Source organism: Saccharopolyspora ipomoeae, assembly GCF_029952525.1.
GTDB lineage: Bacteria > Actinomycetota > Actinomycetes > Mycobacteriales > Pseudonocardiaceae > Saccharopolyspora > Saccharopolyspora ipomoeae.
In genome coordinates this window covers 1-56,108 of the sequence record NZ_JASAOF010000020.1, presented here as the reverse complement: position 1 = coordinate 56,108, position 56,108 = coordinate 1, and the positions used below count along the sequence as shown (strand labels likewise).

Here is a 56,108-nt window from a genome sequence, read left to right as displayed (position 1 = left end):
TGTACGCGATGCACGACGCGGCGACGCAGGCGGGTCATGCGCTGGTCACCGGAGCCGGGTTCGGCGTCACCGCCACCGAGAGCGTCGTGGCGAAGCTGTGCGAGGGCCGACCCGCGCCGTTCCGGGTCCGCGTCGACATGGTGCCCTCGATCGCGATGGAGGAGGGCACCGCCGGAGAAGCCTTGATCGGAACGCTCCTGGGCAGCCTCCGCGGCCGCCGGATCACCGACGGCCGCTTGGTGCCCGTGCCGATCTTCAGCGACGCGGTGCGCCTGACCCTGCCGGACGGAGCGCAGGTCACCACCGCGAGCATGCCCGCGGGTGAACTGCTCGCGGCGCACCGGGCGAGCGGTGCCCGCCACGTGCTCTCAGCGAGCAGCGAAGCGCCGTCATCGCCGCTGATCCGAGCGATGATGCCCGCCCTGAGCGCCCTCATGCGATGGGAGCGGCTGCGCTCGTTCGCCACACGCCGTCTCGCACGGGTGCGCGTCAGGGCGAAGGAGCGCCCGCGCGATCACTCCTGGGGGCACGCCGTCGTGACCTGGGCGAACGGCGAGACCCGAGAAGGCTGGCTGCGCTTGGGCGACGCGCAGGAGTACACCGGAGCAGTACCCGCGGAGATCGCCCGGCGACTGCTGGACGGCGAGGGACGGCCCGGCGCGCACACCCCGGCCGCCCTGTTCGGCCCCGCTCTCGCGGAGTCCTGCGGTGCCGCGTACTTGCTGCCCGAGCTCGGCCGGTGACCCGCCGGTCGAGACCCTAGAACTCGACGTGGGTGAGCTTGTCGGGGTTGACGATGTCGAACACCTCGGCCGTCCGCCCTTCGCGGACGGTCAGCGCGAACACCCGGGGACCCGTTTCGGGAGTGCCCGGGAACAGCAGCCCTAAGTCGCCGTTGACCAGCACCGGGCGGGCCGAGGTGACCAGTTCGGCGCCGTACTTCTCGATGAGCCCGACGGCGAAGCGCGCCACCTTCTCGGCGCCGACGACGGGACGGCGCGCGGTGCGGGCCTTGCCGCCGCTGTCGCCGTAGACGGCGGCAGTCGGGTGCAGCAGCCGGGTGACGGCGGCCAGGTCCGCGGCCGCCACCGCGGTCAGGAACTCCTCCATCACCCGCTGCTGCTCCGGCAGCGGCACCCGCTCCGGCGGGGCGGCGTCGGCCATCGCCCTGCGCGCCCGCGAGGCGTGCTGGCGCGCGGTCGGAACGCCGCAGCCCAGCACCTCGGCGATCTCGGCGAAGGGCACCTCGAAACCGTCGTGCAGCACCAGCGCGAGCCGCTGGTCCGGCGGCAGCTCGTGCAGCACCCGCATCGCCGCCATCCGCAGGTCGTCCTGCCCGGCCACGATGTCGCCCGGATCCGAATCCACCGCGCTCACCAGCGGTTCCGGCAGCCACGGCCCGACGTAGCTCTCCCGCCGCACCGCTGCCGAGCGCATCCGGTCCAGGCACAACCGGCTCACGACCGTGGTCAGCCAGGCGCCGAGGTCGCGGATCTCGCCGGGATCGCTGTCGGCGAGCCGCAGCCACGCGTCCTGCACCGCGTCCTCGGCGTCGGTGAGTCGTCCGGTCAGCCGGTAGCCGAGCCCGACCAAGCGGCTGCGGTGCCGGTCGAACTCGGCGGCGAGGGTGCTGGTGTCGGGGCTCACGCGATCGATTCTGCCGCATCCGGGCGGCCACCCGGTCGTGTTCGATCGCCTTGGCCCTAGACTGGGTGACGTGGCAGGGAGGATCCGGGAGAGCGACATCGCCGAGGTGCGCGATCGCAACCGGATCGACGACGTCGTCGGCGAGTACGTCGCGCTGCGCAACGCCGGTGGTGGCGCGCAGAAGGGCCTGTGCCCGTTCCACGACGAGAAGACCCCGTCGTTCAACGTGCGCCCCAGCCACGGCACCTTCCACTGCTTCGGCTGCGGTGAGGGCGGCGACGTCATCGCCTTCATCATGAAGATCGAGCACCTCGGCTTCGTGGAGTCGGTGGAGCGGCTGGCCGACCGGGTCGGGCTCCAGCTCCAGTACGAGGGCGGCGCGCCCGGGCCCAAGCGCGACCGGGGCAGCCGGTCCCGCATGGTCGAGGCGCACCGCATCGCCGCCGAGTTCTACGCCGAGCAGCTGCGCTCGGCCGAGGCCCAACCGGCCCGCGAGTACCTGACCACGCGCGGTTTCGACGAGGCCGCCGCCCAGCGCTTCGGCTGCGGGTTCGCGCCCAGCGGCTGGGACAAGCTCACGAAGCTGTTGCTGTCCAAGGGTTTCGAGGTCGAAGAGCTGATCAAGTGCGGGCTCTCCCGGGAAGGCCGGCGCGGCCCGATGGACCGGTTCCACCGCAGGTTGCTGTGGCCGCTGAAGGACCTCGGCGGTGACGTGGTCGGCTTCGGCGCGCGGCGGATCTTCGACGACGACCCGATCGAGGCCAAGTACGTCAACACCTCCGCCACCCCGATCTTCAACAAGTCGCAGGTGCTGTTCGGCATCGACCTGGCCAAGCGGGAGATCGCCAAGCGCCGCCAGGCCGTGGTCGTCGAGGGCTACACCGACGTGATGGCCATGCACCTGGCGGGCGTGCCCACCGCGGTCGCCTCCTGCGGCACGGCGTTCGGCGACGAGCACATCTCGGTGCTGCGGCGGCTGATGATGGACGACGACGCCTTCCGAGGCGAGGTCATCTTCACCTTCGACGGCGACGAGGCGGGGCAGAAGGCCGCGATGAAGGCCTTCGAGGGCGAGCAGCAGTTCGCCGGCCAGACCTACGTGGCGATCACCCCGGACAACATGGACCCGTGCGAGCTGCGCGAGTCGCAGGGCGACGCCGCGGTGCGCGACCTGGTGGCCCGCCGCAGGCCGCTGTTCGAGTTCGCCATCCGCAGCCTGCTCACCGACTACGACCTGGACTCGGTGGACGGCCGCGTCGCCGCGCTCAAGCGCACCGTGCCGCTGGTCGCCCAGATCAAGGACCCGGCCAGCCGCGACGGCTACGCGGCGAAGCTCGCCTGGTGGGCGGGCTGGAACGACGAGAACCAGGTGGTCAAGCGGGTCCGGGAGAGCTCCGGTGCCCCGGTGCGCAAGCAGCGCCGCCCGCGTCGCGACGACAACCAGCAGTCGCTGGGCATGGAGATCGAGCTCCCGCCGAAGCCGCCGCGGCACGATCCGCGCTGGCTGCAGCGGGAGGCGATCAAGGCGGCGTTGCAGGTCCCGGCGCTGGCCGGTCCGCTCTACGACTCGCTGCCCGCCGAGGCCTTCACCGAGCCCGCCTACGCCGAGCTGCAGAAGGCTCTGCTGGCCGCGGGCGGCACGGCTTCGGGCCTGAGCGGCGCCGCTCTGGTCGACGCGGTCGCGCAGCGGTGCGAGAGCCAGATCGGTGCCCGGCTGTGCACGCAGCTGGCGGTCGAGGTCCTGGAGTGGACGACCGAGGACGACCCGCGCTACGTGGAAGCGATCATCGCCCGGTTGCAGGAACGCCTGGTCAGCAGGCAGATCGCGGACATCAAGTCCAAGGTCCAGCGGATGTCCCCGCTGGAGGACGCCGAGGAGTACAACGCCCTGTTCGGCGACATGGTCGCCCTGGAGGGTTACCGCAAGGCACTGCTCGAGCAGGCGATGGGAACCACGCTGTGATCAAGAGGCTGCTGGCGAAGCTGGGCGGAACCGCCGAGGTCCCGGAGGACTTCCCGGGCAGCCTCGACGCCGACGAGCAGGTCCTGGCGGTCGCGCCCTGCGCGGAGGGCTCGGTGGTGGCCACCCACCTCGGTCTGTGGCTGCCCGAGGGTCGGCGGGTCGGCTGGCACCTGGTCAGCAAGGCCACCTGGGGCGGCGACGTCCTCACCTTGACCGAGGCCGAGGAGACGCGGCAGATCGACGGCGCGGTGTTCCTGCGCGACCTGGCGCCGTGCCGGTTGGCGCTGAGCGGCGAGTCGCGGTTGCCGGACGTGGTGCACGAGCGCGTCACGCGCTCGATCCGCACCCGCCACCACCGGGAGCTGCCGGGCGGGGGCGCGTGGTTCATCCAGCGCAAGGTGCCGGGCCGCAACGGCATCGAGCTGCAGGTCCGGCCCGATCCGGGCACCGACGAGGCCGCGCTGGACCGGCTGGTCGGGGCGCTGGTGCAGCGCCTGCGCGAGTCCCGCGACCTGCCGGCCTGAGGTCGTTCCACCTCGAAACACCCTCGACGGCACCGCGCGATCCGTATACAGTACGGACGTACTGCTATCGGAGGTGGCGGCATGTGGGATCCGGGCAAGTACCTGACCTTCAGCGATCAGCGCGATCGCCCGGCCTTCGACCTGATCGCCAGAGTCCGCGCCGAGAACCCGCGCCGCGTCGTCGATCTCGGGTGCGGGGCGGGGAACCTGACGGCGCTGCTCACCGGCCGCTGGCCGCGCGCCGAGCTGGAGGCGCTGGACGCCTCCGCGGAGATGGTCGACGCCGCACGTGAGCGAGGGGTGCCCGCGCGGGTCGAGGACGTCCGCGACTGGAAGCCGCAGCCGGACACCGACGTGGTGCTGTGCAACGCGGTCCTGCAGTGGGTGCCCGACCACGTCGAGCTGCTGCACCGCTGGCTGCCGGAGCTGCCCGGCGGGGCCTGGTTCACCTTCCAGGTCCCCGGCAACTTCGACGCCCCGTCCCACGCGTCGATCCGCGAGCTGGCCGCCGAGCCGCGCTGGCGCGGCAAGCTCGACGGCGTGCTGCGCCACGACGACGTCGTGCGCGATCCGCTGGAGTACGCCGACGAGCTGGCCGATCCGGACCTCGATGTCGACGCCTGGGAGACGACGTACGTGCACGCGCTGCGCGGCGACAACCCGGTGCTGGAGTGGGTGACCGGTACGGCGCTGCGACCGGTTCGCGCGGCATTGGACGACGAGGAGTGGGCGGAGTTCCGAACCGAGTTGTCGAATCGGCTTTCGCACGCCTATCCGCAACGCCCCGACGGCGTGACCTGGTTCCCGTTCCGCCGCGTCTTCGTCGTCGCCCACCGTGCGTGACCTGCGCGAACCCGGCTAGCAGGGTTAATGTGGGGGGTGCCGTGAAAGGCCTTTCGGCCATCCGCTAAAGTAGTTCCCGTCAGCGCGAGAGAGCGCCGACGACAAGAGAACATTCCTCCGTAGCTCAATCGGCAGAGCATTCGGCTGTTAACCGAAGGGTTACTGGTTCGAGTCCAGTCGGAGGAGCGCAAAGCCCAGGCCCGAGGCCTGGGCTTCTTGTTTCCCGCTGACCGTCCGAGCGCTCGCGGCGCCTCCGCATGATCAATGCCAGCGGTACCACCAACCTCAGGCTCAGGACCAGCATGATCAAGCCGATGGGCCACAGGTTGAGTTCGGTCTCGCTGGTCGGCTGCGGGAACAGCGGTTCGGTCAGCGCCAGCGCTTCGATGGTTGAGCGCGGCGGCCGATGCGTTCGTCGAGCTCGGCCAATTCCGTGGTGACGTCGGCGGCCAACCACACGCGGTTCCGGGCCGTACCGGTGATTTCGCGCAGCACTCCCGCCGAGGTGAGTTTGTCGATGGCCTGATACGTGCTGGGCATCGTGGTGCCGGTCAGTTCTCGTGCCACCGCAGCGTTGATCACCGGATTCGACACCAGGCTGTCGATCAAGTGCGCGGCTGCGGAGCCGCGCCTTGGACGAACGGCATCGCGCCAGTTCTTCGGCAGTTCGCTCAGTCGATGGGCTGCGGTCCCTGCTTCCGCGGTTGCCACCTCGGCGACCTCGACCAGGTACGACACCAGGCCGTGAGCGTCGCCATTGCGATAGCCGATCAGCACTTCGAAGTAGCTGTCCACGTCGGCGAGCATCATCGCTGCGATTGGGATCGTGACTTGCTTCGTGACCTCGCGCCGGCGCAATGATGCGGCTATGACGGCCCTACCGATCCTGCCGTTGCCGTCGACGAACGGATGGATCGCCTCGAACTGCCCGTGCGCCAGAGCCGCCTGTGCCAACGGTGGGATGTCGGTGCGGTTCATGAACGCCGCGAGGTCGCGCATGAGCGGTTCCACCTCTGCGGCCGGGGGTGGTACGTGGATTGCGTTCCGGGGGCAGAAGTCGCTGCCTCCGATCCAGTTCTGCATCGGCCGGTATCGCCCTGCGAACGACTTGTTCCCCGGTTCGTCCTCGAGCAGTTCTCGGTGCGCCTCCAGGAGAGCCGTTTCGGAGAAGGGGTCGTCGGCTCGTTGGCGGCTGACCAGCGTGGACATCGCGCGGGCAGCGGCAGCGGTGGTGAGCGCGGCCCGGGACGCCTCCTCGTTGATGGAAGCCCGCGCGACGTCTTCGGGGTCGGCGTAGACCTGTTCGATGCGAGACGACGCGACCGATTCGGATCGGACGAGAAAGGAGGAGATGCCGACCGGATGAGCCCCGTAGAGGGCGTCAAGGCGCGTTATTTCGGCTTCTCCGTGTCGACACCGCTCGGCGAGTTCGGCGGGGAGGCGGGCGTCCAGGTGGGCGATCTTCGGCGGAACTTCAACCGTGATCTCCACCAGCATCCGGTCCGCGTAATTCGGACGCTTGCCGTTGATGAACTGATCAGGATCGGTTTTCCAATCCACGGTGCGGTGCTCGGCGGCAGGCCAGACGAACCTCTCGGCGGGCTCAGAAGCCGCGCGGCTGGTCCTGTCGCCGTCGGTCTCGAGGCTGTCGGGCATGAGGCTCTCCGATCCTGAAGTACGAGCCGAGTTGTTTAAGGTTGTGAGCATAACCTTAAACAAGAAGTCGCATGGTGAAGGTTTCGGCTGCGCGTCGGGGTTGGGGCCGCGGGCGGGTCGGGGATCGCTACTGTGTTCGGTCGTGGCGAAGCTCTACTTCCGGTACGGGGCGATGAACTCCGGCAAGTCGACCGCGTTGATCCAGGTCGCGCACAACTACAGGGAACGCGGCCAGCAGGTCTTCGTGGTGAAACCGGAGATCGACACCAAGAGCCCGGTGGTTCTGTCGCGGATCAACGTGACGCGGGACGTCGACCTGGTCTCCGACGCCGACACGGCCCTGCGCGACGTCGTGCTCGCCTCCGGGAGGCCGGACTGCGTGCTGGTCGACGAGGCGCAGTTCCTCACCGGTGAGCAGGTGGAGGACCTGTTCCGGCTGGCGGTGCTCGACGGCATCCCGGTGATCGCCTACGGGCTGCGCAGCGACTTCCGCACCCGCGGGTTCCCGGGGAGCCTGCGGCTGATGGAGCTCGCGCACTCCATCGAGGAGCTCAAGACGATCTGCCGCTGCGGCCGCAAGGCGACGCTCAACGCGCGGACCGTCGACGGCGAGTTCACCCAGGACGGCAGCCAGGTCGCCATCGAAGGCGACGTCGGCTACGAGTCCATGTGCGGCACCTGCTACTTGAACAAGGTCGGCACGCTGGGCTGATCGGCTTCGCCGTCGCGGCCTCCTGCTACGACGGATCAGAGCCAGTTCCGGCGTTTGAAGATCGTGTAGAGGCTGAGGCAGACGGCCATCATGAGCACGAGCGCGAACGGGTAGCCCAGGCTCCAGTGCAGTTCCGGGATGATGTCGAAGTTCATCCCGTACACCGTGCCGATCAGGGTGGGGGCGAACAGGATCGCCGCCCACGAGGAGATCCGCTTGATCTCCTCGTTCTGCGCGTAGCTGGCCTCGGTCATGCGCTTCATCTCCTCGTTCTGCGCCTGGGTGACCAGCGTGGCGTTGACCGTGAGGATGTTGTCGAGCATCTGCCGGAAGCCGTCGACGCGCTCGGCGACCGTCGTGGCGTGGTCGGCGACGTCGCGCAGGTAGCGCTGCAGCTCCTCGTCGATCTCGTACTTCTGGAACCCGGCCTCCAGGCTGCGCAGGATCCCCAGCAGCGGCCGGGTGGCGCGCTGGAACTCGATGACCTCGCGGGAGAGCTCGTAGATGCGGCGCGACACGTGGGGATCGGCGCCGAAGACCTCGGTCTCGATCTCGTCGATGTCGTTCTGCAGGCCCGCGATGACCGGTGCGTAGCCGTCCACGACGTGGTCGAGCACCGCGTAGAGCACGGCTTCGGGCCCGCGCCGCAGCAGTTCCGGGTCGGCCTCCATCCGCCTCCGCACCACCGACAGGTCCGGGGCCTGGCCGTGGCGGACGGTCAGCACGAAGTTCGGGCCGATGAACAGGTGCAGCTCGCCGAAGCTGACCTCCTCGACCTCGTCGAGGTAGGTGGCCGCGCGCAGCACCACGAACAGCGTGTCGCCGTAGCGCTCGATCTTGGGGCGCTGGTGGGCGACGATCGCGTCCTCGACCGCCAGCTTGTGCAGGTCGAACTCCTCGGCTGCGGCCAGCAGCTCCTCCTCGGCCGGCCGGTAGAGGCCGATCCAGGCCATCGTGCCGTCGGCGCCGGGCAGCTGCCGGTAGGTCTCGCCGAGGCTGACCGGGGTGGAGATGCGGACGCCGTCGCGGTAGATCGCGGTGTCGATCAGCGGCCGGTCGGCCAGCGGGCGCTCGTCGCGGGCGCGCGGATCCATCGAGTGCTCGGGCGCCGCGTCCTGACGGGTCACCGGCTCGGGTTTGCTGCCGCGCCTGCGCAGCGGGCGAGGGCGCCATTCGGGCACGGGGACCTCCCGAGGTCGTCGGGGCAGGCGATCGGGTCGAGCGTACCCAGCGGCGAGGGCGGCGCGCTGGTCCCGGAAGCGTCGAAGCCGCCGGGACCAGCAGGTCACGGCGGCCTCGCGGTGGTGTCGATCAGGGTTTGCGCGCGACTCCCGCCCAGACCACCGAGTCGTTCGGGCTGTCGAACTCGACCACCGGCGCGTTCTCGCCGGACTCCTCCGGGTGCCACAGCGGTGTCCAGGTGCAGCCTGGCTCGACCAGCTCGTAGTCGCCGAACAGCTCCTCGATCTCGCCGTGCGGCCGCCAGATCACCGGTGTCGCCGACTTGTCGTACATCTTCCCGAAGTCGGCCATCTCCTGCTTGCGGCTCTCCGGGACGTCGTCGGCGGTGCCGTGGGTGACGACCAGGAAAGAGCCCTGGGGCAGCAGTTCGCGGAAGCGCGCCACCGACTGCGGGCCGATGTCCTCGCCGTCGCTGCCGGGCTGGGTCACGTGCAGCACGGCCAACAGCAGCAACGCCACCGGCTGCTCGATGTCGATGACCCCGCTCTCCTCGATCTGCTTCCACAACCGGTCGGGTTCGCGCAGGTCGGCGTGCAGGACGGTGTGCTGATCGGTGACGTCCTCCTGTTCCAGCAGGATGCGCGAGTGCGCGACGGCGACCGGTTCGTTGTCGACGTAGACCACGCTGGCGTCGTCGACGATCTCGTCGGCGACCTGGTGGGTGCTGCCCATCGTCGGAACGCCGGAGCCGATGTCGATGAACTGCCGGATGCCCTGCTTGCACAGGTAGCGCACCACCCGGTGCAGGAAGAGGCGGTTGGCCTTGGCCGCGGCGGCGACGAACGGGTAGCGCTCCAGCGCCTTCTCGCCGAAGACGCGGTCGACCGCGTAGTTGGCCTTGCCACCGAGGTAGTAGTCGTAGACCCGGGCGACGTTGGGGTGCTCCAGGTCCACGCCTTCCGGCGTGAACATCTCCGCCCTCGACTGACTCACGGTTTCTACCCCTTCGCGGTACCCGTACTCCCGTGACGGAACGTAGCGATCACGTCACGCTCACTCGCCGCCGTAGTCTGCCACCGAACGGGTGTTGGGTCATACACCCATCGGGTTGATTCCATTCCGCTTCCTTGGGAGAGCGAAAACCGCCCGTCGGGGGCCACCGCGCCTTGTTCGCAGGTCGTTCCGGGAGTCCGAAATCGACGTTCCGCTCGCTTCGAATTCGCATTCGATCCACTTTGATCGATTCCGAAGCGCAACGCGTCCGAAACCGAACGGAACCTGATCGTCCGGGGCCCGATCGGCGGTTCCGGCGGGCGGCGACCCGGACGAAGATCGAGGACGGTGGATGTGAGAATCTTGGTGTGATCGGCGATGTTCCAGCGTGGGGGCGTCCTGATCACCCAGCATCGCCAGTCCGCACGCCGCGGACCGCCGGCCGGATAACGATCCAGGGTCGAAATGCGCGATGTCGCCCTCGTTCGGCGCGCGGCCGACGGTTCTGGTGCGGATGATTCGTGCCAAGCCCGGTGGCGCGCAGCCGCCTCAAGGGCCGACCGCGCCGGCTGATTCGATCGATTTCCGACCGAGACGAATTCGTGATGCGAATTGGCGCAACGGTTCTCCGTTGCGCTCCGTCCCTCGAATGCAGGTGGTCGTTCGAGGGGACTGACACAGGACGGGGGAGTCAGATGTCCGCACCAGGGATCGGCAAGGAACCGCACATCGCGCTGCCTGACCTCACTTCGGTCAGCAAGCTGCCGAAACCGATCAAGGCAGTCGTGTACTTGATCATCATGTCGGTGCTGACGGTGGCCGCCATCGGGGCGCTGATGGCCACCATCGCGATCATCGGTCAACTATCCGGGGCGTTCGACATCTTCCGCCTGCTGGGCTGAAGACCGACACCTCCGCGAAGGCCCGGCGTCCCCCACAGGCGCCGGGCCTTCGTCATGCCCGGACCCGATCACTGCGGTCGCGAGGCGGGGCAGCGACCCCGATACTCGGGCGTCCCGGAAGTGCCGCAGGCGGAGGTGCGGGTGATGAGCAGACCGATCGCGACCACGGTTCTCGCCGTGGCCCTGCTCGCCTGCCCGGGCGCGCCGGGAGGGCCGTCCATGCTGAGCGGAGGCGGTCGTGACGATTCTCGGCAATTCCCGTCCGATTCCGGGCACCGGCACTCCGCCGTGGAATATGACGATCCGTCGGGATTTCCGCAATGCGCCGCAGCGCTCGGTCCGCGAGCCCTCGGAACCGGGGAGCACGGCGCTCACCTGTGCGAACAGCCCGTGATCGACCCGTCCGAACGATGATCGGGGACTCCGCTCGCGAAGATCGGTAGACCAGCCGACGCAACGCCCGTGCGCTGCGGTTTCCGCCGTTCCGCCCAACGCCGCGATGGGCCGTCCGGCCGGAACACCCGGCGACCCCGCTCCGTCACCTCCTCGATACGATCGCCGATACCGAGCACCCCACGGGGCAGTAGCTCAGCTGGTCAGAGCAGCGGACTCATAATCCGTCAGGTCGTGGGTTCAAGTCCCACCTGCCCCACTCTTGAGCAGGCAAGACGGCCTATTTTGGCGAGCGCGTTTTCTCCTGGGTGCGGTTTTGGGTGCGAGTAGCCTCGCAGCCATGACGCACGCACCCAGGGAAGACCGTTCTCGGGGACGCATCGAAGAACGCGCCCGGACACTCCGAGTGATCGTCTACGCCGGCATCGACCCGGTGACGGGCAAGCGCGTCTACCTCCGCGAGACCATCCAGGGCACGGACCGGGCCGCGCACAAGCGTGCGGAGAAGGTACTCAACAAGCTGCTGGCTCAGGCCGACAAGCAGCAGACCGCGACGTCGTCGGTGAAGTTCTCGTTCGCGCTCGAAGAGTGGATGCGCACGAACGAGATCGAGGAGAGCACCAGCAACACCTACCGGGGCTACATCAACCGAACGATCACCCCGGCGCTCGGCGAGCAACCGGTCAACAAGATCTCAGCGCGGATGCTGGAGTCGTTCTACTCAGATCTGCGCCGCTGCCGGGCGCGGTGCGACGGCAAGCCGTACGTCGAACACCGGAAGACCGAAGAGCACGACTGCCAGAAGGCGAAGTGCCGACCTCACGCGTGCAGCCCGATGGCTCAATCAACGGTTCGGCAGATTCACGCGATCATCAGCGGCACCCTCGACGCGGCCGAACGCTGGGAGTGGATCGACTCCAACCCAGCCCGCGTCGCCCGCAAGCCGAAGCAGAAGCGCCCCGAACCCACACCGCCCACCCCAGCCGAGGCCGCACGCTTGTCCGAGGAAGCGTTCAGGATCGACGACGACTGGGGCACCCTCGTCTGGCTGGCCATGACCACAGGCATGCGCCGAGGCGAGCTGGCCGCACTGCGCTTCTCCCACATCGACCTGGACCAGGAAGTCGTCTGGGTCCACCGAAACTGGGTCCGAGGCAAGGAGAAGGACACCAAGACCCACCAACGCCGCCGCATCGCCCTCGACTCAGAAACGGTCGCCCTCCTTCGCGAACAACGCGAGCGGGTAGCCGGGCGTGTGGGGGAGGCCGGTGCCGAGTTCCGGGAGGAACTGTTCGTCTTCAGCAGCGTCGAGACACCCGACCACACCCAGCCGTACTCGCCGAACGCCATGACGCCCCGCTACAAGAAGATGGCAACCCGCCTCGGCATCGACACCCACCTGCATGCTCTGCGGCACTATTCAGCGACTGAGTTGTTGACAGCCGGCGTGGATCTCCCAACCGTCTCCGGGCGTCTTGGCCACGGCGGAGGAGGAGCCACAACCTTGCGTGTGTACGCGGCATGGGTAGCTGCATCCGACCGCAAAGCAGCCGAAATCCTCGGAAGCCGGATGCCGAAGCGGAACAAGAAGTAGAACCTCTTAAATTCCCCTCGGTTTAGCGAAGCTCAAAGGACAAGATTAGGTGAGGCCTTTCAGCAAGAAGCTGCTCAAGCTTGGCGTCGTTCCATACCTCAATCTTTAGTCGGTTGTCACGTGCGTTGTAGCGCTCAATCCACGAGACTGCATCAGCAGTGAGTTTTCCGCTAGTTGCAAAGACCAAGACGTCAACGGGAGGATTATCCCAATGGTCGATCGATGTGACTTCCTTGGCAACATCATCATCCCGTACCGATCTTGACAACCAGTGTTTGCACTGGACCACGATACGCTCTTGGCTGAAACCACTTAGTGGATCGCGACGAATTCTGGTTGCGCCGATATCTCTACCGTGGTCAGGAGCATTTGTCTTCATGAGCCAGTCTACATTAGCGTAGTCATCAGTCTCCGAGACAAGGTTGAAGATCAGCCTTTCGAATTGCTCAGAGTCAATGTTTTCCCAGTTCAATTTGCGCGTGTTCGCTCCGCCCTCCGAGAGCGGATTGAACGCCAAAGGATCAGGCAGGCGCAAAATGCCAGTGAAAAGGAGGTGCGACACAGTCGAGACTCCCAACCTTGAGTCTCGCCTATACTGCTGGAGGCTCCAACCTTCGGCATACGCTCGCTCGATGGACGTGCGAAGTCGCGTCACCGCACTGTTTGCGGCCTGCTTGCCGGAGATGCGTTCGCGGGACTTGTACGCAGCTGCGTCCCGAGATGCCCGCCAGATTAGATTAAAAAGCTGGCCGATCGAGAACCACTGAAGTCCCTTCCTGATAGTGGTCTCTGTCTGTTCGCCGGGGTTGAAATCAAGCCTGTGTCGATTCAAGCAGAACACCAAGTATGAAAGACACTCTGAAACCGCCACCTCGAGCCAAAGCTCAGAAGAGTCCTCCACCCAATGCGGCGGCATATTTTTTTCAGAAGTGGCACGTTCAAAATCCTGCCGAAATCGACTAACTCTCGCCGGGAGGTCTCCTATGCCCGCAAGGTAGTACCTCGCCACGTTCAGGCTAAAAGTTGAAGCAGTATCGCCATCCCAATTAAATGCGGCTAGCTCGCTTTCAGGGTGGATCAGGATAAGCTGTTCATCAAAAACCGACTTCATTAGATCCATTTGCAGCTGTACCGTCGGCGCCAACCGCTCGGCCCGCTGAGACAACGGAGTGATACTGCCATCGGACGAATCCTCATCGTCCCGCAAAAGGGCGGCGAGGGTTACAGCCTTACGTAAATCTAGATCGCCAAGGTTGATTTGGATGCTATCAACAATGGGGAAAGAATTGCGCACGTAGTTGCGCTGAGCGGCAATTAGGGCAGCAGCTTCTCTTTTTCTGATCTCCTCTCGTTCTTTGAGGCAATCAGAGCAGAGGGATTTGGCGCTTCTTTCAAAATTCGCGAGCTCGCTTCGGCTTTGCACCAGGAATCCGTTGCCGCACTGAGCGCAAACGACGTCCACCGAGTAAGATTTCGAATGACTTCGGACAGTCTGATTAACCTGGTACGCAGTCAAGCTAAAGCGCGCAGCAAGGTCCTTGACTGTGTATAGGTAAGCGCCCGCTGAATCAATCGCCCAGTAAAGCTGGCACAACTCCACGATGTCCGGTTCATCGCTGCTCGTGACTACCTCAACCTCGCCCACCTACGGCATTCTAACCGATCTTGCAATCCTGTAGATGACACTCGATACGTTTGCGGAGTCGGCCGCCCGACCGGCAACCGCCACGGGGGTGCCTGGAACTCTGCAGGTGCCCGTTGACGATTGCGCCGGCACGTCAGCGCCACCCGTACCCTCCCCTCGTGAGCACTGAGCGCGGAGCATGGAAGACCTACGGGGAGCGACTGGTCTACGACAACCGGTGGGTCCGGTTGGGGTTGGCCGACGTCGAGGCGCCGAACGGTGAGCGGTGGGAGTACCACGTGGTGCACCTGGCGCGGATCGCGATTTCCTTGATCGTCGATGAGCAGGACCGGGCCCTGATGCTGTGGCGGTACCGGTTCCCGACTGAGCAGTGGGGCTACGAGCTGCTGGGTGGGATGGTCGACGACGGTGACGACTCGGCGGGGACTGCTGCTCGTGAGGCTGCTGAGGAGAGTGGGTGGGAGCCGATCGGGGATGGCGAGCACCTGGTGACCTTCGAGCCGTTGCCGGGTCAGGTGACCGCGCCGATCGACGTGTACCTGTGGCGCGGCGCGAAGCACATCGGTGAGCCGACCGAGACCGAGGAAGTCGGGCAGGTCGAGTGGGTGCCGCTGTCGCGTGTCACGGAGCTGGCGCAACGGCAAGAACTGCTCGGCTCCGGGACGTTGGTCGCGCTGCTCTACTACCTCACGTCACGCGGCACTGCTGCCGGGCAGGATCAGTCCGTCCAGACGCCGTAGCTGTCGGTCCGACTTGATTCGAGACGCCAGGCGCCGCGCTTGCCTTGCATGGTCGAGCGCGGCGTCTCTGTCTCCGGATGCGGCGAACGCGTACGCGAGATCGACGAGCAGCCCCGTTCGAGCACGTACAAACGCTTCGGGCACACGCGGCAACACATCGGAGAGCTGGTCGATCGCTTCAGGCTCGCCGAGCTTGCCAAGGGCGTTCCCACGCCACCGGTCGAGGTGGGATCCACCGAGGAAGAGGAACGGCAGCTCGGTGTCGACCGGTTCAGGCGGGAGCAGCGTGTCTGCGGTGTCGAACGCGCGGAGTGCTTCGCCTCGCTGCCCGGCTGCGGACAGGCACTCGCCGGCTGCCGCCGCAAGCCACGCACGCAGCAGTGGTGGTGCGGCGTTTTCGGCTGCCTGGCGCGCGTGCTCGACCTGCTCAACCGCTGAGGGTGCTTCCCCGATGTCGACCAAGATGAAGGCTTGCTCGGCCATCGCGTGTGCGAGCAACGCCGGGGACATCGCTTCGCGCGCCGCGGCCTTCGCGCGCTCGTAGTGCTGCCATGCTTGGCTGATCGCGTTGCGGTCCAACGCTTCCCACCCGGCCAATGTGGATGCTTCGGTGAGCGCTCCGGCGAGCTGCTCCCGCTTGCCGCCGATGGTGTTGTAACCGAGCAGGCTTTCGACCTGGTCGATCGTGCCGCGCAGCTGATCGAGCAGGGTTACCCCACCGAACTTGCGGTCGAGCCGACGTGCGTCGTCGATCTGTCGCCGGAATACGACGATGGTGTCCGCGTCAACGGTGCGTGCCATCTCCAGCCGCGCTCGCAGCTCCGCCGCGTCGTCGTCTTCCTCCTCGGCAGGGAACCCGAGCTCGTCGTTCGTACGGCCGTAGATCTCCCGGAACAGGCGTTGATACGGCTCGCTGACCTGCTCGTGCCCGTTTTCCCAGCGGGAGAGTTTCGTCTTCAGGCTCGCTGCCGTCATCACCGGAACGCCGCGCACGTCGGCGCGTTGCCGCAGCAGTCGGATCACGCCGTCTGCCGAGTAGCCGAGCTGCTTGCGCACGCGTTGCAAGGGGGTTCCGGTCATCGCCTCACCCATGCCGAATAACGGGTTTGACCTGGGAAGTTGATTGCGGTTAATGGAGCCGCGGTTAACCCGCGCCACCTGCAAAAACGCGCTCGGATGCCGTTTCTTGGAGGCATGCGCACAACGACTGAAACCGCCCTCGCCGCGAGGCCGGCCGCAACGGATCCGAGTCGGCTACCCGGCTCGCTTGCCGTCACGGTCGTCCCGGAGTCGGTTGTTCAGCTCGTCGAGCTGGTGCGTGATCTCCCGCAGATGTCGTTCGATCGCGTCGAGCCGAGTCGGCACGTCGTCCTCGGGGAAAACGGGGTCGTCGACAGCGGGAGGCGTGTGGCCTTCCAGCAGGGCAAGCAGGTGCCGAGGGTGCCATTCGAGCGCGAGCGACAGCGCTTCCAGCGTCCGCGTGCTTCTGCGGCGTACGACCGTGTGTCGCTGCAACTCGCGCACCGTCGCCTGCGATACCTGCGCGCGCTTCGCCACGTCACGCTGACGCAAGCCCAGCTCGCGCGTTCGCTGATCGATCGCACGCGCGACCGCAGCCCAATCCTCCGACACGTATTCCTCCGCGCTCCGCTTCGACGCCGAGATTAACGCCTTCACGCGATTCCGCGGTTCTCCCTCAGCTCAGAAATACCGCGTTTCGCTTCTCGCGCGCCAAGCAGCGCTAATACCAGCTCTTTCAATCGCCAAAATAGGCGTTGCTACGCGAAGGACTTCATATGACATTCGGTCACGAGGACGTCGAAAGGCCGACGTTCTACACGGTTCGGGAAGCCGCCCGAATCATGCGGTGCAATCCGTCAACTCTGTACCGGGCGATTAGGGAGAACGGCTTTCCCGCTGTCCGGGTCCGCGCTCGTTATGTCGTTCCCGCTGCTGCCGTCGACCGACTCGCAGCGGCGGCGAGCGAGTCCGGTGGGTGCGTCGACGTCGCTCAGCTGGCAGCCGACCAGCGTGCCGCCGCCGAGGTCGCTCGGATGACCGGGGGTGCGCGATGAACGACCGTCTCCACGACATCGCCGTCCGCCTCGACCGGCTGCGCGCGGTCCCCACCCATGTGCTCGCCGAGATCGTCATGCGCGACGAGCCGTGCATGTGGGTCGTCGGCGACGACGGCCCGCCGGACCCGGGCGGACCCGACCCGGACCGGCAGCTCGCCGCCGACCTCTGCACCGGCTGCACGGTGCAGGACGTCTGCATCGAACTCGAATTCCGCTTGCACGGCGCGAAAACCATCGGCGTATGGGGCGGTCTGTCGGATGCGGACCGACGCGAGCTCTTCGTGATCTGGGCCGACCGGCGACAAGACGACTTCGCGGCTGAGGAGGTGAACACCGATGACGACGCTTGATCTCTCGCCAATGGAGACGTTGGTGGGCATCGGGCTGCTGATCGCGGTCTTCGCGATCTGGCATTCGAGCCTGCGGATGGCGCGGCGGACCGCCGAAGCCGCGCACGCCGGATCGCGGATGGTGTCGCTGACCGGGCGAGTACTGGTCACGGCTGCGGTGATCGTGGCCGTGCAGTGGCTCGTGATCCACCACAGCCGCGAAACCGGGTTGCTGCTCGCTGTGCTGGCGGCCCCGGCCCTGATCACGGCGTTCGCGTTGGTGCGGGCGCTCACGGTCACCACCGAAGACCGGCACCACCGGCGCACGAGGCAGCGTCGATGAGCGCCCGGCAGTCGAGCGCCGCCGGGGACGGGCGGGTTCCGCCCGTCCCCGGCCCGGCCGAATCCGTGGAACAGGTGCGACGGCAGGTCGATCGGCTGTGCTGGTCGGGAATCCTGCTCGGGCTGGCGTTCACGATGACCAACGTGCAGCGGTTCGCCGCAGCCGGCTCGCCGGTCGGGTCCCTGCAGTGGTGGGCGGCCTGGTTGCTGGATCCGATGGTCTCGCTGGTGCTGCTGGCGATCCTGCGCGCCGAGCAAGTCACGGCGCGCTACGGGGTTCGGACCGGCGGATGGGTGCGAACGGCCAAGTGGTTCACGCTCGCCGCCACGTACGTGATGAACACCTGGGATGCGTTCGCGGCCGGACATACGGCAATGGTCGTGCTGCATTCCGTGCCGCCCCTGGTTGTGTTCGTCGCCGCCGAGGCCGTGACGGATCTCCGCGACAAGCTCACCGAGGCGATCCGTGCAGCCCATGAACACCAGGCGGACACGGTTGCGGACACCGTGGCGGAGCCAGTCGAGCCTGTCCGGACAGCCGCTCGACGGATCTCCTTCGACGAGTACCTGCAACGCGCCCGCGACGTCTGGACACCCGAAGTGACCATCAGCCCGGCATGGATCCGGCAGGTCACCGGCTGTTCACGCGGATTGTCGTCGCGGCTGTCCGCCGCTCTCGCGTCCGAAGTCGGTGAGGGGGAGGCATGAGCACGTACGACGAATCCCTGCCTGCGCAGCGGCAATCGGGAGCGGTCGAGTCGGCCGTGTTCGACGCCGAACTGATCGACGACCTCCCGCAGGCTCCGAACCTGACACGCTGGCAGAGGTTCATGAACTGGTGGCAGCGTTCACGACACGTGCCGCTCACGCTGAAATCTCGGCACTCGGCCAAGAACGCTCTGCTGCGCCTCGCAGGGGTGTTGCTGTGGTCGCCGTGGTGGTTCGTGAGCGCAGTCGGACGCGGCGCAGTCGCGGTGTTCCGGACCTGGCGCAAGTGGGTCCGCGTGCACGACTACCGGGAAGCCGCGGAACAGTCCGAGAAGCTCGCGGACAAGTTCATCGAGATCCGCGAACTCACGTTGTTCCGCTGGAAAGTCACCGGCATGACCGTGGTCGCAGTCGCCACGGCCGGAACCATTATCTACCTGCTCTACGGCGGACGGGCGTTGTGGATCGCGGCGGCCGTCGTTGGGCTCGGGATGGCCGTGTTCGGTCGACGCAAGGACGGTGCACCCGGACGCACCCCGACGTTGTCCGGACCGCGCTCACTCACGTGGATGATGGATCCGCAGATGCTCGTCGACGCGTTCCGCGACTCGAAGCTGATCGGCAAAGACGAGTCCCTGCGGCTCGTCGAAAGAGCCTCGCACGACGGCGCCGGGTGGGCTGTCACGGTGGACCTTCCCGCGACTCGTAAAGCGGCCGACGTGATCAAGAACCGGGAAGCGCTCGCCTCGGCGCTGGCGGTCGACGAGCTGCAACTGATCGTCGAGCGAGTCCGCGGCCGTGGTGGGCACGCGGGACGGGTATTCCTGTGGGTGGCCGACAGTGATCCGTACGCCGGTCCGCCGCTGCGGTTTCCGCTGCTCGATGTCGAGCGCTGGGATGCCTGGCAGCCGATCCCGTTCGGGCGCGACGCACGAAGTCGGCGGGTGGATATGCAGCTCGTGTGGACGTCGCTGCTGATCGGAGCGATTCCCAGACAAGGCAAGACGTTCGCGACCCGGCTACCGGCGGCGGGACTCATCCTCGACCCGCATGCACGGCTGTACGTCTTCGACGGCAAAGGAGGTAAGGACTGGGAAGCCGCGGCAAATGTCGCGCACCGGTTCGTCTGCGGCGACGAGTTCGAGCACGCCAAGACGGTCCGGGACCACCTCGTCGAGCTGGTCGCGGAGGTCCAAGCACGCTACGCCCGAATGTCCAGCCTGGATGACGACCGGTGCCCGGAATCCAAGATCACCCCAGCGATCTCACGGGACCGCGATCTCGGGATGCCGATCACGGCCGTGATCATCGACGAGGTCCAGGTCTACTTGGAAAACCCTGCGAGGGTGGACGTAGGAGGCAAGAAGAGCACGCTCGGCGCCTACATCGCTGACCTGTTGACCTACCTCGCACGCAAGGGGCCGGCGGTCGGCATCGTCGTAATCCTGGCGACACAGCGGCCCGACTCGAATACGATCCCGTCCCGGCTCCGCGCAGTGCTGGGATCGCGGTTCGCATTGCGAGTCATGGACTGGCGGGACTCGAACATCGTCCTCGGCGAACAGATGAACACGCGCGGATTCGACGCCTCGACGCTGCTACCGGGGCACAAGGGAGTCGGGATCCTACGCCCGGACGCCGACACCGACACGGGCGCGGACATGATCGCGAAGACGGTGCGGACGTACTTCATGGCCAACCCGGACTGGCGGACGATCTGCGAGCGTGGCCGTGCTCTGCGACAGGAAGCCGGAACGCTCACGGGTCACGCCGCGGGCGACGACGAACAGCGGGCCGTCGACCCGGCGGCCGTGTTGAAGGCTCTCGGCAGCGGCGCAGCCAATGAGGAAGAGGCCGAGACGATCCCGGAACCGCTCGCATCGGTGCTCGACTACCTGGGCGACGACCTCGACGACCGCGAGTTCGTCCCTACCGCCGAACTGGTCGCAGTTCTGGACGTCGAACCGACCATGTTCGGGCGGCAGATGGGCGAGTGCGGTTGCCAGCCTCGGCGCGGTCGAGCAGCGTCCGAGGACGGCACGATCCGGCAGGTTCGCGGCTACTACACCGCCGACCTCCGAACGGCAGCGGCCGAGCACGGCGGGGACGAGTAGGTGTTCCCGGCAGGACGGCCAACCCGTCACGCGATGCGTAACCCGTCCCCGCGCACGGGACGGGTAGCAACCGGCATCGACCAGCGGAAACGAAACACGGGACGGGTGGGACGGGTTCGCGACAACCCGTCCCACCCGTCCCGTTCGTGGTCTCTCAGCTGCCTCGGCGAGCCGACCACGGCTACCCGTCCCGAGCTGACGCCGTCGCACCGTCGACGACACCCGGGCTCTTCTGCTGTTCCTCTCGAAGCATGGCCGTGATGGATTCGAGCAGGTCAATGATCCCGGTGAAGTCGATCTGATCAGCTCGCCCAGCTCCGACCTCGAACGCGAGATCGTCGAGCAACCATTGGGTCTTGCGCAGCAACACGGCCAAGGCGGCCGACCGAGTCGTCATGACCCGCTCGCCACGAGCAGATGCGCACTCTCATTACAGCTGACGCAGGTCTCCCACAACCACGCCAGTTCGCTTGGCTCAGCGACCTCGACCAACTGGCCACACAGCGTCTCGATCTGCTCGGACACCGGATAGCGCCCAGTGAGTCGACGGCGGTCGGTTGTCGCGTGTCGCTTCCCCTCAGCGGGCGTCCAGCGAAACGGGTGCATGGCTGTCCCTGTACGTCGATGTCTGTTCAGGACGCACGTGGCCCGTGTCCGACTGGGGGTCATCGGCACGGGCCACGCCCGAGTGTCCGGCGACGGCGCCGAAGCGCGGAGAGGGGCGCCGTCGCCGGACTGACGTGTGACCAGCCGGCCTGCGGCGTGTCACACTGAAATGAGCTTCTCAACTCGCCAATATTGGCGGAACGACATCAACACGACATGCGGACGACATGCACGAGCGGACGGGGGTAGACACGGTGCGACCGCCTCGTACGGTGCTCGAACAGAAGATCAGGGAACGACGCCAGACACTCGAAGAGTTCACCGAGTACACAGAACGTTTCGCCCGCGAGCACGACGAACCCGGCACGCTCAGCCTGCGCCACCTACAGCGGCTGATCACAGGACGCGGAGCCAATGGGCAGCCACTCGGACCAGTACGAGCGGTGACAGCACGCCTGCTTGAACGGATCTTTGGTCTGTCGATCGACGAACTGCTGTCACCGCCGCGGTTCGACGACGAGACCGCCGAACTCCGACAGATGCTCGACGTCTCGCGTCGAATCGACGGAACCCTTCTGGACCTTCTCCGCGGACAGCTCGACTCGATACGCCGCGTCGACCGGCAACTCGGCGCGGTCGTGGCATACGAGGAGGTTCGGGCGAAGGCGAGTCAAGTCGAGAAGCTCTTCACCCACAGCTTGCCCGGAAACACGCGCCAGCAACTCGCCGTCATCCTCACCGAACTCCACACCCTCGCAGGCTGGCAAGCCCTCGACCTCGGCAAGACGCAAACGTCATGGCGGCACTACGAGCGCGCGAGGCACGCTGCACGGGAGACCGGCACCGAGTCGTACGAGATCCACACCGGTGCCGAACAGGCCTTCGTACTTCTCGACCTTGGTGAGACGAGGTGTGCTGTCGACCTGTTGCATGACACGCGACGGCGAGCTAGGTCGGTATGTCCGATGGTTCTGCGATCGTGGCTCGCAGCCGCACACGGTGAAGCGCTCGCCGCACATGACCAACGAAGCGAGAGCCTCAGCGCCTTCGACGACGCGGCCGAACTTCTACCGAGCGAACAGGCAGATCCCATCAGCCCGTACGTGGCGCTCGATGCCGTGCATCTGACTCGCTGGCGAGGGCATGCACTCGCACGTTTCGCTGACCCGGCGGCAGTCGACGTACTGGCGCGCGCGTTGGACGAACTCGACAAGACGTTCACCCGTGCCGAAACTGCGCTACGAGTCGACCTAGCGATGGCGTTGATAGCCACGGGTGAACACGACTCGGTCCAAGCCGAGGTCGTCGAGGCGAAATACCTGGCTGCTGCCATTGGGTCTGCGCGTCAGCAAAAGCGCCTCAAAGCGCTGTAACGGACACAACGATCGTCGAGTGGCCACCAACCCGGCTTAACCTTGCCACCACCTTTGGCACAGAATTCAGGCCTTTAGCCTCTCGACCTCTGCACCACACCCTGATAGACAAGGTTGGTGGGCACGAGGCAGGAGACAGGGGGACCCGTTGTCCGTTGAAACGGCAGCACTAGGTGCCGGAAAGGCAGTCGCAAATCTCGTTGTTGGTCGCTGGCTAGCGAGCCGCACCTCAAGGGGGGAAGCTTCTACCGACCTCGTTGAGTTGATCAAGACTGGGTTTCCTGACGAGATTAGGCGGCGAAGGGTTCAGCGTCAGTTCGATTCCATCGTGGACGCGGTGACCGAACGTCTCCTGGCCCACGTTAAGCAAGAGTTCCGCGATCTTAGCGACGGTGATCGCGAGGCGGTACTGCATCAGGTAGTCCTTACACTCAACCATGCTGACCTTTCCGACGAGGCAATAATGGCTGATGATGCGGACCCGGTGAAGCTGGCACGACGACTACGCACAACGTTGCCCGCGCGAGAGGCGGAGTTTCAGCTCGGGGAGGCAGGGGGACGACTGTACGATGTTATTCTTGACGAGTGTTGCACCTCCCTGGCGCGCACGTTAGTTCACTTGCCTCAGTTCGAACCCCGTGCTACCGCAGAGCTACTTTCTCGCTTGTCTACTATGGCAAATCAAGTTGAGACCGTGCTGTCTCGACTGCCTATTCGGTCACTTACGGCAACGGAAGGCGAGGCAGAAGACGAGTTCAGTCGGCGCTATTTGGCGAAGATTCGCGATGATCTAGACCATCTCGAGCTGTTCGGTCTGCGCTTTGAACGCCTAAGTCGCCCACAAACGCGGTTGAGCGTCGCGTACATCGGATTAAGCGTGTCGAAAGAGGATCAAACAACCGCCACGGACAAGCGGAGCGCTCTTCCCGTTAGCGCCTGGTATCCAGAAAATCGCGAAAACCAAGCCATCCGTGTTGAGCGGGTTCTGAGCGATCACCGTTTAATTCTCCTTCGTGGTGAGGCTGGAGGCGGGAAAAGTACCCTCTTACGCTGGCTTGCGGTCACGGCGGCTCGTAGCGCATTCACTGATGAGTTGTCCAGCCTAAACGGCTGTACACCATTCCTGATCAAGTTGCGCAGCTACTCAGGTGGACGGTTACCTCGGCCGGAAGAATTTCTCGATGATGTGGCCGGCACAATTGTTGGAGTTATGCCGCCTGGATGGGTGCATCAGCGTCTCCGTTCGGGTCAGGCCGTCTTGCTGGTTGACGGAGTTGACGAGGTTACTGCACCCCAACGGCAGGCCGTTCGTGAGTGGCTTAAGGGGCTTGTTAATGAGTTTCCAGCTATCCGGATTGTAGTTACCTCGCGTCCCGCAGCTGCCAATGTAGGTTGGCTACGAAACGAAGGTTTCAACACTGCGTTCCTGGAACAGTTGGGAGCGGCGGACCTAAGCGCCTTAGTGCGCCATTGGCATGATGCAGTCAGAGAGTGTGCTGACCTTCCATGTCCACCTGAGAAGTTACCAGCTTATGAGGCCAAACTGCTCGCCAGGCTCGAATCTTCGCCACATTTGCGAAGCTTGGCTACAACCCCACTGCTTGCAGCAATGCTTTGTGCTCTCAACATCGATCGTGAGACGCTTCCTCGCAGCCGTATGGGACTTTATTCCGCAGCTCTTGAGATGCTGCTGGAAACGAGAGATGCAAAACGTAACATCCCTAGTTCCTGGACTACCCCGATGGAGCGTGATCAGAAAGTAAGCCTACTGCAGAACCTGGCATGGAATCTGTCGATGAGTAACCGAGTCGAACTGCCAAAGCCGATGGTGCAGCGGCTAGTATCAGACCGTTTAATGGCGATGCCCCAAGTTCGTGCAGATTCCAAGACAGTTCTTGATGCGCTTTTGCAGCGTAGTGGCGTTATCCGCGAACCGGTTCCCGAAAAGATTGATTTCGTACACCGTACAGTCCAAGAGTATCTCACGGCCAAGCAAGCTGCCGATCTTGGTGATATGGACCTACTCGTACAATACGCGCACCGTGACCAATGGCGTGAAACGGTGGTGATGGCGGCTGGCCACGCGAACGATCCTTTGCGGCGAGAACTAATCCAAGGAATCCTCGACCGCGCACAGGACGAGCCTCGGCATGCTCGACGACTTAAACTTTTGGCAGTGGCATGCCTGGAGACGCTTCCCTCGGTTCCGGAAGAATTGAAGTTGGCCCTCGACCGGTGCTTGGCTGATCTTGTTCCGCCGCGTAGCGAACGCGCAGCACGAACGTTGGCGACGGCTGGTGAACCTGTTCTAGCACGATTGCCCAAAACTCTAGAGGGCTTGTCTAAAGCCGTCGCCAATGCGACCGTTCAGACTGCGGCGTTGATAAATGGGCCCGAAGCGCTTGAGATTCTGTCTCGGTACGCGTGTGACAAACGAGCCACCTTCGAACTTTACAAGGCCTGGCGATACTTTGATGTGGAAGAGTATGCGGAACGCGTTCTGGCTCTGGCGCCGCGTGGAGGAAAAGCGATTGTAGTAAACTCCAGCCATTTTGCTGCCCTAGGGAAGATTTCCCCTCTGAACGAGGTATGGGGGCAACTCTTCGAAAGTTCAGGCACTCCTATTGACCTCAGTGTCCTGGAAAGGCATTCCTCTACTCTTCGAACCCTAATTCTTTATACGTTCGGCGCCCCGATTGATGACGGCTCAATGCCTGGATTACCTTACCTTAAGGATGTCACTTTGGGGGCGTTTTCCGGAGAGGACCTACGTTGCCTTGAGAATCTTCCGGAATCCTTACGTAGTCTGTCTCTTATCAACTGCAAAAAGGTTCAAGACTACTCTTCTCTGTCGCGGTTCACTGAGCTTGAATCTCTAACTTTGTTCGATTGTCTGGCGCTGCGCGATGTTAGTCAGCTTCCTGCGCTTAAGGCAGTAGAATCCATTAGCCTATCTCGGTCAAGTTTGCCTCAAGGGTCCCTAGGTGACTTGGTTAACGCCGCGCCAAATCTGCGGGTAGTGGATCTCGAAGACTGCAAATGGGTGCAGGATCTATCCCCTCTCCGGAAATTGGATCTTCAATATCTGGAGCTTAAAGGTACGGCTGTGACCCACCTGGACGACTTGGTTGGGCAAACGAACCTACAGCGTCTGGATGTCGGGGGGACAGGAATCAGCGATCTCGCGCCGCTGGAAGGGCTCACAAATCTCAGGGTGATCCAGTTGTCTGGCTGCGAAGGAATAGCCGACCTGCGGCCAATTTCCGCCCTTCCGCAGCTCGAGTCTATTCGAATCGCGGGAATTTCTGCAGGGGTTGATTTGACGCCATTCGCGGGTAATAGGAATATCGAAGTGCATATTGAGGCAGGCCAAGAGGTGCAGGGTGGGGAAGCTTTGGGTGATCAGCTAAAAGTCGACCTCTAGCAGGACAGCCCGTTACCAAGTTTCGGTTGTCGCTGGGAAACCTTTGTCTGAATGACCCTTAGAATTTGAGATTCAGTGCGACAGCGACAATTGTAGCTAGGGAAAGTAGTGCAAGGTAAATCCAGAGGGCTGGGCGGCTTGATCGGTGCTCAGTGGCGGCGACGGCGGTGAATCCGATCGCGCCGACGATTCCGTAGACCACGGTTCCGATAGTCGCGAAGCTGGGCTCAGCCGTGATTCGGGTGGCGAAGAAGAGGGCTGACCCGGTCAAGGGGATGACGACGAGCCAGACGGCGATTGCCAGTGCGAGAAAGAGCCAACCTACGACGGTCCCGGCAGTCGCGGGCTTCGTGGCGTCGATTTTCATCAGTCAGTTTCCCTTGCCGTGGTTGGCGACGACGCGAGCCATCCCATCAACAGACTCGTCGTATGTCCAGTAGTCGCCGTGGTAGGACCAGTCGTGGACCGGGAGCTCCTGGCCGCCGAAGCTCGGATCCGATGGGTTCCGGCCGAACCAGTGATCATCGGTGGTTTCAAGTCGCCCGTAATCGGCTGGGTTCGGCGAGGGGGTCGCGTAGTCGATCACGTCGAGATTGGCTGTACCGGACCACACACGGTTCGGGTCGACTCCGAGTTCGCTGGCGTGGTCGACGCCGACGCCGGGGGAGCCGAGGAACACGATGTTGTCCGCGTGGATACCGTGATCCCGTGCGGCGTATCCGACTTCCGTAGTTCCGTACGAGTGCCCGATGACCGTGTTGTTGCTTGGCTGGTCGAGTTCGTGGCCGACACGCAGCCCTTCTTGGAACTCCGAGAGGCCGCGGCTTCCTTCCTCGGCGAAGCGGCCATTGGCGGCGTCCGGGAGGCTCGGCGGTGACTCGTACCCGGCGTAGGTGATCGAGGCGAAGGACTGGTTCGGTTCGAGTGCCTGCGCGCGCTGCATGACCTTGTCGGCGTCAGTCGAGTAGTTCATGACGTCGCCGAGGTCGGAGTAGGTTCCCGGCACAGTCGTCATGACGTTCTGCGCTGTGTCCGGATTACCGTTCGCAATGATGGCTTGTCCGCGACCACCGCTCGCAGTCGCATCGATGCCCAACAGGTAGTGGCCGGGCTGGTGGACAGTCGTATCGAGCTGCTTGAGGCCAGCAAGTGACTCCTCGAGCTGCTCCTTCTGTGTCTCCAGCCGCTCCTTCTCAGCGGCCAGACCATCACCAGGACGGATGTCGGCGATTCGCTGCTGCACAGCACGGTACTTCGACTCCAGCGCCTGACGCTGGCTGGCGAGCAGTGCCAAATTGGCCTCGTGCCTGACGGTCGTGGGCAGGCCGTTGCCGTTCCCGATCATCTGTGGGAATCGGTCCATCAGGTCTGCTCGCTGCGCTGTCGATAGCGAATCCCAGCAAGCACGTGTTGCTGCTGGTCCGTGTGCCGTGGCCTGCTCGAAAATGCCCTTGGTCGCCTCAGCAGCACGTGTCTCCATCGCGGTCGCGGCGCCCGCGAGCGCCGTACCTGCTGGGCTGGATGGATTCGCGCCGGCCTGTTCCCACACTCCGGCCTGGGAGATCAGCCCCACGTCGTTCTTGGCCGCATCCAATGCGCGGATGAGCTGGGCGTGTGCCGAGCGCTCCATATCGCGTGCTTGAGTCACCGTGGCTTCAGCTTCGGCATAGGCGGCTTCCGCCTGCGCGTGCTTCGCCTGTGCCGCCTCGCTTTGGGCTTGAGGAGGCTGCGTGCCGCTCCCGGGGATCGCGTTCGGATCCGCTGCGGGGAGCGGTTTCGGTGGGTAGATCAGGTCGCGGAGCACGATGAGACCGCCACCGTTCGCGACCTGCTTCGCCTGCTCCATCCGCGACTTCACAGTGTCGATCTCGTCGCACCACGCCTCTACAGCGCTAGCGACTCGGCCGAACATCCCCGCTAGTGCGTCACCGTCGCCGCCCTGCTGAGACGTCCAACCCTGGAATGCCTCCGAGGCGGCTCCGTCCCACTCAGATGCCGCTTGATTCCGAGCGTCGAAAGCACCGGTAGCGACCTTTTCGACACCGCTGCTGAGCTTGTGCACCTGCTGCGCGTAGCCGCGCATCGCGCCGGGATTTCCGGCGACCCATGTGTTCAGCACGATCGGTCAGCGCCCCACCCGCTCGAACATCCCGGCGTTGCCGTCGTCCGTGCCGCTGTAGGTCGCCTTGTTCGCGTCCAGGTTCGATGCGCCGCGATGCACGGTCTCCACGAATCCGGCGGCAACCCGCAACAGATCGGCTGTCGTCGCTGAAACCGCCGCACTCGAAGGCCCGGCGTCGCCAGGCGGCAACGGTTGAGCACGCCCCAGTTCGTCGGTCGACCGTTCCAAGCCGCCAGCCATCACGCCGAGCCTGGACGGCTCGATCCGCAACACCAACTTGGCCCCTCTCCGCAAAGGTCACGTTGTGTCAGTGCCCGGGACGATAACTAACCTGACCTGCGGAGAACTCCGGAGTTCTACTCATTCTCGACCGTCGCCACTCGAACAGAGCAGCGGTATCAGCGCGGCCGTGATGTGGGCTACTCCGACGGAGGGCGGACCGCTGGGTGCGGGACTGGGTGCGAACTCCTGCGAAGGATGCCCGCTGGAGGCCGGGGACGTGCCTCTAAGCGCCCGATTTGCCCCTGTTTTACAACGGTGCGATAACAGATGGCCGACTCATAATCCGTCAGGTCGTGGGTTCAAGTCCCACCTGCCCCACGTCTTCGCGGCTGGATCATGTGTGGGGAAAGGGCAGAGAGATCCTCTCCACGCTTTCCCCGCACATTTTTCGAACAGTTCCACTTCGCCGAGCCTTCGGCGCGGCGCTCTTCGGGCTGGGCGGGTTATGGGTTGAGCGCCGCGGTGCCATGGTTGTTCTCGTGGGTGAGGGGGATGTGGCTCTCGGGACTGATGGGCAGGTCGCGGAGGCGGTGGCGGCTGAGCTGGAGTCGTTGAGCAACGCGTGCCGGGCTGATGCGAGTCGGCTGGGGCGGTTGCTGGCGCCGGACTTCCACGAGTTCGGTTCGTCCGGCGGGGAGTTCGGGCGCGAAGTGGTTGATCGCGTTGCGGCGGAGACGGATCCGGGAGGTGCGTCGGTCAGCGTGCGGAACCTGCGCGGGTGGCTCGTCGCCGACGGCGTCGTGATGCTCAAGTACACCAGCGAGTTCGGGGGTCGGCGATCGAACCGCACCTCGCTGTGGCGGCGCGTGGGGCCGGGTCGCCGGCAGATGTTCCACCACCGGGGAACACCGGTGACGTAAAAACGCGCCGACCGCTCACGTGAGTGAGCGGCCGGCGCGTTGGTTCTACGAGGCTCAGACGCGGACCGAGCTGGCCTGCGGGCCCTTCGGGCCCTGGGTGACCTCGAAGGTGACCTGCTGGTCCTCCTCGAGGCTGCGGAAGCCGCTGGCGTCGATGGCCGAGTAGTGGACGAACACGTCCGGGCCACCGTCGTTCGGGGCGATGAAGCCGAAGCCCTTTTCAGCGTTGAACCACTTCACGGTTCCCTGTGCCATGTCTTCTCCTCCTGGGAGTTGGAGCGTGTGACGGGCGCCCACACCGCGTGAGAGCCCGGGCCGGAGATCTCGAACGGCGGCTATTCCAACTGCAACCAGGGGGGACAGCTGCTCGCTCGCATCACAATCCTGCGAGCGTGCGCAAACACGAACCCAGAAAAACAACGACCGCGGCCCAGCTTACACACCTCGCCCCGGGACCACACCGGACACGCTGCGACACCGGGGTCGGAAATTCGGTGTCGGGGAAGCGGAGGCGATCGCTACCGTCCGGGCATGGGGTTCGCCGAGGAACTGGTGGCAGCGCCGCGGGGACGGCGGTCGTGCGTCAGCGCGCTCGCGGGACGCCAGGTGCTGCGGCCGGACGAGGTGGGGGAGCTCGTCGAGCGCGACCTCGGGACCCCGGGAGCCAGGGAGCTGCTCGCGGCGTTGGCGAGCTCGGTCGACGTGGCGATGTACTGGGAGGAACCCGACGCCGTCGATCAGGCGTTGGCGGACCCCGGCATCGGACCGCGGTTGTTGCCGGTGGCTCGGGCCATCGCCTCCGCCCCGGCCGCGAGGTGGTGGTCCTCGGGAATCGACCTCGATGCCCAGGTCCACGTCGAGATGGAGCGGACGACACCGCCCACGGATCGACCGGGTGCCGAGATCATGAGCCGGTGGCGGGACGAGACCGTTGAGGACGAACGCCGATCTCGTCAGCGGCCGTCCGACCCGTCGGCGAACTTCAGCGGGCACTGGTGGTCCGCGCCGCCCCGCGAGCTGATCACCACCACGCGGGCGCGGCCCGCAGCGCTCGGACTGTGCTTGGAGGAGGACAGCTTCGGTCCGGAATGGGCCTGGTGCCGGTCGGTGCGCGCGACCCGGGAGCCGCGCGTCCTCGAGATCACCGGGCCGGAGGCGTGGTGCGAGATCGTCGAGCGCTACCCGCTGGAGGTGACGCTGTCCCGCAGGCACGACTGGTGGCGGGTCACCGGGTGGGCCGGCCGCTGGCTCATCCCGGACTGGAACGCCGTGGCCGCCGACCACGACGCCGTGCACCTGACCTGCGCCGGATACCTGACCACCGCTGGGCGGGCGCTGCCCGTGGGCGAGGCGCGGACGATGCTCGCGGGCTGGGACCCCGACCAGACGTACTGGTTCACCGATGACCTCGACGTCGGTGAACCGGTCTTCTGGCGCGGGGAGCCCGAGGACCTCGCCACCTGGGCGCCCTCCGATCCCGATGAGGTCCTGCCCGAACCACCACCGCCACCGAGGCCGCGCGGGTGGCGGTGGCGGCTCCGGGGTCTCCGGACACGCCCGGGTCAGGCCTCCGCGTACCGGAAGGGCTAGTTCTTGCGCCAGGTGTAGGCGGCTGAGAAGGGGTGGTTGCGGAAGCGCTCCCACTTCGGCTTGATGCGCAGCCAGTCGTCGTCGATGACGTTCTCGTGCAGCTCCGCGAGGCGCCAGCCCGCGCCGACGCCCGCCGCGACGTGGTCGCTGATCAGGTGGACGTGGGTGGCGATCGCGACCGGCTCGCCCTCGGCGTTGGTGTAGTGGGTGGGCATGCCGGAGGTCATGATGAAGTGCGGGTGGTACGTGACCAGCACGAACGCCGCTCCCGGGGTGGCCAGCCGGTGCGCTTCGGCGTAGAGCGGGCGCAGGTCGGGCAGGTGCTCGTCGATCAGCGAGCAGATCACCAGGTCGTAGGACTCGCCCGGGAGCCCGGTCGCCGAGGCGTCGGCCTCCACCAGCCGCTCGTGGGCGCCCCTGCGCCGGGCCAGGTCCAGCATCTCCGGGGTGACGTCGACCCCGTCGACGTGCTGCACACCCCGGTCCCGCAGCCACTGCCCGGTGCGGCCGGTGCCGCAGCCGAGATCGGCCGCCCTTCTGACCTGGGACCACGACGGCTCGGCCAGGCGCTCCAGCAGCGCCAGGTCCATCACGTCCTCGACGGTGCTCTCGTAGTGGGCGACCCACTCGCCGTACCCGGTCCGGACATCGACGGTCCGGTACCCCCGCGCGTCAAACGTCTCGAAATCCACGCGATCCATGCTTGCGCACGGGGCGAGCCGTCCGAAACCGCTTTTCCGGACCGGGTCCAGGCACTCGACACGGATTACCGCCGTAATCGGGTACCGGATTACCGCCGTAATCGGGTACCGGAATACCGCCGTAATCGGGTACCGGAATACCGCCGTAATCGGGTACCGGGGACGGGAGTGGTCAGCGCAGGGGCATGCCGACGTAGTTCTCGGCGAGGGTCGTCGCCGAGGCGTGCGAGGAGCGGAGGTAGTCGAACTGGGAGCGCTGCAGGCGGCGGTCGAAGGCCTGGTCGGGGCCTTCGAAGCGGTGCGTCAGCGACGTCATCCACCACGAGAAGTGCTGCACCCGCCACACCCGCTCCAGGCACCTCGCCGAGTACTCGTCGAGTCCGGTGTCGCTGCCCGTGCGGTAGTGGTCGACCAGCGCCTCCGCCAGCCGGTCCACGTCGGCCACCGCCAGGTTCAGACCCTTCGCGCCCGTCGGCGGGACGATGTGGGCCGAGTCCCCGGCGAGGAACAGCCTGCCGTGGCGCAGCGGCTCGGCCACGAAGCTGCGCATCGCGGTGACCGAGCGGTCGATGATCGGCCCCTCCTGCAGCTTCCAGCCCGGCGAGGCCAGGCGGGTGCGCAGCTCGTCCCAGATGCGCTCGTCGGACCAGTCGTCCAGCTGCTCGTCCGGCGCGCACTGCAGGTAGAAGCGGCTGATCGTGGACGAGCGCATGCTGTGCAGCGCGAACCCGCGCTCGTTGTTGGCGTAGATCAGCTCGTCGGTGGACGGCGCGACCTCGGCCAGGATGCCCAGCCAGCCGAACGGGTAGACGCGCTCGTAGACCCGGCGCACGTCCGGCGGGATGACGTCCCGGCACACGCCGTGGAACCCGTCGCAGCCGGCGACGAAGTCCGCGTGCAGCACCTGCGCCCGCCCGTCGTGGGTGAAGGTCACGCTCGGGCTGTCGGTGGTGACGTCGTGGACGGCGACGTCGTCGACCTCGAACAGCACCTGCCCGCCGTCGGCGCGCCGCCGCTCGTTGAGGTCCTTGACGACCTCCTGCTGGCCGTAGACGGTGATCGCGCGGCCGGTGAGCTCGGTGAACGGGATGTGCAGCCGCTCCTCGTCGAACTGCAGGTGCACGCCCTCGTGCCGGTCGCCCTCGCGCAGCATCCGCTCGCCGACGCCGACCTCCCGCAGCAGGTCGACGGTGCCCTGCTCCAGCACGCCCGCGCGGACCCGCTGCTGGACGTACTCCTGACTGCGCCGCTCCAGCACCACCGAGTCGATGCCCTGCAGGTGCAGCAGGTGGGACAGCAGCAGACCGGCGGGACCACCGCCGACGATCGCGACCTGGGTACGCAAAACACGGCCTCACTTCTCCGGGGGACCACGGACAAGCATCACTGTCGGATCCGGGACCCGCTCGAAGGATGCCTCCGCTTCTGCTGGACGGAAAACGGACCCCCGGATGCCAGGATGTGCCCGTGGCGAAGGCGCAGCGATCGGGACGACCCCGCGATCCCGGGGTCGAGCAGCGCGCGCTGGCCGCCGCGCGAACCGTCTACGCCGAGCGCGGCTGGAGCGGTTTCTCCCTCGACGAGGTCGCCCGCCGCTCCGGGATCGGCAAGGGCTCGCTGTACCTGCGCTGGCCGGACAAGGCCGCGCTGCTGGTCGCGGCGGTGCGGGAGCGGGCCGGGTTCATCGCCGAGATCGACACCGGTTCGCTGCGCGGGGACCTGCTGGCCTTCGCGCGCGGCTGGCGGGACTACCTGCGCACCGACGAGGGCGCGCTGATCTTCCGGCTGGGCGTGGACGCCACCTTCTCGCCGCAGCTGGCCGACGCCTTCGCCGACGACCCGTACCCGGAGCACATCCGCGCCACGCGCGCGATCGTCCGCCGCGGCATCGACCGGGGCGAGCTGCCGCCGCACACCTCGGTCGCCCTGGTCGCCGACCTGGTGGCGGGCGCGGTCACCAACCACGTGCACACCACGCCCGCGCACCTGCTCGACTCCCAGAACGCCGACCACGTCGACGATCTCGTCGACGTGGTGCTGGTCGGAACGCGAAAGAGGTCGGAGGTTCCCGCGGAAACCTCCGACCTCTGAACGAACCTCAGCAGCAGCGGGAGCCGGGGTTGGCGTCCTGCTTGTCGATGTGGGCCTTCCAGAACTCGCGCTCGGACATCGGTTGCTGGTCCGGGTGGTGGGTGCGGTGGTGTTCGAGGTAGGTCTCGTAGGCCGTCTCACCCACCACGCCGCGCACGATCTGCCAGGCCGCGCGGACGGATCCGCGCAGCCTGGTCAGCGTCGTTCCGGTCAACTCCCGCTCCCGCTCCCGCTCCCGGTCGCGGCGAGCTCCTTCTGCTTCCGGCGCTCCTCGGCCGTCGGGATGAGGCCCGCGGGCGCCCACAGCTCCGACTCGACGTACTCGGCCTCGGTGCTGGGCAGCGGCTCGGTGGCGCGCAGCGCCTTGATCCAGACGCGGACGGCGTCCACCAGCACGATGATGATCAGCACCGCGAACAGCACGCTCAGCACGCCGTCCACAGTGGAGTTGACGACCACCTTCTGCATCTCCTCCACGGTGGAGGCGCTGCCCTTGCTGGTCTGCCCGGCGTCCAGCGCCGCCTGGTAGGAGGCGCGCTGCGCGAAGAACCCGATCTTGGCGTCGGAGGAGAAGATCTTCTGCCAGCTCGCCGTCAGCGTCACCGCCGCGTCCCAGGCCAGCGGGATCAGCGTGACCCACGCGTACTTCGCCTTGCCCGCCTTGATCAGCAGCGTCGTGGCCACCGCGAGCGCCACCGCGGCCAGCAGCTGGTTGGCGATGCCGAACAGCGGGAACAGCTGGTTGATGCCGCCCAGCGGGTCGTTCACGCCGGCCCACAGGAAGTAGCCCCACGCGCCCACGATGATCGCGCTGGCCAGCCAGTTGCCCGGCTTCCAGCTGACGTCGCCGAAGCGCTTCCAGACGTTGCCGACCGTGTCCTGCAGCATGAACCGGCCAACCCGGGTACCGGCGTCCACAGTGGTCAGGATGAACAGCGCCTCGAACATCACCGCGAAGTGGTACCAGAACGCCTTCATCGCGTCCCCGCCCATGACCTGCGAGAACACCTCGGACAGGCCCAGCGCCAGGGTCGGTGCGCCGCCGCTGCGGCCCACCAGGGTCTCCTCCTCGACGGCCGCGGCGGCCGCCGACAGCTGCTCGGGGGTGACGTGGAAGCCGATGCCGGCCACCGCCTGCGACGCCGACTGCACGGTGTCGCCGAGCGCGTTGGCGGGCATGTTCATCGCGAAGTAGATGCCCGGATCGATGATGCAGGCCGCCGCCAGGGCCATGATCGCCACGAACGACTCGGTGAGCATGCCGCCGTAGCCGATGACCCGGATCTGCGATTCCTTCTCGACCATCTTCGGCGTGGTGCCCGAGGAGATCAGCGCGTGGAACCCGGACAGGGCGCCGCAGGCGATCGTGATGAACACGAACGGGAACAGCGCACCCGAGAACACCGGGCCCTTGCCGTTGAGCGCGAAGTCGGTGACCGCCTCGGTCTGCATCGCCGGCATCGCGATCAGGATCGACACCGCCAGCAGCACGATCACGCCGACCTTCATGAAGGTGCTCAGGTAGTCGCGCGGCGCCAGCAGCATCCACACCGGCAGCACCGAGGCGATGAAGCCGTAGATGATCAGCGCGAAGGTGACCTCGTTGCCGGAGAGGGTGAAGAACTCCGCCATTCCGGACTCGGCCACCCAGCTGCCGCCCGCGATCGCGGCCAGCAGCAGCACGATGCCGATCACCGACACCTCGACGATCTTGCCCGGGCGCAGGTAGCGCAGGTAGAAGCCCATGAAGAGGGCGATCGGGATCGTCATGCCGATGGAGAACGCGCCCCACGGCGACCCCTTCAGCGCGCCCACCACGACCAGCGCCAGCACCGCCAGCAGGATGATCATGATGGCGAGCACGGCGATCAGCGCCGCCACGCCGCCCACCGGGCCGATCTCCTCCCGAGCCATCTGGCCCAGGCTGCGGCCGTTGCGGCGGGTGGAGAAGAACAGCACCACCATGTCCTGCACCGCACCGGCGAAGATCACGCCGAGGATGATCCAGATCGTCCCGGGCAGGTACCCCATCTGCGCGGCCAGCACCGGGCCCACCAGCGGACCGGCACCCGCGATCGCCGCGAAGTGGTGACCGAACAGCACCCGCCGGTCGGTCGGGTGGAAGTCGGCACCGTTGTTGAGCCGCTCCGCCGGAGTCGCCCGCTTGTCGTCGACGCCCAGGACCCGCTTGGAGATGAACCGCGCGTAGAAGCGGTAGGCGATGGCGTAGGAGGCCAGCGCCGCGAAGACCAGCCAGGCGGCCGAGATCTCCTCACCGCGCACCAGCGCGATCACGCCCCAGCTGACCGCGCCGACGAGCGCGACCAGCACCCAGACCACGATTTCCTTGGCACTCATTCTGCGCTTCCGAGCCGATCCACCGCTCGGGGCCGTTGTCGTAGCCACCGTCTCGGACTCCAATCCTGCTGTGCGAGACGCGTGTGCACAGCAGTTCTAGAGCATCGGCGCGCGCGTCTGGAATGTCCAGCCCGTTTCGCCAGCGTAATCAGGATGTGAAGTCCTCACCCGACGTCGCGGGTGAGCGCGGCCAGCTCGTCGAGCTTCCGCAGCGTCTCGTCGCGCGGACGCGTCGGCAGCATCAGCAGCGCGTGGTCCACACCGGCCTCCGCGTAGCCGGTGAGCTTCGCGGCGTCGTCCTCGGCGCCGAACAGCGTGACCGGGACCCTCTTCCCCGCTTCGTCGCGCACCCGGGAGATGAGGTCGCCGAGGTTCTCGGTGCCGCCGCGCGGCAGCCAGCCGTCGCCGAACTCGGCGACCCGGGCGATCGAGCGCTCGCTCTCACCGCCGATGTAGATCGGCGGGTGCGGCCGCTGCACCGGCTTCGGCCACGCGTAGATCGGGTCGAAGTCGACGAACTCGCCGTGGAACTCGGCCTTCTCCTGCGTCCAGATCTCGCGCATCGCCCGGATCCGCTCGTCCATCAGCCTGCCCCGGGTGCGCGGATCGGTGCCGTGGTTGCGCATCTCCTCGCGGTTCCAGCCGGCGCCGACGCCGAAGACGGCCCGGCCGCCCGAGATCAGGTCGAGGCTGGCGACCTCCTTGGCGGTGGTGATCGGATCGCGCTCGACGACCAGTGCGATACCGGTGGCCAGCAGCAGGTTCTCGGTGACCGGCGCGATCGCCGACAGCGCCACGAACGGGTCCAGCGTGCGGTAGTAGATCCGCGGCAGCTCACCGCCGCCCGGGTACGGCGACTCGCGGCTGGCCGGGATGTGGGTGTGCTCGGCGAGGAACAGCGCGTCGAAACCGCGCTCCTCCAAAGCCCTGCCGAGATCCACCGGCGAGATGCCCTCATCGGTGACGAACGTCGAGATGCCGAACTTCATGGCGACTCCTCCTCGCAGGATGCGGCCGCCACCAGCCCTACCGGTGCGCGCGGTGGACGGCAAGGCGGTCCCGGGGCGTGGGCCGGTGGCGTGAATGCGCCCGACGGACTGATCAACACGGCCGCGCGTCGGTAGAGTCGCCGCAGTTGATCGCTGCCGATTCGGTAACGACCGAGAACCGGCCACAACCCAGGAGGGGGTCCCGGGCGTCGTGCACAGATGTGACGGTGTCGATCGCAATTCCTGCGACCGTCCGGCCCGGTGACAGGTCGGCGGTCATGGACGAGCTGACGAGCAAGCTGACCGACCTCTACCAGGAGCACTACGCGCAACTGCTGCGCATCGCGGTGCTTCTGGTGGACGACCGCGCCTCCGCCGAGGACATCGTGCAGGACGCCTACCTGCGCGTGTTCGACTCGCGGAACCGGTTGCGCGATCCCGACAAGGCGCTGGCGTTCCTGCGGCAGGCGGTGCTCAACAGGGCGAGATCGACGTTGCGCAGACGCCTGGTGGCGCGCAAGTACCTGCCGAAGCTGGCCGTGGACGACAGCCTGCCCGACGACACCGGGCGCGGGCTGGACCGCGCCGTGCTCGCCCAGGCGCTGGCGCGGCTGCCGCGCAGGCAGCGGGAGGCGATCGTGCTGCGCTACTACGCCGATCTGAGCGAGATCCGCACCGCCGAGGTGATGGGGTGCAGTCAGGGTTCGGTGAAGTCCTACTGCTCACGCGGTGTGTCGCGGTTGTCGGAACTGCTGGGGGAGAGGGTGTGAACGAACTCGATCGCGACACCGAGCTGGTGCGCGCCCGGCTGCAGCGGGCGGTCGCCGACGTCGAACCGGCGCCGGACGCGCTGCCCAAGCTGCTGTCGGCAGCACGGCGTCGTCGCGCGCCGTACCGGAGACCGACGTTCCTGATCGTCGCCGCGGCCGTCGTGGTGGCGGTGTTCGCGGGCGTCGCGGTGGGATTCCAGACGCCGACGCCGCAACCGGTGAGCGTCCGCCCGGGCGACTACCTGGCCGCCGTGGGGGCGGGGGTGATCGCCTCGTTCGACGTCGCCTCCGGGCGCGAGCAGGCCGAGCTGGCCCGCATCGACGGGGGAGAGGTCACCGAGCTGGCCGGCGACCGGGGGCGGGTGTACGCCGCGGTGTCCACTGGCGACGGTGGCCGGGTCGTCGAGGTGGCCGCGGGCGGGCAGCGTCCGCTGGCCGAGGTCCGCGACGGCCGCGCGCTCACCGCCAACGGCGGTCGCGTCGCCTACGCCGACGGGGATCGCGTCGTGGTGTGGGCCGGTGGTGCGCGCCGGGACCTGCCGACCCCGGGACTGCGGGTGCTCGACCTGGCGCTGTCCGGCGACGGCAGGCTGGCCCTGCTCGCCGAGCGCGGCGGCCCCGCCGAACTCCTGCTGACCGGACCCGAACCGACCACTGTGGACGGGGCTGAGGAGCTGCCGACCGGGCCCTGCGCGCCGCTGGCGATCACCGGAGCGGGCCAGGACATCGCAGCCCTGGAACCGGCCGACTGCACCGCGCTCGACCGCGCCCGGGTCGCCACCTACGCCGCCGACAGCGGCCGCAAGATCGCCGCCGGCACCCCCTTCGCCACACCACCGCTGACCGAGGGGCCGGTGGGCCTGTCCACCGACGTCCAGGGCCGGGCCCTGGTCGCCCTCCCGGGCCGGGGCCAGTGGCTGGTCGACGGCTCGCAGATCCTCCCGCTCCCGCTGCCCTGCGAGTGCCGGGTCCCCGCCACCTTCTGACGCCTTCACCCGAGCGGGGGAGAGAAGTTGGTCGCGGGTCGGGAGGTGCCCCATCCTCGTGGAGGCCCACGAGGGCCGGGGCGCGGAAGGGTTGGGGTGGTCGTGCGGGGATTGCGGCGATTGGTGCTCGTGGCGTTGGACCGCCCCCGGTGGCAGCAGCTCGTGGCGTGCTGCGTGTCGCTGTGGGCGCTGGCGTGGATCGCCGGGCAGTTCGTGGACCCCGACGACGCGCCGAGCGCGCTGGGCGTGCTCGGCGATCTCGCCGCCCGCTTCGGGATGACCGGCGGCGGCTGGGCGGAGCGGGTCACCGAGACCTGGCAGCACAGCGGCGGAGGGCTCGCCCTGTTCGGCGGACTGCTGTGGGCCGCCACCACCGAACGCGGCCAGCTGCCCGCGCTGCTCGGCTGGGTCGCGGTGATGCTCGGCGCCGAACGGCTCGGCTACCGGCCCGCGATGCTCGCGGCGCTGGCCGGCATGGTCGGCTTCGTGCTGCTGCTGTGGATCACCGCGCAGCTGTCCCGCCGATTCCTGGACGGGACGACGCTGTACCCCAACGACGTCGTGCGCGCCGGGGTCACCGCCGCCGCCCTGGCCGCCGTGGTGCCGCTCTACGCGCCGATGCTCTTCCTCACCCGGCTCGGCAACCCCTACCTCACCAAGGGGCCTCGCCCGGTCCCGGCCCAGCGACGCGAGGAAACCCAGATCACCGACCGCGAACGGGCCTGAGGGTCGCCTCGACCGTGCGGCGGAGCCGCATTCTCCTTCACCACGTCAGCAACCTGCACCGCCGTGTTGTCCCCTCCGCCACCCGCACCGCCAAGCAACGCATTTTCCTCAACGGCAATTAGGGGTTGAGCCGGAGGCCGCGTTCGGCCATCGCTCGTAGCTCCAGGTCGTCGGAGTGGGAGGGGCGCTGGGACCAGACGACCTGCACGACCCGGACCTGAGTTCCGTTCTGCTGCACGGCCTGCGCCGCGTCGCCGAACTCGCGCGGAGCGCCCGGCCAACCGCGGCCCTGCGCGAGGAGATCGGTGACGCCGCCGGTCCCGGCCGACTCCAGCAGCTCGCGCAGCCGCGTCCCCGAACCCTGGTCCGCCACGTCCACGATCGCGACCGACACCGCCACCGGCGACGGGCCCAGGTGCGTCTCGAACACCCCGCGCCGCAGGCTCCGGCACGGTTGCTGCTGGAACCACCGCTGCACGTCGCCGTAGGAGTTCGGGGCGCACGCGGCGACGTGGTCGGCGGCGCGCAGCGCGAACTCCACGCCGTCGACCCGCTGCGCGGCCGCCTCGGGCGGGCTCGCCGACGGAGACCCCAGCAGCAGCGCGCCGACCAGCGCGCACAGCAGCACCGCCACCGCTGCGCCGATCAGCTTGCCGCGCGGTGCCGATCGAGGGGGTTCGGCGGCGGGCGGGTCCTCGGAGTACTTCGGGATGAGCGCGGTCTCGACGCGGGACAGGTCCACGTCCGGCGAGGCCGGGAACCCCTCCTCGACCAGCTGCTCGTCGGTGACCTCGGCGCCGAGAACCTCCAGCAGCGCCCGCGCCGACCCCGCGCCGCACGAGCTCTCGTAGGTCGCCAGCTCGCGCGCCGCCGACAGCACCGAGGTCGTGTTCGGCGAGACGACCCGCACCCCGCGGTGCAGGTCGGTGGTCGGCTGGGTGACCTGCCCGACGTAGGGGCCGACCGCGACGACCGCCGCCACCGGCAGCGGTTCGAGACCGCGGGTCTGCAACCCGCGGGCCAGCGCAGCCGCCGATTCCAGCCCCTCCTGAGCCGGGTTGACCTTGCCCTCGGTGCGCACCAGCGGCCAGCCGTCCACCGTCCACGGCGTGCCCACCGGGGCTTCCAGCTTCAACGCGGGCTCCGGCAGGTCCACGCCGAGCACTACGATCACCCCGCGGGGAAGCACGATCACCGCGTCGAGCTCGCGCGGACCGCCAGGAGGGCGACAACCGAGCACGGCGACGCCGCCGAGCACCGAACGGCCCGCGCCCCACGCGGCGACGGCCGCCCGGACGTCGGCGCCGACCTCGGTCGGTTCCGCTCCGAGCCGCACCAGGTGCATCGGGCCTCCTCGGGAATCGCGGTGTGCCGGGCCCTTCCAGGCCGACCCGACGACGGTAGCGGGGGCGGGGACGCCGCGTACCCCAGATCGCGCATTCGCCCGATCGAGTGGTAATCGCCACTCGTCTGCCGAGGTCGGATTGCTGCGTCCGAGGGATGTCGATCACCCGGCACGACGCTCGGATCAGCGGTTTCAGTGAATCTTCGTCGCCGGAGCACGAGTGGTCTCGGCTGGTGCCGGGCGTTTTCGGTGGTGGACGCGTGTTGATGTCGCGGTGGCGAAGATCTCCACCTGCGATGCAGAATGACGCCGCAACTGATGATCGCCGGGTTCGCGAGGTCGTAGGGGAAGACGTCCCTCGTCGAATAGCGGAGGTCAGCAGTGAGCACCCGTGGCAGCGACAGTGGCCTCACCAGCGGTGTGGTCTACATCCACTCGTCGCCGTCTGCGGTCTGCCCGCACGTCGAGTGGGCGATTTCCGGCGCACTCGGCACTCGGACGGAACTCCGCTGGACGGCGCAACCGGCAGCCCCAGGTCAACTCCGCGCGGAGTGCACCTGGACGGGCGAGCCGGGTACCGGAGCACGCCTGGTGACCGCGCTGCGCGCGTGGCCCATGCTTCGCTTCGAGATCACCGAGGACCCCAGCACCGGGGTCGACGGGCAGCGGTACTGCCACGCGCCCGGACTCGGCCTCTGGCGCGCCTGCACCAGCGCCAATGGTGACATCGTCGTGACCGAAGATCAACTCCGCACGCTCGCGGCGAATGCCAAGGGCCCGGAGGCCTTCGCGCACCGCGTCGAGCAGCTGCTCGGCGCGGCGTGGGACGACGCCCTGGAGCCCTTCCGGCGCGCGGGCGACGGCGCACCGGTGACCGTGCTGCACCGCGTCGGCTGATTCCGGGGAACCGCGCACGCGGGTGATCCCGCTGTGCGAAGCTGTGGCCGTGCGTTCTTGGCTGAAATGGGGCATCCCGCTCGCCGTCGTCGTGCTGCTCGCGGCCGGAGGTGGCGGGGTGCTGCTGGCCCAGAACGTCTACTACGGGGAACGCCCTCGGGCCACCAGCAACGGCGTCTCGCCCCAGCGGGGCCTGGTGTCGCGCTCCGGCGTCGAGTACACGCCGGACGCCGCCGCCTTCCCGGACCAGCGGATCATCGAGGGCCTGCTGGACAACTACTTCGACGGCATCAACCGCAAGAACTACGAGCTGTGGAAGTCCACGGTCCCGCCCAGCAAGTGGCGCGAGCTGCCGCAGAGCAAGTGGACCGAGGCCTACGACACCACCCGGGACTACGAGATCAAGGTGCACCGCATCGACCCGGGCCAGGACCGCTCCGCGCTGGTCATGCTCAGCTTCAAGAGCGAGCAGAGCCTCGAGGACGCGCCGCCGCAGGTCAAGGCCACCTGCGTGTCGTGGAACGTCGTCTACCCGGTCGTCGTGGACGAGAACGGCAACGCCGTGCTCGACATCAGCAAGCTGCCGAACAGCGCCATCGCCGAGCGCTGCGGCTGAGACCGGGGACCGGGGAAGCGCCGGAAACGCGGGGACGGGAACGCGCCCGCCCCCGCGATCGGTGTCATGCCTTGGCGAAGGCGAGGGCCACGTTGTGGCCGCCGAAGCCGAAGGCGTTGTTGATGGCGGCGGTCTGCTCGACGTGACGCGGCTTGTCGGCCACCACGTCCAGCTCCACCTTGGGGTCGAGGTTCTCCAGGTTCTGCGTCGCCGGGATGACGCCGTGGTGCAGCGAGAGGATCGTGACGATGCTCTCGACCGCCCCGGCCCCGCCGACCAGGTGCCCGAGCGAACCCTTCGGCGCGGTCACGACCGCGCCGTCCCCGATGGCCTTGCGCACCGAGTTCGCCTCGCCCACGTCACCGACCACGGTCGAGGTGGCGTGCGCGTTGACGTGCCCGATGTCGGACGGCTGCAGCTCGGCGGCCGCCAGCGCCTTGCGCATGGCCGCGACCTGCCCCAGACCGTCCGGGTGGCTGCCGGTGATGTGGTAGGCGTCCGAGGTGATGCCGGACCCGGCCAGCCGGCCGTAGATCCGCGCACCGCGCGCCTTGGCGTGCTCGGCGCTCTCCAGGATCACCACACCGGCGCCCTCGCCCATCACGAACCCGTCGCGGTCCGCGTCGAACGGGCGGGAGGCGCGCTCCGGCTCGTCGTTGCGGGTGCTCAGGGTCCGGGCCTGGGCGAAACCGGCGATGGTGATCGGGTGGATGCAGGACTCCGCACCACCGGCCACCACCACGTCCGCGTGCCCGTACCGGATCATCTCGGCGGCCTTGGCCAGGCCCTCCGCACCGGACGCGCACGCCGAGGCCGGCGAGTGCACCCCGGCGCGGGCGCGCAGCTCCAGGCTGACCATCGCCGCCGGCCCGTTGGGCATCAGCATCGGCACGGTCAGCGGCGAAACCTTGCGCAGGCCACCGGCTTCCAGCAGGTCGTCCTGCTGCAGCAGGGTCAGCGGGCCACCGATGCCGGTGCCCAGCGCCACGCCGAGCCGATCCGGGTCGACCGGTTCGGTCTCGTCCGTGGGCATCTCGAAGCCGGCATCCGCCCACGCCTCGCGAGCCGCGATGACCGCGATGGCCTCGCAGCGGTCCATCCGGCGCAGCTGCACGCGCGGCAGCACCTCGCTCGGGTCGACCGCCAGCGGGGCGCCGATCTTGGCGGGAAGCTCGTAGGTGTCGAGCCATTCGGCTTCCATGCGGCGGATGCCGCTGGCACCGTTGAGGATCCCGTCCCAAGTGGACGCCACGTCACCGCCGAGCGGTGTCGTCGCGCCCAACCCGGTGATGACGACTTCGCGGGTCATTTGTTGTTGACGATGTAGTCGACCGCATCGCCGACGGTCTTGAGGTTGGCCAGCTGGTCGTCCGGGATCTTGACGCCGAACTTGTCCTCGGCCTGCACGGCGATCTCCACCATGGACAGCGAGTCGATGTCCAGGTCGTCGACGAAGGACTTGTCGGTGGTCACGTCGGCCGCGTCGGTGCCCGCGACCTCCTCGACGATGGTGGCGAGACCCTGGGTGATTTCTTCGTTCGACACTGGTTTCGTTCCCTTCCTGGTTCTTACGTCCCTACCGGCGGGCCTGCGGCCTGGCGGTGGCTTACTGGTGGTGATCAGGGGCAGACGGCGACCTGGGCGGCGTAGGACAGCCCGGCCCCGAAGCCCACGAGGAGCATGACGGCGCCGCTGGGGATCTCCCCGGCCGCCCGCATGTGGTCGATCGACAGCGGGATCGACGCCGACGACGTGTTGCCGGAGTAGACGATGTCACGCGCGACGACCAGGTCGTCGCGGGCACCCTTGCTCTGCAGCTTCTTGCCGATGGCCTCGACGATGCGCAGGTTCGCCTGGTGCGGGACCAGGACGTCGATGTCGGAGAGCTGCAGACCCGCGGCCTCGACGGCCTCGATGGCCACCGGCGCGATCTGGGTCGTCGCCCACCGGAAGACCGACTGGCCCTCCTGGTAGATGTACTTGTTGTCGCGCAGGTAGATGGTGTCCACCAGGTCACCGGCGCTGCCCAGCACGCCCGGCCCGAGCTGCGGCTCCTCGGCCGCGCCGACCACGCAGGCGCCCGCGCCGTCGGCGAAGATGATGCAGTTGGCGCGGTCCTCCCAGTCCAGCCACTCCTGGAACCGCTCGGAGCCGATGACCAGCACGTTGCGCGCCGACCCCGCGCGCACCGCGTCGGAGGCCTGCGCGGTCGCGTAGACGAACCCGGCGCAGGCGGCGTTGAGGTCGTAGGCGCTCTTGGCCTTGATGCCGATCTGGTCGGCGACCTGGGCCGCGGCGTTGGGGATGCCACCCGGCATCGTGCAGGTCGCGACGATCACCTGGTCCACGTCGGACGGGTCCAGCCCGGCGTCGGCGACGGCCTTCGCGCCCGCCTCGACGGCCATGCTGACCACCGTCTGGTCCTCGTCGCCGAGGCGGCGGTGCACGATCCCGACCCGCTGCTGGATCCACTCGTCGTTGGTGTCGACGATCTTGGCCAGGTCGTGGTTGGTGACGATCCGGTTGCCCTGGCTGCTGCCGAAGCCCAGCAGCTTGGTGCCCGCCACGGCGGGTTTCGATGCGATGCGGGGCAGGCTCACGCGGCGCTCCCGAGCTGGTCGGCGACCTTGTCCAGGTCGGCAGGGGTCTTGAGGGCGATCGTCTGCACGCCCTTGAGCGCGCGGCGCACCATGCCGGTCAGCGCACCCGCGGGCGGGAACTCGACCACGGCGTCCACGCCGCGCTCGCCCAGGGCGGTCATGCAGCTGTCCCAGCGCACCGGGCTGGTCACCTGGCTGACGAGTCGATCGAGGATGTCACCGGCGGAGGTGACCACCGCGCCGTCGGCGTTGGACAGCAGCGGCAGCACCGCGTCGGTGGCCTGGACGTCCTCCGCGTGCTTGGCGAGGGTGTCCCGGGCCGGAGCCATGAAGCGGGTGTGGAAGGCCCCGGCGACCGGCAGCGGGCGGACGCGCGCGCCTTCCGGCGGCTCGGCGGCCAGCTGTTCCAGCGCGCCGTTCTTGCCCGCCGCGACGATCTGACCGGCGCCGTTGCGGTTGGCCGGGTCGAGACCGAGGCGCTCCAGGGTCTCCAGAACGGTCTTCTCGTCGCCGCCGAGCACCGCCGCCATCCCGGTGGGCTCCAGCGCGCAGGCCGCCGCCATCTCGCGGCCGCGCACCGCGGCCAGCGCCACGGCATCGTCGGGGGAGAGCGCACCGGCGACGGCAGCCGCGGCGAGCTCGCCCACCGAATGACCGGCGACCGGGGTGTCGGCGGGGACGTCGAAGCGGCGGCGCAGCTCCTCGGCCGCGATCAGCGACAGCGCGACGACCAGCGGCTGGGTCACCGAGGTGTCCTTGATCTCGTCGGCCTCCGCGGTGGTGCCGAGTCTGATCAGGTCCAGGCCGGTGAGCTCCGACCAGCGGCCGAGTCGGTCCTCGACGCCGTCGAGCTCCAACCACGGGTTGAACATCCCTGGGGCCTGGGACCCCTGTCCGGGAGCGAGAAGCGCGATCACTCTTGCTACTGAACACCTGGTGGCGGTGGCGGGGTGATGCCGACGGGGACGAAACCCGGCTCGCAATGTTGTGGAGTGTCTACAAGCACCGCCCTGAGCAGGGGTTCTTAACTGGGGAATTGTTGTCGGGCGTGTCCGGTCGGTGACTCCGCGAGGGGAGAGACGGCCGTCACCACAGGCCGCGCGCCTTGGCCAGCCTGCCCACGGCGAGCCCGACCCGGAGCACGTGCGCGTCGCGGGCGTTGGAGGGCGTGCGCCCGGTCAGCTCGGCGACGCGCCGGAGGCGGTAGCGGACGGTGTTGGGGTGCACGTAGAGCTGGCGGGCGCAGTTCTCCAGCACGCCGCCGACCTCCAGGTAGGTGTCGACGGTCTCCATCAGCGCGCCGCCCGCGTCGACCAGCGGCAGCACGATGCGCTCGACCAGCTGCCGCTCGGCCTCCGGATCACCGGCCAGCGCGCGTTCCGGCAGCAGGTCCGCGGAGGGCACCGGGCGCGGCGCGGTCGGCCAGGCCACCACCGAGCGCAGGGCCGACATCGCGTCGGCGGCGGAGCGGTGCGCGTCGGCCAGGCTCGGCATGCTCGGCCCGGCCACCACCGGGCCCTCGCCGAAGGCATCGGTCAGGCCGAGGGCGATCTCGTCGTTGTGGCGCTCGTCGCCGGCGCCGCCGAAGACGACGACCAGCCGCGAGCCCTGCACGCCCAGCAGCACCGGGCAGCCGATCCGGGCGGCCTTGCTGCGCACCTGGTAGACGACGGTCGGCGGGTCGTCGGAGGGCGCGTTGCCGACCAGCACGGTGGCCTCCGAGGCGGGGTCCCAGCCCAGCGCGGCGGCGCGCGAGAGCAGCGACTCCTCGGCGTCGCCGCGCACGATGCCGTCGACGACGAGCGCCTCCAGCCGGGCGTCCCACGCGCCGCGGGACTCGGCCGCGGCGGCGTAGGAGGTGGCGGCCGCGAAGGCGATCTCGCGGGTGTAGCGCAGGATCGCCTCCAGCAGCACGAACCGCTCGTGCTCCTTCTCGGCCAGCTCGGGGAGCTGCTGCTCGAAGACGTCGATGGCGACGCGGACCAGCTCCAGCGTCTGCCGCAGGCTGACCCAGCGGGACAGGTCGCGGGGCGCGTTGCGGAACGCCTCGGCGGTCAGCCGGATGGACTGGCTGGAGTCCTGCATCCAGGCGACGAAGTTGGAGACCCCGGTCTGGGTCACCAGCTGCACGCTCGCTCGCTGGTCGGCGGGCAGCCGTTGGAACCAGGGGAGTCGCTGCTCCATCGCGGTGATGCTGGCCCCGGCGAGCCCGCCCGAGGCCCGCTCCAGTCGCCGCAGCGTCGCGGCGCACACTTGATCTTGCGTACCGGTGTCCCGCTCACCAGCGTCTTCGGTACTCATGCGGACAGAATCGCACGCCCGAGATCAGCGCGGTCGTGGGGCGCGCGGGGAAGCGAGACGGCTCACGCACGGCGCATTCGTATTCGCAGCGTTATCGGAGAATTGAAGCATTCACTCGAATTGACGACTCAATACGCCCAAACGTGAAGCCTGTCGGAGTTGCCGCCCGATGAGTGATCGAGAACCATTCCCCCGACGCGAATTCGCCCCGGATTCTGGTTTTTCGAGGAGCAAGAAATATGGGAGCTCTCCAACAAGGATTGGCCGCCGCTTGGTCGGCCGTGGCCACCTTCGTCCCGAAGCTGGTCGTCTTCCTGATCCTTCTGCTGGTCGGATGGCTGATCGCCAAGGCGGTCTCCAAGGCCGTGCAGATGGCGTTCAAGAAGCTGGGATTCAACAAGCTGATCGCCAAGGCCGGACTCGGTGATATGACGTCCGGTTCCGGAATCGACGTCGGCGAAATTCTGGTCAAGCTGGTCTACTACTTCATCCTGCTGATCTTCCTGCAGCTGGCGTTGAGCGCGTTCGGCCCGAACGCGGTCAAGGACCTCATCGACCAGGTCGTGCTCTTCCTGCCGCGCATCGTCGTCGCCGTGGTCCTGGTGCTGGTCGCCGCCGCCATCGGCCGCGCCGTGGGCGACCTGATCCGCAGCTCGCTGGGCAACCGCCCGGTCGGCCCGCTGCTGGGCAAGATCGCATTCGGATTCATCCTGGCGCTGGGCATCATCTCCGCGCTCAACCAGATCGGGATCGCGGTCACCGTGACCACCCCGGTGCTCATCGCCGTGCTGGCCTCCGCCGCGGGCGTGATCATCGTCGGCGTCGGCGGCGGCCTCATCCAGCCGATGCAGCAGCGCTGGGGTCGCTGGCTGGCCAACGCCGAGTCGCAGTTCTCCGCGCAGGGCGGCCAGCAGGCCGGTCAGGGACAGCAGGCCGGCACCGGTCAGGGGCAGCAGGGGCACAGCGGCACCCTCTGACGCAAGTCCGGAAGATCGGGGCTCACCCATCGGGTGGGTCCCGATTTTTCATTCTCCTGGCCGTTCCGGGCCGCCCCGGAACCGGACATCATGGGATCTCGGGATCTGCTTGGGGGTGATCACCGGTGGCGCTACCGCTCGTGTGGCTCGCCGACGTCCTGCGCGCGGCCGGACTGGCCGTCGTGGAGACGCCCGGCTGGAAGGAACGCACCGCCTCGGGGCAGCAGCCCGCAGCGATCGGAGTGCTCGAACACCACACCGCGACCTACGCCTCGTACGAGAACCCGGCGCCCACGGTGCAGATGTGCATCGACGGCCGCGAGGACCTCGCCGGACCGCTGTGCCACGCGGTGATCGGCTTCGACGGGGTGGTGCACGTGATCGCCGCGGGCCGCGCCAACCACGCGGGCAAGGCCAAGGCCTCCGGCCCGAACCCGGCCGGTGACGGCAACACCCTCTACGTCGGTTTCGAGTGGGACTACCAGGGCGTCGAGCAGGGGCCGAGCCCCGAGCAGCACGGCGCGGCGCTGACCGCGACCGTCGCGGTGCTGCGCCATCTCGGCCGACCGCTGGAAGCCGCGCGCGGGCACAAGGAGACCAGCGTCACCGGCAAGATCGACCCGGGCCACGTCGACATGGACCGCTTCCGCGCCGACCTCGTGACCAAGGACCAGGAGGACGAGATGACCCCGGAACAGGACGCGATGCTGCGGCGCCTGGAGCACGAGCTGCTCGGCCCGCGCGGACCGGAGGGGCAGATCCAGGGATGGCAGACCGCGGTCGGCCCGCGCACGATCGTCGCGATGCTCGTCGACCTGGTCAACGACATGGCCGCCGACAACCAGAACCCGCAGGCGGCACCGTCCGCACCGCAGAACGGGTTGCAGGGGCCGGAGGCGATCAAGGCGGCGTTCGAGGCGATGCCCGCCGATCAGGCCGCGCCGCTGCTGGCCGAACTCGTCCGCATCCAGCAGCAGCGCCAGCCGGCGCCCGGGGCTTAGGGGCTGGTGCTACCCGCACCGCCGAGCGAGGTGAGTCCGAAGCGGTTCTAGACCGCGCGGCGCTTCTGGGCGCGCTCGTCGCGGCGGTTGAGCAGTCGCTTCACCAGAGCCGGTTGCTGGGCTAACGCCTCGGGCTCGTCGAGCAGCCGGTTCAGGCGCTGGTAGTAGCGGTTCGGGGAGAACCCGAAGCGCTCCTGGATCACGCGTTCCTTGTTGCCCTGGTACTGCCAGTGCTCCAGTTCGAAGGCGAGGATGGCGCGGTCGGTGTCGTTCATCCGGCGTTCCCCCCTCGTTCAGCTTCGGACGATCAAGTCTAGGCGATCGGGGTACGCGTGTTCGATCGGCCATCGGTGGTGTCGGCGTGTTGTGATCCGACCCACGTGGGGCCCGCGGAACAGATCCACCGGAGCAGGATGTTGCGCAGTGCAGTACGAACTCGTGCGCTCCGGGGTCGGTGGAACTCCGAACCGGCGGTGAAAGTCCGCGAACCGGCACCTCCGCGGGTGCCGGCCGATCCGGTGGAATTCCGGGACCGACGGTCATAGTCCGGATGAGAGGCGCGCACGGGCCACCGCGACGCGCGAATCCGGGCTGGTCGAGCCGTTTTCCGCGGCTCTCGCGGTCGCCCGCGCACACCCCGGCGCACCCGGCGGGAGGAGCGGGCGTGCAAGCGGTGGCGGAATGGCTGCTCGGCAACGGGATCACCGTGCTGGGCCAGAAGATCTCCTGGGCCGAACTCGTCGGCCAGCTGTGCGCGCTCGCGGTGGTGTTCCTGGCGCAGCGGCGCTGGGTGGCGACGTGGCCGGTGCAGGTGGCCGCGACCGTGCTGCTGTTCGCCGTCTACGCCTCGGCTCATCTCGGCGGTCTCGCGGTCCGGCAGGTGGTGATCCTGCTGATCTCGGTCTACGGCTGGTGGGCGTGGAACCGCCGCACCGACCCGGTTTACGGCGTCGCGATCCGCAAGGCCACCGGTGTCGAGCGACTGGTCCTGGTCGCGGTCCTGGCGGCGGGCACCTCGGCGTTCGCGCTGCTGCTGAGCGCCTTGGACGCCTCGTGGGCGCCGTGGCCGGACGCGTGGATCTTCATCGGCACGGGCGTCGCGTTCTGGGCGCAGGGCCGCGGTCTGGTGGAGTTCTGGCTGGTCTGGCTGGCGGTCGACGCCGTCGGCGTCCCGCTGCAGCTCGCCTCCGGCCTGTACTTCAGCGCCGCCATCTACATCGTCTTCGCCGCCCTGGTCGTCCACGGCTGGTGGACCTGGACCCGCGCAGCCCGAGCTCAACGCACCCTCACCACCGTCGCAGGCGGGTGATCAGGTCAGGCGTCCTCGTTGCTGTGGTGCTGGTGCAGGCCCCGGTAGCCTCTCCACCCGCTCGGGTGCGACGCCGCCGGGGCTACGTGCGTTCTGCGGTCAAAACCCACGTCGAAGACGGGTGAGGACTGCTTCGGTCACTCCTCGGGTGCCGCAGGTGGGGGTGCCATCGGGGTTGAGGCGGACGGCGCCGTCGGCGTAGGCGGACTCGACTGCGGCGGTGATGCGGCGGGCGGTGCCGGTGGCGCCCACGTGGTCGAGCAGCATCGCGGCGGTGAGCAGCTGCGACGTCGGGTTGGCCTTGTCCTGCCCGGCGATCGACGGGGCGCTGCCGTGCACGGGTTCGAAGTAGGCGGCGTCGTCGCCGATGTTGCCCGACGGGCACGTTCCGAGTCCGCCCGCGGTCGCCGCGCCGAGGTCGCTGAGCATGTCGCCGACGAAGTTCTCGGTGACCAGCACGTCGAAGTGGCCGGGGTCGGCGACCAGGTCGTGCGCGGCGGCGTCGGTGTAGCGGTGGTCGGCCTCGACGTCGGGGTGGTCGGCGGCGATCTCGTCGAAGATGTCCCGGAAGAACGCGAAGCTGCGCAGCACGTTGCTCTTGTCCACGCAGGTCACCCGGCTCACGCCGTCCTTCGGCGCGCCGGAACGCGCCCGCGCGGTCTCGAAGGCGAACCGCACGATCCGCTCGACGCCGACGCGGGTCATGAGTAGCTGGTCGCTGGCGGCCCGCTCGTTGCGCACCCCGCTGCCGCGCGAGAGGTAGAGGCCCTCGGTGTTCTCCCGCACGATCACGTAGTCGATCCGGTCGACGTCCGCGCGGATCCCGGGCAGCAGCCGCACCGGTCGCACGTTGGCGTAGGTGTCGAGCCCGTTGCGCAGCACCCCGCCGAGCACCCCGGCCTCGGTCCCATCGGGCTTGCGCACCTCGGGCAACCCGACGGGCCCCTTCAACACGGCGTCGTACTCACCCCGGAACCGCTCCAAAGCCCCGGCCACCAGCGGCTCCCCGGTTTCCAGGTAGGTCCGGGCGCCACCGGCCTCGAACCCGAACTCGACGTCCAGCTCGTCCAGGGCCGCAGCAGCCGCCAGCACCTCCCGAGCGCTGGCCATCAGCTCGGGCCCGATCCCGTCCCCGTCGACACACGCGATACGCACACCCCCACCCCACCACACCCGACGTCCCGCGAACTCCACCCCGAAACCGGTTTCACAGCCCGGGGCACGTCCCCCGCACACCACCGAACCGCACCCGGACCACGTGGTTCACGATTTCAATGGAAATCGGCCCTCCGACTTCCATTGAAATCCGAAACCCCAGGTGCCCGCGGGACGACGAAGGCCCCGGTGACCTCCGCCGCGGGGACGGGGTGACCGGGACCTTCGGGTGATCGTTCGGGTCAGGAGACCCCGGGGTCGGAGGTCTGCGGGCCTGCTGCCTGGACGTCGTCGATGCGGTACTTGCGGGCGGCCTCGACGACCGTGGCCTGGTCGATCCGGCCGCTGCGGGCCAGGGCCGCCAGCGTCGCGACCACCGTCGACTCGGCGTCGACGAGGAACACCCGTCGCGCCGCGGGGCGGGTGTCGGAGAAGCCGAAGCCGTCCGCGCCGAGGCTGACCATCTCGCCCGGCACCCACGGCCGGATCAGGTCCGGGACGGCCCGCATCCAGTCGCTGACCGCCACGACCGGGCCCTCGGCCTGCGACAACGCGCGGGTCACGTAGGGAACCTGCGGTTCGGCACCGGGGTTGAGCAGGTTGTGCCGGTCGGCCTGCTCGGCGTCGCGGCGCAGCTGCGCCCACGACGTCGCCGACCACACGTCGGCCCGCACGCCCCAGTCCTCGCCGAGCAGCCGAGCGGCCTTGATCACCTCCGGCAGCAGGACGCCCGAGCCCATCAGCTGGGCGCGCGGACCGGACCCGGCGGGCGCGGCCTGGTACCGGTAGAGCCCGCGCAGCAGCCCGTCCACGTCGAGCCCTTCGGGCTCGGCCGGCTGCTGGTAGGGCTCGTTGTAGACGGTCAGGTAGTAGAAGACGTTCTCGGCGTTCTCGCCGAACATCCGCCGCAGCCCGTCCTTGACGATGTGCGCCACCTCGAACGCCCACGCCGGGTCGTAGGCCACCACCGCCGGGTTCGTGGCCGCGATGAGCTGCGAATGCCCGTCGGCGTGCTGCAGGCCCTCACCGGTCAGCGTTGTGCGCCCCGCGGTGGCGCCCAGCACGAACCCGCGCGCCATCTGATCGGCGGCCGCCCAGAACCCGTCGCCGGTGCGCTGGAAGCCGAACATCGAGTAGAAGATGTAGACCGGGATCATCGGCTCGCCGTGCGTGGCGTAGCTGGTGCCCGCGGCGGTGAACGACGCGGTGGAGCCGGCCTCGTTGATGCCCTCGTGCATGATCTGCCCGGACTCGCTCTCCCGGTAGGCCAGCATCAGCTGGTAGTCCACCGGCGTGTAGAGCTGGCCGTGCGGGTTGTAGATCTTCTGCGACGGGAACATCGAGTCCATGCCGAAGGTCCGCGCCTCGTCCGGGATGATCGGCACGATCCGGCCGCCGATCTCGCTGTCCTTGGCGAGGTCCTTGAGCAGCCGGACGAACGCCATCGTGGTGGCGACCTCCTGCTTGCCGGAGCCCTTGCGGATCACCTCGTAGACCTTGTCGCCGGGCAGCACCAGCGGCTTGGGCCTGGCGCGGCGCTCCGGCAGGTACCCGCCGAGCTGACGACGGCGTTCCTGCAGGTACTGGATCTCCGGCGAGTCCTGCCCGGGGTGGTAGTAGGGCGGCTCGTAGGGGTCGAGCTGCTCGTCGGAGATCGGGATCCGGAGGCTGTCGCGGAACAGCTTCAGGTCGTCGAGCGTCAGCTTCTTCATCTGGTGGGTGGCGTTGCGGCCCTCGAAGTGCGGGCCGAGGCCGTAGCCCTTGATCGTCTTGGCGAGGATGACCGTCGGCTGCCCGTGGTGCTCGGTGGCCGCCTTGTAGGCCGCGTAGACCTTCCGGTAGTCGTGCCCGCCCCGGCGCAGGCCCCAGATCTCGGCGTCGCTGAGGTGCTTGACCATCTCCTTGGTGCGCGGGTCGCGGCCGAAGAAGTGCTCGCGCACGAACGCGCCGTCGTTGGCCTTGTAGGTCTGGTAGTCGCCGTCGGGGGTGGTGTTCATCAGGTTGACCAGGGCCCCGTCGCGGTCGGCGTGCAGCAGGTTGTCCCACTCGCGACCCCACACGACCTTGATCACGTTCCAGCCCGCGCCGCGGAAGAACGCCTCCAGCTCCTGGACGATCTTGCCGTTGCCGCGGACCGGTCCGTCGAGCTGCTGCAGGTTGCAGTTGACCACGAACGTCAGGTTGTCCAGACCTTCGTTGGCGGCCACGTGCAGCAGGCCGCGCGACTCGGGTTCGTTCATCTCGCCGTCGCCTAGGAACGCCCACACCCGCTGCTGCGAGGTGTCGGAGATGCCCCGGTCGTGCAGGTAGCGGTTGAACCGGGCCTGGAAGATCGCGTTCATCGGGCCCAGGCCCATCGACACCGTCGGGAACTCCCAGAAGTCCGGCATCAGCCGGGGGTGCGGGTAGGACGGCAGTCCGCCGCCGGCTCCGGCGTGCGAGTGCTCCTGGCGGAACCCGTCGAGCTGGTGCTCGCCGAGCCTGCCCTCCAGGAAGGCCCGCGCGTAGATGCCGGGGGAGGCGTGGCCCTGGATGTAGAGGTGGTCACCGCCGCCGGGGTGGTCCTTGCCGCGGAAGAACCAGTTGAAACCCACCTCGTAGAGGCTCGCCGACGACGCGAACGAGGAGATGTGCCCGCCGACGCCGATGCCCGGCCGCTGCGCGCGGTGCACCATCATGGCCGCGTTCCAGCGCATCCACGCCCGGTATCGGCGTTCGGTCTCCTCGTCGCCGGGGAACCACGGCTCCTGCTCGGTGGGGATGGTGTTGACGTAGTCCGTGCTGGTCAGCGAGGGGACTCCGACGCCGCTCTCGCGGGCGCGCTGCAGCAGCCGCAGCATCAGGTAGCGGGCGCGCTGCTGCCCGTTGGCCGACAGCACCGAATCGAAGGACTGCAGCCACTCGTCGGTCTCCTGCGGGTCGATGTCGGGCAGGTGGGAGGCCAGGCCGTCCCGGATGACCCGGACCCGCTGGGCGGGGACGGCGTCGTGAGTGGCGTCGTTGTTGAGCGCGGACAAGGGAACTCCTCGACTACGTCGGGATTCGTGGCAGGGTGTGGCGCCGGACGTGACATCCGACACCCCCATGTTCCCCCATGTGCGGGCCCGATGGGCGCATCCGAAATCGACGACGACGCACCGCAGGCTGTTGGTGCGGGCGAAGCCGGTCTAGAGTCGGACATCAACGCGTTGCTACGGCGTGTCGTGCGCCTAGCAGTTGCGCCGGTGGCGGTCCGCAGTGTTCGCTATCGGCCAGGTTTGGAAGACGTGCGGGGCCAGGGGTCACCGCACCGGTGCATTGGAGGAGTGAGCAAACCGTGGTCGCCGCGGGAGACGCCGGTAAAGGCGAAGCCGACGTCGCCGAGAGGCTCGACATCGAGCCGGAGATGGTTGTCCAGGAAATCGGCTGGGACGAGGACGTCGATGACGACGTCCGGGCCTCGATCGAGGAGCGTTGCGGGAGCGATCTCCTCGATGAAGATGCCGACGAAGTGGTCGATGTCGTGTTGCTGTGGTGGCGCGAAGACGATGGCGACCTCACGGACACGCTTCTCGATGTGATGACGCCCCTGTCCGATGACGGGGTCATCTGGGTGATGACCCCCAAGACCGGCCGCGACGGATACGTCGAACCGGCCGACATCGCCGAGGCCGCCTCAACGGCGAACCTGGCGCAGACCGCGAACGCCAGCGTCAGCGAAGGCTGGATGGGCACCCGGCTGGCGTACCGCCGGGCCAAGGCCCGTCGCTGAGTCGATTCGTGCTTGGAACCGTGGGCACCGATGTCGCCATCGGTGCCCACGTTCGTGGCCCCACTTCCCTCGCGCCGTGTAGGTTCGGCCGGGACAAGGTCATGTCGAACTGGAGGGTGCTCTCATGACTGTTGAGGTCGGTGCGCAGGCGCCGGACTTCACGCTGCCCGACTACAACAAGGAAAAGGTCTCGCTGGCCGATTTCCGGGGCAAGAAGAACGTCCTGCTGGTGTTCTACCCGTTCGCGTTCAGCGGCGTCTGCCAGGGCGAGCTCTGCCAGGTCCGCGATGACCTGAGCGACTTCGAGAACGACCAGGTTCAGGTCATCGGCGTCTCGGTGGACACCCCGTTCTCGCTCAAGGCGTGGGCCGAGCAGCAGGGCTACACCTTCCCGCTGCTGTCGGACTTCTGGCCGCACGGTGAGACCGCCAAGGCCTACGGCGTGTTCAACGACGCCGCCGGCATGGCCAACCGCGGTACCTTCCTCATCGACACCGAGGGCAAGGTCCGCTTCGCCGAGGTCAACCAGCCCGGCGAGGCCCGCGACCAGAACGTCTGGAAGAAGGCCCTGGCGGAACTCACCGCCTGAGTCCTCCCGGAACAGGTGGTCGACCGGCCCGAACACGGGCACAACACCCCGGTATCCTTACCGGGGTGTTCGCCCGGCAAGCGCCGATCGATCACCCCAGGGGCGCATAGCTCAGCGGAAGAGCACTTGCCTTACAAGCAAGGGGTCGTTGGTTCGAACCCAACTGCGCCCACTCCTGAGATTCCAGCTCAACCGGAACACCGACCGCGTTTCTCTCCCGGCGTCGGAATGTGCGACTCCGGTTCGATTCCGAGAGTTCTTAGTGGTGACTGCTGGTCATCTGTCATTCCAAGAGCGCACGTGGTGGCTCGGCGAATTCTCGCC

The 56,108-nt window shown here is 67.7% G+C and carries 55 protein-coding genes, 3 tRNA genes and 1 riboswitch (1 of these 59 running past the window's edge); of the genes, 31 read left to right on the top strand and 27 right to left on the bottom strand.

All coding sequences use genetic code 11. From position 1 onward, the window contains the following. Window positions 1–743 carry the 3' portion of a saccharopine dehydrogenase NADP-binding domain-containing protein gene (locus tag QFW96_RS23985; protein ID WP_281457976.1) on the top strand. Its footprint begins 325 nt before the window's first position, so the window shows 743 of its 1,068 coding nt (coding positions 326–1,068); the start codon falls outside the window, past its left edge; it ends in the stop codon at window positions 741–743. A gap of 16 nt (window positions 744–759) precedes the next feature. On the opposite strand, the gene sigJ is transcribed toward QFW96_RS23985, so the two are convergent. After that, window positions 760–1,647 carry an RNA polymerase sigma factor SigJ gene (sigJ, locus tag QFW96_RS23980; protein WP_281457975.1) on the bottom strand — a complete coding sequence of 296 codons (888 nt, stop codon included), beginning with the start codon at window positions 1,645–1,647 and terminating at the stop codon, window positions 760–762. A gap of 70 nt (window positions 1,648–1,717) precedes the next feature. Between sigJ and dnaG the strand changes: the two genes are divergently transcribed. From dnaG to QFW96_RS23960, 4 genes are all read left to right on the top strand, one after another. Continuing rightward, on the top strand, window positions 1,718–3,610 hold the full coding sequence (gene dnaG, locus QFW96_RS23975) for a DNA primase (protein WP_281457974.1): 1,893 nt from the start codon (window positions 1,718–1,720) through the stop codon (window positions 3,608–3,610). After that, complete coding sequence (locus tag QFW96_RS23970) at window positions 3,607–4,134, top strand: hypothetical protein (protein WP_281457973.1); 528 nt, start codon at window positions 3,607–3,609, stop codon at window positions 4,132–4,134. Before dnaG ends, QFW96_RS23970 begins: the two co-directional genes overlap by 4 nt. Before the next feature lie 81 nt (window positions 4,135–4,215). Further along, entirely contained in the window at window positions 4,216–4,977 is a 762-nt protein-coding gene (locus tag QFW96_RS23965) for a trans-aconitate 2-methyltransferase (RefSeq protein WP_281457972.1), read from the top strand. A gap of 113 nt (window positions 4,978–5,090) precedes the next feature. Next, window positions 5,091–5,163: transfer RNA gene (locus QFW96_RS23960), tRNA-Asn, on the top strand. Between the two features lie 183 nt (window positions 5,164–5,346). Here the strand turns inward: QFW96_RS23960 and QFW96_RS23955 are convergent. Further along, the gene (locus QFW96_RS23955; protein WP_281457971.1) at window positions 5,347–6,633 is read right to left on the bottom strand and encodes a Fic family protein; all 1,287 of its coding nucleotides are present in this window, start codon (window positions 6,631–6,633) and stop codon (window positions 5,347–5,349) included. A gap of 142 nt (window positions 6,634–6,775) precedes the next feature. Between QFW96_RS23955 and QFW96_RS23950 the strand changes: the two genes are divergently transcribed. After that, complete coding sequence (locus QFW96_RS23950) at window positions 6,776–7,345, top strand: thymidine kinase (protein ID WP_281457970.1); 570 nt, start codon at window positions 6,776–6,778, stop codon at window positions 7,343–7,345. 35 nt (window positions 7,346–7,380) lie between these two features. On the opposite strand, the gene QFW96_RS23945 is transcribed toward QFW96_RS23950, so the two are convergent. Then, on the bottom strand, window positions 7,381–8,526 hold the full coding sequence (locus QFW96_RS23945; RefSeq protein WP_281457969.1) for a magnesium and cobalt transport protein CorA: 1,146 nt from the start codon (window positions 8,524–8,526) through the stop codon (window positions 7,381–7,383). A 130-nt stretch (window positions 8,527–8,656) separates the two neighbouring features. Further along, on the bottom strand, window positions 8,657–9,520 hold the full coding sequence (locus QFW96_RS23940; RefSeq protein WP_281457968.1) for an SAM-dependent methyltransferase: 864 nt from the start codon (window positions 9,518–9,520) through the stop codon (window positions 8,657–8,659). 695 nt (window positions 9,521–10,215) lie between these two features. On the opposite strand from QFW96_RS23940, the gene QFW96_RS23935 reads away from it, so the two are divergent. From QFW96_RS23935 to QFW96_RS23925, 3 genes are all read left to right on the top strand, one after another. Next, window positions 10,216–10,422 carry a hypothetical protein gene (locus QFW96_RS23935; protein WP_281457967.1) on the top strand — a complete coding sequence of 69 codons (207 nt, stop codon included), beginning with the start codon at window positions 10,216–10,218 and terminating at the stop codon, window positions 10,420–10,422. 577 nt (window positions 10,423–10,999) lie between these two features. Then, a tRNA-Ile gene (locus QFW96_RS23930) sits at window positions 11,000–11,074 on the top strand. Window positions 11,075–11,155: 81 nt separating this feature from the next. Continuing rightward, window positions 11,156–12,409 (top strand): site-specific integrase, encoded by a 1,254-nt coding sequence (locus QFW96_RS23925; RefSeq protein ID WP_281457966.1) that lies wholly within the window; start codon window positions 11,156–11,158, stop codon window positions 12,407–12,409. A gap of 22 nt (window positions 12,410–12,431) precedes the next feature. Here QFW96_RS23925 and QFW96_RS23920 read toward each other — a convergent pair whose 3' ends face one another. After that, window positions 12,432–14,054 carry a restriction endonuclease gene (locus QFW96_RS23920; protein ID WP_281457965.1) on the bottom strand — a complete coding sequence of 541 codons (1,623 nt, stop codon included), beginning with the start codon at window positions 14,052–14,054 and terminating at the stop codon, window positions 12,432–12,434. Between the two features lie 158 nt (window positions 14,055–14,212). On the opposite strand from QFW96_RS23920, the gene QFW96_RS23915 reads away from it, so the two are divergent. Next, the gene (locus QFW96_RS23915; RefSeq protein WP_281457964.1) at window positions 14,213–14,794 is read left to right on the top strand and encodes an NUDIX hydrolase; all 582 of its coding nucleotides are present in this window, start codon (window positions 14,213–14,215) and stop codon (window positions 14,792–14,794) included. On the opposite strand, the gene QFW96_RS23910 is transcribed toward QFW96_RS23915, so the two are convergent. Then, on the bottom strand, window positions 14,747–15,874 hold the full coding sequence (locus QFW96_RS23910) for an NsdA family TPR-like regulatory protein (protein ID WP_281458022.1): 1,128 nt from the start codon (window positions 15,872–15,874) through the stop codon (window positions 14,747–14,749). The genes QFW96_RS23915 and QFW96_RS23910 overlap by 48 nt on opposite strands. Before the next feature lie 174 nt (window positions 15,875–16,048). Continuing rightward, window positions 16,049–16,426 (bottom strand): helix-turn-helix domain-containing protein, encoded by a 378-nt coding sequence (locus QFW96_RS23905; RefSeq protein WP_132626241.1) that lies wholly within the window; start codon window positions 16,424–16,426, stop codon window positions 16,049–16,051. Window positions 16,427–16,590: 164 nt separating this feature from the next. Here QFW96_RS23905 and QFW96_RS23900 point away from each other — a divergent pair, with 164 nt between their 5' ends. Genes QFW96_RS23900 through QFW96_RS23880 form a run of 5 tightly spaced genes read left to right on the top strand, consistent with a single transcriptional unit; the run spans window position 16,591 to window position 20,365 of the window. After that, the gene (locus QFW96_RS23900) at window positions 16,591–16,869 is read left to right on the top strand and encodes a helix-turn-helix domain-containing protein (RefSeq protein WP_281457963.1); all 279 of its coding nucleotides are present in this window, start codon (window positions 16,591–16,593) and stop codon (window positions 16,867–16,869) included. Beyond that, window positions 16,866–17,222, top strand: coding sequence for a WhiB family transcriptional regulator (locus tag QFW96_RS23895; RefSeq protein WP_281457962.1), 357 nt, complete (start codon window positions 16,866–16,868; stop codon window positions 17,220–17,222). Before QFW96_RS23900 ends, QFW96_RS23895 begins: the two co-directional genes overlap by 4 nt. Continuing rightward, window positions 17,209–17,544, top strand: coding sequence for a hypothetical protein (locus tag QFW96_RS23890; protein ID WP_281457961.1), 336 nt, complete (start codon window positions 17,209–17,211; stop codon window positions 17,542–17,544). Before QFW96_RS23895 ends, QFW96_RS23890 begins: the two co-directional genes overlap by 14 nt. Next, complete coding sequence (locus tag QFW96_RS23885; protein WP_281457960.1) at window positions 17,541–18,251, top strand: hypothetical protein; 711 nt, start codon at window positions 17,541–17,543, stop codon at window positions 18,249–18,251. The genes QFW96_RS23890 and QFW96_RS23885 overlap by 4 nt, the downstream gene beginning before the upstream one ends. Next, window positions 18,248–20,365, top strand: a complete 2,118-nt coding sequence (locus QFW96_RS23880; RefSeq protein WP_281457959.1) for an FtsK/SpoIIIE domain-containing protein — start codon at window positions 18,248–18,250, stop codon at window positions 20,363–20,365. The genes QFW96_RS23885 and QFW96_RS23880 overlap by 4 nt, the downstream gene beginning before the upstream one ends. A gap of 181 nt (window positions 20,366–20,546) precedes the next feature. On the opposite strand, the gene QFW96_RS23875 is transcribed toward QFW96_RS23880, so the two are convergent. Both QFW96_RS23875 and QFW96_RS23870 read right to left on the bottom strand, forming a co-directional pair. Beyond that, entirely contained in the window at window positions 20,547–20,762 is a 216-nt protein-coding gene (locus QFW96_RS23875) for a hypothetical protein (protein ID WP_281457958.1), read from the bottom strand. Next, window positions 20,759–20,971 carry an HC3 family zinc finger protein gene (locus tag QFW96_RS23870; protein WP_281457957.1) on the bottom strand — a complete coding sequence of 71 codons (213 nt, stop codon included), beginning with the start codon at window positions 20,969–20,971 and terminating at the stop codon, window positions 20,759–20,761. Before QFW96_RS23870 ends, QFW96_RS23875 begins: the two co-directional genes overlap by 4 nt. A gap of 272 nt (window positions 20,972–21,243) precedes the next feature. Between QFW96_RS23870 and QFW96_RS23865 the strand changes: the two genes are divergently transcribed. Then, window positions 21,244–22,344 (top strand): NsdA family TPR-like regulatory protein, encoded by a 1,101-nt coding sequence (locus QFW96_RS23865; protein ID WP_281457956.1) that lies wholly within the window; start codon window positions 21,244–21,246, stop codon window positions 22,342–22,344. A gap of 148 nt (window positions 22,345–22,492) precedes the next feature. Beyond that, a complete protein-coding gene (locus QFW96_RS23860; protein ID WP_425524789.1) occupies window positions 22,493–25,768 on the top strand; it encodes an NACHT domain-containing protein in 3,276 nt (1,091 codons plus the stop codon). A gap of 58 nt (window positions 25,769–25,826) precedes the next feature. On the opposite strand, the gene QFW96_RS23855 is transcribed toward QFW96_RS23860, so the two are convergent. The 3 genes from QFW96_RS23855 to QFW96_RS23845 are packed head-to-tail and all read right to left on the bottom strand — an operon-like array spanning window position 25,827 to window position 28,163. Further along, window positions 25,827–26,135: a hypothetical protein gene (locus QFW96_RS23855; RefSeq protein WP_281457954.1), complete on the bottom strand. Its 309-nt coding sequence runs from the start codon at window positions 26,133–26,135 to the stop codon at window positions 25,827–25,829. Window positions 26,136–26,138: 3 nt separating this feature from the next. Continuing rightward, window positions 26,139–27,887, bottom strand: coding sequence for an alpha/beta hydrolase (locus QFW96_RS23850; protein WP_281457953.1), 1,749 nt, complete (start codon window positions 27,885–27,887; stop codon window positions 26,139–26,141). Window positions 27,888–27,893: 6 nt separating this feature from the next. Beyond that, entirely contained in the window at window positions 27,894–28,163 is a 270-nt protein-coding gene (locus tag QFW96_RS23845; RefSeq protein ID WP_281457952.1) for a hypothetical protein, read from the bottom strand. A 488-nt stretch (window positions 28,164–28,651) separates the two neighbouring features. On the opposite strand from QFW96_RS23845, the gene QFW96_RS23840 reads away from it, so the two are divergent. Beyond that, complete coding sequence (locus QFW96_RS23840; RefSeq protein ID WP_281457951.1) at window positions 28,652–29,032, top strand: DUF4440 domain-containing protein; 381 nt, start codon at window positions 28,652–28,654, stop codon at window positions 29,030–29,032. 54 nt (window positions 29,033–29,086) lie between these two features. Here QFW96_RS23840 and QFW96_RS23835 read toward each other — a convergent pair whose 3' ends face one another. After that, window positions 29,087–29,287, bottom strand: coding sequence for a cold-shock protein (locus QFW96_RS23835; protein WP_093420904.1), 201 nt, complete (start codon window positions 29,285–29,287; stop codon window positions 29,087–29,089). Between the two features lie 276 nt (window positions 29,288–29,563). Here QFW96_RS23835 and QFW96_RS23830 point away from each other — a divergent pair, with 276 nt between their 5' ends. Beyond that, window positions 29,564–30,622, top strand: a complete 1,059-nt coding sequence (locus QFW96_RS23830) for a hypothetical protein (protein WP_281457950.1) — start codon at window positions 29,564–29,566, stop codon at window positions 30,620–30,622. Here QFW96_RS23830 and QFW96_RS23825 read toward each other — a convergent pair. Both QFW96_RS23825 and pobA read right to left on the bottom strand, forming a co-directional pair. After that, complete coding sequence (locus tag QFW96_RS23825; protein ID WP_281457949.1) at window positions 30,619–31,314, bottom strand: class I SAM-dependent DNA methyltransferase; 696 nt, start codon at window positions 31,312–31,314, stop codon at window positions 30,619–30,621. The genes QFW96_RS23830 and QFW96_RS23825 overlap by 4 nt on opposite strands. Window positions 31,315–31,495: 181 nt before the next feature. Next, the gene (gene pobA, locus QFW96_RS23820; protein ID WP_281457948.1) at window positions 31,496–32,668 is read right to left on the bottom strand and encodes a 4-hydroxybenzoate 3-monooxygenase; all 1,173 of its coding nucleotides are present in this window, start codon (window positions 32,666–32,668) and stop codon (window positions 31,496–31,498) included. 122 nt (window positions 32,669–32,790) lie between these two features. On the opposite strand from pobA, the gene QFW96_RS23815 reads away from it, so the two are divergent. Further along, window positions 32,791–33,414 carry a TetR/AcrR family transcriptional regulator gene (locus tag QFW96_RS23815; protein WP_281457947.1) on the top strand — a complete coding sequence of 208 codons (624 nt, stop codon included), beginning with the start codon at window positions 32,791–32,793 and terminating at the stop codon, window positions 33,412–33,414. Between the two features lie 7 nt (window positions 33,415–33,421). Here the strand turns inward: QFW96_RS23815 and QFW96_RS23810 are convergent, their stop codons facing one another. The 3 genes from QFW96_RS23810 to QFW96_RS23800 form a co-directional block, all read right to left on the bottom strand. Then, window positions 33,422–33,628 carry a YbdD/YjiX family protein gene (locus QFW96_RS23810; protein WP_281457946.1) on the bottom strand — a complete coding sequence of 69 codons (207 nt, stop codon included), beginning with the start codon at window positions 33,626–33,628 and terminating at the stop codon, window positions 33,422–33,424. After that, complete coding sequence (locus QFW96_RS23805) at window positions 33,625–35,772, bottom strand: carbon starvation CstA family protein (RefSeq protein WP_281457945.1); 2,148 nt, start codon at window positions 35,770–35,772, stop codon at window positions 33,625–33,627. The genes QFW96_RS23810 and QFW96_RS23805 overlap by 4 nt, the downstream gene beginning before the upstream one ends. 164 nt (window positions 35,773–35,936) lie before the next feature. Next, window positions 35,937–36,761: an LLM class F420-dependent oxidoreductase gene (locus tag QFW96_RS23800; RefSeq protein WP_281457944.1), complete on the bottom strand. Its 825-nt coding sequence runs from the start codon at window positions 36,759–36,761 to the stop codon at window positions 35,937–35,939. Between the two features lie 278 nt (window positions 36,762–37,039). On the opposite strand from QFW96_RS23800, the gene QFW96_RS23795 reads away from it, so the two are divergent. The 3 genes from QFW96_RS23795 to QFW96_RS23785 all read left to right on the top strand — a co-directional run bounded on the left by QFW96_RS23795 (window position 37,040) and on the right by QFW96_RS23785 (window position 39,243). Then, complete coding sequence (locus tag QFW96_RS23795) at window positions 37,040–37,531, top strand: SigE family RNA polymerase sigma factor (RefSeq protein WP_281457943.1); 492 nt, start codon at window positions 37,040–37,042, stop codon at window positions 37,529–37,531. Next, a complete protein-coding gene (locus QFW96_RS23790) occupies window positions 37,528–38,517 on the top strand; it encodes a WD40 repeat domain-containing protein (protein ID WP_281457942.1) in 990 nt (329 codons plus the stop codon). The genes QFW96_RS23795 and QFW96_RS23790 overlap by 4 nt, the downstream gene beginning before the upstream one ends. A 123-nt stretch (window positions 38,518–38,640) precedes the next feature. Beyond that, entirely contained in the window at window positions 38,641–39,243 is a 603-nt protein-coding gene (locus QFW96_RS23785) for a hypothetical protein (protein ID WP_281457941.1), read from the top strand. 118 nt (window positions 39,244–39,361) lie between these two features. Here the strand turns inward: QFW96_RS23785 and QFW96_RS23780 are convergent, their stop codons facing one another. Next, window positions 39,362–40,588 (bottom strand): hypothetical protein, encoded by a 1,227-nt coding sequence (locus QFW96_RS23780; RefSeq protein ID WP_281457940.1) that lies wholly within the window; start codon window positions 40,586–40,588, stop codon window positions 39,362–39,364. A gap of 381 nt (window positions 40,589–40,969) precedes the next feature. Here QFW96_RS23780 and QFW96_RS23775 point away from each other — a divergent pair, with 381 nt between their 5' ends. Together QFW96_RS23775 and QFW96_RS23770 are read left to right on the top strand one after the other, a co-directional pair. Continuing rightward, the gene (locus tag QFW96_RS23775; protein ID WP_281457939.1) at window positions 40,970–41,485 is read left to right on the top strand and encodes a DUF3145 domain-containing protein; all 516 of its coding nucleotides are present in this window, start codon (window positions 40,970–40,972) and stop codon (window positions 41,483–41,485) included. 49 nt (window positions 41,486–41,534) lie between these two features. Further along, window positions 41,535–42,101 carry a hypothetical protein gene (locus QFW96_RS23770; protein WP_281457938.1) on the top strand — a complete coding sequence of 189 codons (567 nt, stop codon included), beginning with the start codon at window positions 41,535–41,537 and terminating at the stop codon, window positions 42,099–42,101. A gap of 64 nt (window positions 42,102–42,165) precedes the next feature. On the opposite strand, the gene QFW96_RS23765 is transcribed toward QFW96_RS23770, so the two are convergent. The 5 genes from QFW96_RS23765 to QFW96_RS23745 all read right to left on the bottom strand — a co-directional run bounded on the left by QFW96_RS23765 (window position 42,166) and on the right by QFW96_RS23745 (window position 47,002). Next, window positions 42,166–43,410, bottom strand: a complete 1,245-nt coding sequence (locus QFW96_RS23765) for a beta-ketoacyl-[acyl-carrier-protein] synthase family protein (protein WP_281457937.1) — start codon at window positions 43,408–43,410, stop codon at window positions 42,166–42,168. Next, window positions 43,407–43,646: an acyl carrier protein gene (locus QFW96_RS23760; RefSeq protein WP_281457936.1), complete on the bottom strand. Its 240-nt coding sequence runs from the start codon at window positions 43,644–43,646 to the stop codon at window positions 43,407–43,409. Before QFW96_RS23760 ends, QFW96_RS23765 begins: the two co-directional genes overlap by 4 nt. A 74-nt stretch (window positions 43,647–43,720) precedes the next feature. Next, window positions 43,721–44,701: a beta-ketoacyl-ACP synthase III gene (locus QFW96_RS23755; RefSeq protein ID WP_281457935.1), complete on the bottom strand. Its 981-nt coding sequence runs from the start codon at window positions 44,699–44,701 to the stop codon at window positions 43,721–43,723. Further along, window positions 44,698–45,618, bottom strand: a complete 921-nt coding sequence (locus QFW96_RS23750) for an ACP S-malonyltransferase (protein WP_281457934.1) — start codon at window positions 45,616–45,618, stop codon at window positions 44,698–44,700. Before QFW96_RS23750 ends, QFW96_RS23755 begins: the two co-directional genes overlap by 4 nt. A gap of 169 nt (window positions 45,619–45,787) precedes the next feature. After that, entirely contained in the window at window positions 45,788–47,002 is a 1,215-nt protein-coding gene (locus tag QFW96_RS23745) for a PucR family transcriptional regulator (protein ID WP_281457933.1), read from the bottom strand. A gap of 239 nt (window positions 47,003–47,241) precedes the next feature. On the opposite strand from QFW96_RS23745, the gene QFW96_RS23740 reads away from it, so the two are divergent. Then, a complete protein-coding gene (locus QFW96_RS23740) occupies window positions 47,242–47,979 on the top strand; it encodes a mechanosensitive ion channel family protein (protein WP_281457932.1) in 738 nt (245 codons plus the stop codon). A gap of 125 nt (window positions 47,980–48,104) precedes the next feature. Further along, window positions 48,105–48,980, top strand: coding sequence for a peptidoglycan recognition protein family protein (locus QFW96_RS23735; protein WP_281457931.1), 876 nt, complete (start codon window positions 48,105–48,107; stop codon window positions 48,978–48,980). Window positions 48,981–49,027: 47 nt separating this feature from the next. On the opposite strand, the gene QFW96_RS23730 is transcribed toward QFW96_RS23735, so the two are convergent. Next, the gene (locus QFW96_RS23730; protein ID WP_281457930.1) at window positions 49,028–49,255 is read right to left on the bottom strand and encodes a DUF3263 domain-containing protein; all 228 of its coding nucleotides are present in this window, start codon (window positions 49,253–49,255) and stop codon (window positions 49,028–49,030) included. 162 nt (window positions 49,256–49,417) lie between these two features. Then, a riboswitch (FMN riboswitch) is annotated at window positions 49,418–49,546 on the top strand. Between the two features lie 98 nt (window positions 49,547–49,644). Between QFW96_RS23730 and QFW96_RS23725 the strand changes: the two genes are divergently transcribed. Beyond that, window positions 49,645–50,289, top strand: a complete 645-nt coding sequence (locus QFW96_RS23725) for a nicotinamide mononucleotide transporter family protein (RefSeq protein ID WP_281457929.1) — start codon at window positions 49,645–49,647, stop codon at window positions 50,287–50,289. A 99-nt stretch (window positions 50,290–50,388) separates the two neighbouring features. Here QFW96_RS23725 and QFW96_RS23720 read toward each other — a convergent pair whose 3' ends face one another. Then, window positions 50,389–51,444 (bottom strand): isocitrate/isopropylmalate dehydrogenase family protein, encoded by a 1,056-nt coding sequence (locus tag QFW96_RS23720; RefSeq protein WP_281457928.1) that lies wholly within the window; start codon window positions 51,442–51,444, stop codon window positions 50,389–50,391. Window positions 51,445–51,686: 242 nt separating this feature from the next. Beyond that, window positions 51,687–54,461 (bottom strand): pyruvate dehydrogenase (acetyl-transferring), homodimeric type, encoded by a 2,775-nt coding sequence (gene aceE / locus QFW96_RS23715; protein ID WP_281457927.1) that lies wholly within the window; start codon window positions 54,459–54,461, stop codon window positions 51,687–51,689. A 299-nt stretch (window positions 54,462–54,760) separates the two neighbouring features. On the opposite strand from aceE, the gene QFW96_RS23710 reads away from it, so the two are divergent. From QFW96_RS23710 to QFW96_RS23700, 3 genes are all read left to right on the top strand, one after another. Then, window positions 54,761–55,195 (top strand): DUF3052 domain-containing protein, encoded by a 435-nt coding sequence (locus tag QFW96_RS23710; RefSeq protein ID WP_093420851.1) that lies wholly within the window; start codon window positions 54,761–54,763, stop codon window positions 55,193–55,195. A 124-nt stretch (window positions 55,196–55,319) separates the two neighbouring features. After that, window positions 55,320–55,784, top strand: coding sequence for a peroxiredoxin (locus QFW96_RS23705; RefSeq protein WP_281457926.1), 465 nt, complete (start codon window positions 55,320–55,322; stop codon window positions 55,782–55,784). Between the two features lie 100 nt (window positions 55,785–55,884). Further along, window positions 55,885–55,956 (top strand) — tRNA-Val (locus QFW96_RS23700). Window positions 55,957–56,108: the final 152 nt, after the last annotated feature.

Coding starts and splice junctions, on each gene's coding strand:
- QFW96_RS23870 (WP_281457957.1), bottom strand. CDS start 20,971: ATGCACCCGTTTCGCTGGACGCCCGCTGAGGGGAAGCGACACGCGACA.
- QFW96_RS23880 (WP_281457959.1), top strand. CDS start 18,248: ATGAGCACGTACGACGAATCCCTGCCTGCGCAGCGGCAATCGGGAGCG.
- QFW96_RS23900 (WP_281457963.1), top strand. CDS start 16,591: ATGACATTCGGTCACGAGGACGTCGAAAGGCCGACGTTCTACACGGTT.
- QFW96_RS23935 (WP_281457967.1), top strand. CDS start 10,216: ATGTCCGCACCAGGGATCGGCAAGGAACCGCACATCGCGCTGCCTGAC.
- QFW96_RS23765 (WP_281457937.1), bottom strand. CDS start 43,410: ATGACCCGCGAAGTCGTCATCACCGGGTTGGGCGCGACGACACCGCTC.
- QFW96_RS23855 (WP_281457954.1), bottom strand. CDS start 26,135: ATGAAAATCGACGCCACGAAGCCCGCGACTGCCGGGACCGTCGTAGGT.
- QFW96_RS23885 (WP_281457960.1), top strand. CDS start 17,541: ATGAGCGCCCGGCAGTCGAGCGCCGCCGGGGACGGGCGGGTTCCGCCC.
- QFW96_RS23705 (WP_281457926.1), top strand. CDS start 55,320: ATGACTGTTGAGGTCGGTGCGCAGGCGCCGGACTTCACGCTGCCCGAC.
- QFW96_RS23835 (WP_093420904.1), bottom strand. CDS start 29,287: ATGGCACAGGGAACCGTGAAGTGGTTCAACGCTGAAAAGGGCTTCGGC.
- QFW96_RS23730 (WP_281457930.1), bottom strand. CDS start 49,255: ATGAACGACACCGACCGCGCCATCCTCGCCTTCGAACTGGAGCACTGG.
- QFW96_RS23805 (WP_281457945.1), bottom strand. CDS start 35,772: ATGAGTGCCAAGGAAATCGTGGTCTGGGTGCTGGTCGCGCTCGTCGGC.
- QFW96_RS23895 (WP_281457962.1), top strand. CDS start 16,866: ATGAACGACCGTCTCCACGACATCGCCGTCCGCCTCGACCGGCTGCGC.
- QFW96_RS23800 (WP_281457944.1), bottom strand. CDS start 36,761: ATGAAGTTCGGCATCTCGACGTTCGTCACCGATGAGGGCATCTCGCCG.
- QFW96_RS23890 (WP_281457961.1), top strand. CDS start 17,209: ATGACGACGCTTGATCTCTCGCCAATGGAGACGTTGGTGGGCATCGGG.
- QFW96_RS23955 (WP_281457971.1), bottom strand. CDS start 6,633: ATGCCCGACAGCCTCGAGACCGACGGCGACAGGACCAGCCGCGCGGCT.
- QFW96_RS23780 (WP_281457940.1), bottom strand. CDS start 40,588: ATGCACCTGGTGCGGCTCGGAGCGGAACCGACCGAGGTCGGCGCCGAC.
- QFW96_RS23830 (WP_281457950.1), top strand. CDS start 29,564: ATGGGGTTCGCCGAGGAACTGGTGGCAGCGCCGCGGGGACGGCGGTCG.
- QFW96_RS23740 (WP_281457932.1), top strand. CDS start 47,242: ATGGGAGCTCTCCAACAAGGATTGGCCGCCGCTTGGTCGGCCGTGGCC.
- QFW96_RS23875 (WP_281457958.1), bottom strand. CDS start 20,762: ATGACGACTCGGTCGGCCGCCTTGGCCGTGTTGCTGCGCAAGACCCAA.
- QFW96_RS23745 (WP_281457933.1), bottom strand. CDS start 47,002: ATGAGTACCGAAGACGCTGGTGAGCGGGACACCGGTACGCAAGATCAA.
- QFW96_RS23925 (WP_281457966.1), top strand. CDS start 11,156: ATGACGCACGCACCCAGGGAAGACCGTTCTCGGGGACGCATCGAAGAA.
- QFW96_RS23910 (WP_281458022.1), bottom strand. CDS start 15,874: ATGACCGGAACCCCCTTGCAACGCGTGCGCAAGCAGCTCGGCTACTCG.
- QFW96_RS23965 (WP_281457972.1), top strand. CDS start 4,216: ATGTGGGATCCGGGCAAGTACCTGACCTTCAGCGATCAGCGCGATCGC.
- QFW96_RS23795 (WP_281457943.1), top strand. CDS start 37,040: ATGGACGAGCTGACGAGCAAGCTGACCGACCTCTACCAGGAGCACTAC.